Below are 52,635 nucleotides of genomic sequence, written 5' to 3'. Positions count from 1 at the left end.
CTCCTCGATCCTGAACTCGTCCTCGAGGTGGACACGTACTGGGTGGCCGTGGGCGGCCAGGACCCCGTGGACATCCTCACCAAGCTCGGGGACCGGGTGAAGCTCATCCACATCAAGGACGGGCCGCTGACCAACGACACCAAGGCACAGTTGCCGGCCGGGAAGGGCAAGGTGCCCGTGCTGGCCGTCATTGCCGCGGCGAAGTCCCTGGAGACCGGCGTCGTGGAATTTGATGACTATGACGGGGACATTTTTAAAGGGATCGCCGAGAGCCTCGCCTTCCTGAACGCCGCCGACGCCGCCAACGCTGCCGGTGCTGCCGCTGCCCGTGCCGCCGCACCGCAAGGCGGCAAGGCATGAGCGGCACAGCACCCGCCGGTGCAGGAAATTCAGGCGCAGCCTCTGGCCGGGGGCCGGTGGGTGTCGCCGTCATCGGCGCCGGAAACATCAGCAAGCAGTACCTGGACAACCTCACGGTCTTCCCCGACCTCAAAGTGCTTGTCATCGCCGACCTGTTCGAAGAAGCCGCCAAGGCCCGCGCCCAGGAATACGGCATCCCCGAGTGGGGCGGCGTGGACGCTGCGCTGAACCACCCCGAGGTTGAAATCATCGTCAACCTGACCATCCCGGCAGCCCACGTCGAGGTGGCCACCGCCGCCGTCCACGCCGGCAAACACGTCTGGACCGAAAAGCCGTTCTCCCTGGACCGCGAGTCCGGCCTCGGCCTGCTCAAAACCGCCGACGACGCCGGGATCCGCCTCGGCTGCGCCCCGGACACCTTCCTCGGCGCCGGGCTGCAGACCGCACGCCGAATCATCGAACGCGGCGACATCGGCACCCCACTGACCGCCATGACCACGTTCCAGACCCCCGGCCCGGAATCCTGGCACCCCAACCCGGCCTTCCTCTTCCAGTCCGGCGCAGGGCCGCTGTTCGACATGGGCCCGTACTACCTCACCACCCTGATCCAGACATTCGGCTCCATCCGCAAGGTCGCCGCCATCGGATCCAAAGCCAAAGAGGTCCGCGTCATCGGCTCCGGGCCCAAGGCCGGGCAGGAATTCACCGTCGAGGTCCCCACCCACGTCTCCGCGATGGCGCAGTTCGAAAACGGGGCCTCCTCCCACAGCGTCTTCTCCTTCGAATCCCCGCGCTCCCGCATGGGCTTCGTGGAAATCACCGGCACCGAGGCCACACTCTCCCTGCCGGACCCCAACCATTTCGACGGCGACCTCCGGCTCTGGCACGCAGGGGACGAGGCCTGGACCACCGTTCCCGCAACCGGACCGGCGAAGGGCCGCGGCATGGGCGTCCTGGACATGGCCCGCTCCCTGCGCGCCGGCGTCCCCCACCGCGCCACCGGCAACCTCGCCTACCACGTCCTGGACACCATGGTCTCGATCACCGAATCCATGGAATCCGGCACCTTCGTGGACGTCACCAGCACCGCTCCCGCCTCCCCGGCCGTCCCCGAGGACTGGGCACCCGAAACAGCCACCCTCTAGGAATTGCCATGACTGCACCGGATTCACTCCCCGCCAACCCGCAGCCGCACCCAAAACTGGGTGTGGCGATGATCGGCTACGCGTTTATGGGCAAGGCCCATTCCAATGCCTGGCGCAACGTGGCCAGCTACTTTGACGTGCCGGCGTTCGAGCAGAAAGTCCTGGTGGGCAGGGATGCCACCGGGGTGGCCGAAGCCGCGGCGAAGTACGGCTGGGCTGAGACGGCCTCCGACTGGCGAACGGTCCTGGAACGGGACGACATCCACATCATCGATATCTGCGCACCCGGCTGGCTGCACGCGGAGATCGCCATCGCAGCGCTCGAGGCGGGCAAGCACGTGCTCCTGGAGAAGCCGCTCGCCAACACCCTGGCCGAGGCTGAAGCCATGGCCACCGCGGCCCAGGCCGCCCGCGCCCGGGGCGTCCAGTCGATGGTGGGGTTCACCTACCGCCGCGTCCCGGCCCTTGCCCTGGCGAAGGAACTCATCGCCGAAGGCAGGCTCGGCACCGTCCGGCACGTCCGCGCCGCCTACCTCCAGGACTGGCTTGCGGACGAAACAGCGCCCATGACCTGGCGGCTCAGAAAGGAATCGGCCGGGTCCGGGGCCCTCGGCGACATCGCCTCCCACGCCATCGATCAGGTCCTGTTCCTGCTCGGGGACACGGCCACGGAAGTCTCGGGCCGGACGCACACGTTCACCACGCAACGCCCCAGTGCAAGCGGTCCCAAGGCAGGGCTGGAGGATGTAACGGTCGACGACGCCGCCTGGGCAACGCTGTCCCTCGCCTCCGGGGCAATCGCCTCAGTGGAGGTCTCCCGGGTAGCCACCGGCCAGAAGAACTCGCTGCAAGTGGAGATCTACGGCGACAAAGGCTCCCTGATGTTCGATCTCGAGAACCTTAACGAGCTCCGTTTCCTCGACGCCACCGCGCCGGCCCGGGAACAGGGCTTCCGCCGGATCCTGGTCACCGAACCCGAACACCCCTACCTGGACGCCTGGTGGCCGCAGGGCCACATCATCGGCTGGGAACACGGCTTCACCCATCAGGCCCGCGATTTCCTGCTGGCCATCGGCACCGGAACCCCGCCCTCGCCGTCGTTCGAGGACGGACTCGCCGTTCAGCGGATCCTGGCCGCCATCGAGGAATCCGCCGCCGCGAAAAGCACCCTCATCGAACTGGCCGCCGCCGTCCAGCCCGCAGCCAAGACCCCCGCACCCAACGTCCCCAACGCCTCCGCCCCCGCAGCCAACGCCCCCGCAGAAGGAGCCTGACATGCCCCGTCCCTATACCCTGTTCACCGGCCAGTGGGCCGACCTCCCCTTCGAGGAAGTCGCCCGCCTGGCGTCCGGCTGGGGCTACGACGGCCTGGAAATAGCCGTCTCGGGTGACCACCTGGACGCCTGGCGCTGGGACGAACCCGGCTACGTCGAGTCCAAACTCGCCGTCCTGGACAAATACAACCTCAAGGTCTGGGCCATCTCCAACCACCTCAAAGGCCAGGCCGTGTGCGATGACCCCATCGACTTCCGCCACGAAGCCATCGTCGGGGCAAAAGTGTGGGGCGATGGCGATCCCGAAGGCGTCCGCCAACGCGCCGCAGAGGAAATGAAGCACACCGCCCGGCTCGCCAAAGCCCTCGGCGTGGACACCGTCGTCGGGTTCACCGGCTCTTCCATCTGGCAGTACGTGGCGATGTTCCCGCCCGTCCCGCCTGACGTGATCGAGGCCGGCTACCAGGACTTCGCGGACCGCTGGAACCCCATCCTGGACGTCTTCGACGAATGCGGGGTCCGCTTCGCCCACGAAGTCCACCCCTCCGAGATCGCCTACGACTACTGGACCACCGTCCGCACCCTCGAAGCGATCGGCCACCGCGAAGCGTTCGGCCTGAACTGGGACCCCTCCCACATGATGTGGCAGGGCATCGACCCCGTCTCCTTCATCTGGGACTTCAAAGACCGGATCTACCACGTGGACTGCAAGGACACCAAGCTCCGCCCCACCGGCCGGAACACCGTCATGGGCTCCCACCTGCCCTGGGGCGACCCCCGCCGCGGCTGGGACTTCGTCTCCGCCGGCCGCGGCGACGTCCCCTGGGAATCCTCCTTCCGCGCCCTCACCGCCATCGGCTACACCGGCCCCATCTCCATCGAATGGGAAGACGCCGGCATGGACCGCCTCCACGGCGCCCCCGAAGCCCTCGCCGCACTCAAAAAATTCGACTTCCCGGCGTCGAACACCTCCTTCGACGCCGCCTTCAAGCAGTAACACCCGGCGGCGGGATTTAGACTGCGTGCATGACCCACACCATCCGGAAGGCAACAGCGGACGACGCCGGCCCGCTCGCCGCCCTTGCGGCGGTCACCTTTCCGCTCGCGTGCCCGCCGTCGGCGTCACCGGAAGACATTGCCGCCCACCTGGCCAACACGCTCAGCGAAAAGCACTTTAGGGACTATCTGGCGGACCCGGCGGTCACCATCCTGGTTATTGATTCCGTTGGCGGCCTGCGCGGCTACAGCCTGCTGGTGGACAGGCCCACCCAGGACCCGGATGTGACTGCCGCGCTGAAGCTCCTGCCGTCCGTAGAGCTCAGCAAGTGCTACGTCCATCCGGAGCATCATGGGCTGGGTGCCGCGGCGGAACTGATGCATGCCAGCCTGCAGGCCGCCGCGGAAACCGGGGCGGCCGGCGTCTGGCTGGGCGTGAACAGCCAGAACGCCCGCGCCATCAGGTTCTACGAAAAGTCAGGCTTCCGCAAGGTGGGAAGCAAGTCATTCCGGCTGGGCACCACAGTGGAACACGATTTTGTCCTGGAGCGCGCCGTTCCCTGACACCCTATTCCGCGGCACCAAGGCGCTCCCTAGTCGCCGGCCCGACCGCCCAGGCGTTCGTCCAGCGGTGGACGGGGCTCCTTCAGCAGCTTCAGTCCAGGAGGCAGGCCCTCGATGCTGCCTTCAGTCCGGTTCGCGCTGATGGTGATCCGGGCATGTCCCAGGCGGACGTTTTCGGCCCTGAAGTCACCTTTTTCCTCGGCCAGGATCGGGGCAAGGTGGACCACCCCCTGGGTGAAGTCCGGATCGAAGCGGAGCAGGATCCGGGCGAGCTGGATGGGTGCCGCCGCTGCCCAGGCCTGCGGGGAACACGCCGTCGGATACGGGACGGGACCGTAGAACTCCGATCTGTCGAACCCGCAGAACAGTTCAGGCAACTGACCGTCGAAATGGGCTGCAGCATCGAAGATCCCCCGGGCCAGCCGCTTGGCCTCGGCCACAAAACCGTAGCGCATCAGGCCGGTGGCCACGAGTGCCGAGTCGTGCGGCCAGACCGATCCGTTGTGATAGCTCACCGGGTTGTAGGCGCCCATGTTCGAAGCAAGGGTCCTTATCCCCCAGCCACTGAACATCTCCGGCGACATCAGGTGCTCCACCACTGACGGAGCCTTGTCCTCGTCAACGATGCCCACCCAAAGGCAGTGGCCCATGTTTGACGTACAGGCGTCCACCGGATTTTTGTCCTTGTCCAGCGCCACGGCGAAGTAGCCCTTGTCCGGCAGCCAGAACTTCTCGTTGAAGGCCTTCTTCAGCGTGGCAGCACGCTCGGCCCAGTAGAGCTCCTTTTCGGTGTCACCGGCCGAACGTGCCAGCAGGGAGCGGGCCACATAGGCGGAATAGACATACCCCTGGACCTCGCACAGCGCGGTAGGAGGCTCAGCCATCCGCCCGTCCGCAAAGTTGATCCCGTCCCAGGAATCCTTCCACCCCTGGTTGAGCAGCCCATGTGGATTCGGACGCATGTACTCCACAAAGCCGTCACCGTCACGGTCCCCGTACTTCTCCATCCACTCCAGGGCCCTGTCGGCATGCGGCAGCAGGGATTCGATGATGTCGTCCGAGAGGCCCCAACGGCTGAGCTCGCCCAGTACGCTGACAAACAGGGGCGTGGCATCCGCAGTGCCGTAATACGCTGTTCCGCCCAGTGCCATGCCCGCCGTTACGCCCAGCCTGACCTCATGCGGAATGCGGCCGGGCTCTTCTTCGGAATCATTGTCCACCTTGGTCCCCTGGATGGAGGCCAGCGTCTGGAGGGTGCCCACTGCCAGCGTGGAATCGACCAGCAGGGACATGTACGAGGAAAGCAGTGAGTCCCGCCCGAAGAGCGCCATGAACCAGGGCGCACCGGCGGCAACGGCCGCACGGTCGGGGTGTTCGGCGTCGAAAATCCGCAGCGATCCCAGATCAGCCTGGCTCCTCAACAGGGTTTCTTCAATGTTCCTGTCCTCCACGGAGATCCGCGGGACATTTTCCTCCCAGGCGAGGTGCCGCTGCACGCCCTCCCGGTGCCGGGGCAGTCCGGCCTCCGTGAAGGGCTCCTTGGGAGCCACGCCGTTGACCAAGGGGACCACAATGACTGATGTGGACCACTTGCCCCTTGCCGGGATGGTTGCCCGGAAACGCAAAGCGTCAGCAGTGACTTCGGCGCCCGCGGCCCGCACCGCTGACCCGCGGCGCTGGCCATCCCGGACTGCTTCGAGCAGAAGCTCGCCGTCGCGGACACTTCTCGTTAAGGTGGCCTCGGTGCTCAGGCGGCCACCCTTGACATCGAAGAGGTCAGCCTGGTCAGCATCCACCAGGAGCTCGATCTCGCAGTCGACACTCTCCGCGGAGTAGTTCTCCAGGGTGATGTCGTCCTGCAGGCCCGGTCCGATGTGGCGGTCCTGGCGGACAACCAGCGGGCTGTCGAACCTGCCATCCGGCCATTTTGCCCTGCCCACGAAAGTGGCCTCATAGGCATCGGGACGGTGCGCCACGAGGGGTTCGCGCAGCGCACCGTTGATACGCAGAATCCAACGGGACACAATCCGGGTGTCCTGATAGAAAGCCCCGTTGGTGCCGCCCTCAGGGCTGATGTCGCCACTGGAGGCGGAAATGCAGAACGAGGACCCTTCCACGAGGGTTACTGCATCGGCTCCGCCGATATCGGCTTCCGTGTCGGCGTTCCAGGCGGTCATTTGGTGCTCTCCTTACCTCATGGCCGCCGGGTGGTGATCGGGCTCGGTTCCGGCGTCCGGATGACGGTTCCCCGTACTCGATTCTGGTGCAAGTGCGAACCATCCGGAACCCCCGGGAGCTGACTCTTTTCCAGCAGTTTTGCGTACAGGTCCAGGTGGTTGGCAATCATCTTCTCGGTACTGAACTGCTTCAGCGCCCGGTCCCTGCAGTGCGCCCTGTCCAGCGATGCCGCCAGCGGAAGGAACCGGTGCAGCTCCTCTGTTTGGCCCAGGTATCCGGTCTTTCCGTGGTCCACAATTTCAGGGGCGGAGCCGATCAGCGTGCCCACCACAGGGGTGCCTGTGGACAGGGATTCAATCATCACCAGGCCGAACGGCTCGGACCACTGGATGGGATTCAGGAACGCCACCGCCTCACCCATCAGGCGGTACTTGTCCGCGTCCGCCAGTTCGCCAAGGAATTCCTCGTTGGCACCCAGGAGCGGCTCAATGGCGGAGCGGAAGTACTCGATCTCGTCGGGTTCGCGCATCTTGGCGGCTATGCGCAGCGGAATGTCCGCAGCGCGGGCAATATGGATTGCTTCAAGCACACCCTTGTCCGGGCACATCCTGCCAACAAAGCAGACGTAGCCGCCCTTCCCCGAACCGACCGGCACTGCAGCAACGTCCATTCCGTGGTGGATCACCCGGGTGACAGGGACGTCCGGCACCCGGGAGGTCTGATCGCGCGAGATGCCGATGATGGCTGTATCGGCTGCCATGGCGCGGTACAGGTCCGCCGACGCCGGGATGAGCGGGCCGTGGATGGTGGTGACCACCGGCGGGGCCCCCCGCCGGGCGGTGCACAGTGGTCCGGCCAGAGTGTGATCGTGGATGATGTCGACGTCAGCCAGGCCTTCATAAGCCCGGATGACATGGCTGAGCTCCGAGAGCGTAAACCCAAGTTCCGCCGGCTCCGATGGCCGCATATTGGGGACCAGAGGAACCGGACAGGTGCTGTCCGACGACGCCGCCAACAACACCTCATGCCCCGCCGCGACGAAACCACGGGCAAGGGAGTCAACAACCCTCTCTATGCCTCCGTATCCGATTGGGGGGATCGGAATCCATGGTGCTGCAACAAGTCCTATCCGCATGCGTTTGCCTCCGGGGGATGACAGTCCAAGGTCCCCCGACCTGGCAACTGAACTTTCCTGATAGGCGTCTGCTTAACCTGTTATTCCGACTATCGCCCCACGGGAGGCACCCTGACAAGCCCCTGAAGTCCCCCCGTGTGACTAATCAGACAACCGCCGCCGGGAATGGCGGCCGGCGGCGGGCAGTTGTGGCTGACATGAAGATTGAGATCTGGTCAGACGTCGCGTGTCCCTGGTGCTACATCGGCAAGCGCCGTTTCGAAGCCGCCCTGTCCGGCTTCGAGCACCGCGGTTCCGTGGACGTCACGTGGCGCAGCTACCAGCTGGACCCGGCCCTGCCGGAGCACTACGACGGCTCGGAGCTGGACTACCTGAGCACCCGGAAGGGCATCGCCCCTCAGCAGGTCTCGCAAATGTTCAACCACGTCACGGAGCAGGCCAAGGGTGAGGGCCTTGACTACCGTTTCGACAAGGTTGTGGTGGCCAACAGCTTCACGGCCCACCGGCTGATCCACCTCGCAGCTGCCCATGGCAAGCAGGATGCGGCCAAGGAGCGCCTGCTCAGCGATCACTTCGAGCACGGCCAGGACATCGGCAGCGCTGAATACCTCACGAGGCTGGGCCACGAGCTGGGCATCGACGCAGCGGAAGTGGCCGGGCTCTTCACCACGGACAAATACGCCGACGACGTCCGTTCCGACTTCGAGGAGGCCCGCGCCCTGGGCATCAGCGGCGTCCCGTTCTTTGTGATCGACCGCAAGTTCGGGCTCTCCGGCGCCCAGCCGGTCGAGACATTCGCCACCGCACTCAACCAGGCCTGGCAGGACGCCAATCCACTGGTCCTGGTCAACTCTGCGGACGGCGAAGCATGCGGCCCCGATGGCTGCGCAGTCTGATAACAGATTTTACTGACACATCGCGGTAAAGTGTCTGCATGCCCAGGATTTCGGCGGCCACCAACGCCGCGCAACGCGCCGAGACGCAACGCCGGGTCCTGACAGCCTTCGGCGAGCTTTTATTCACTCACGGCCTGCCGGGGCTGACCATGACGGACGTCGCCCGGCACGCAGGCGTAGGGCGCACCGCGGTGTACAACTACTACGCCGATATCGAAGAACTCCTGATCGCCTATGCACTGGATGAGACCGAGCGCTTCCTCGCAGAGCTGCGGGAATCCCTGGCCCGGCTGGAGAACCCGGTGGAGCGGCTGGCACTGTACGTCCGCACCCAGGTGGAGGATCTAAGCCGCCGCCACCTTCCGCCGGGCCCTGCAATGGCGGCGGTACTCTCGCCGTCGTCCTTTGCCAAACTGGCCGACCACGTGGGCGAGCTGAGCATCATGCTGCAAGGCATCCTCCGGGACGCCATGGCGCAGGGCTACCTGCCGGAAGCGGACATCAGCCAGCAGGCGCAGCTCATTCACGGCACGCTCTCCTCCAGTGCCGCCCGCGGCAGCAACGAACCCGCTGAACTGGAGGCCCGGATCACCCGCACGGTGCGCTTCATCCTGTTGGGTGCCGGCGCCAGGTTCAACGCCGACGGCACTCCCCGCCGCGTTGATCATCCGCTTGCCTGACCCCGAAAAACCAGCTCTTACGGCTTGGGGCCGGCTGTCGGAATGGCCGGCCATTTGGCGTCGTCAGCGATCCGCCGGCTTTCCCGGGGGCAACTGAGCGGCCCGGGCGTCTGGTCCACCGTGTCAGCCGCGGCAAGTGCTTTGAAGTCCCCCGCCAGAACCAGGTCCACACTCGTGTCCGTGCGGTCGTCCTGGAAGTAGTCCGAACCCGGCACGTTCCGCTGGACGCTGAACGCTGCGGACTGGCCGGCCGCTCCGGACAGCACCGCGGCAACTCCGCGGTAGCCGGCGTCGGTGTTGGCAACGGCCCCCACCACGAACTTCCTGCCGAGCAGGGCATCGGCCACCGTCCTGGCCAGGCCCGGGCGGCTGGTGGAGTTGTACACGTTGAGGTTGATCTGCTCGTTGGGGGTGTAATCGAAGGTGGCGGCGGGGCAGATGGACGCCGGTTCATCGCTGACCTCGGTAGCCGGAATCCGGAGCTGGCCGCTCACGATGGCCACAGCGGTGATAATCGCGCCCACAATCAGGCCCAGCAGCAGCACCAGCACCACGCCATGCACCACCCGGCGGCGCAGCCTGCCGGGGTCGTCAGGGTCCCCCGCCGCCTCAAAGGTTGCCCGCAGTTCAGGCCCGGTCACCACACGGTGGCCGTGTAGGACGCTGACGTCCTTCGGCTTCCTAGCCATCGATCACCAACACGCGGGCGTGGATGGCGGTCCGCTGGTGCAGCGCGGTGCGGACGGCCCGGTGCAGGCCGTCCTCGAGGTAGAGCGTGCCCTGGTATTGCACCACGTGGGGAAATAGATCCCCGAAGAAGGTGGAGTCCTCGGCCAGGAGGGCCTCAAGGTCCAGCGTCCGCTTGGTGGTCACCAGCTCGTCCAGGCGGACGGGGCGCGGCGGAAGCGATGCCCATTGTTTGGGCGTGTTGTAGCCATGGTCGGGGTACGGGCGTCCTTCGCCCACAGCTTTGAAGATCACCATGCCACACTAGGCATGTTGGCCTCCCAAGAGAAGTGTCAGGCCCGCAGCACCTTCAGGTTGTAGCCAAACAGTGACCATCCGTCACATCACGGGGACTTGGGCAGCCGGCACAGGCACGGCCGCGGCGGGCTGACAGAATGGAGCCATGACTGCACCCGAGTTCCCTGCCGGTTCCACGCCGGGCGTCCGCCTGCCGTCCGCACCGCCGCTGGCCCTCCTGCTCGACGTCGACGGCCCGGTGGCCAGCCCGGTGACCCGCAACGTAAAACCTGAGATCATCGCAGACCTGGTGGCCCTCGCAGCGGCCGGCATCCCGGTGGTTTTCAATACCGGGCGCTCCGATGCTTTCATCAGGGAGCAGGTCATGGAACCGATGATCGCCGCCGGCATTCCCGCCGGAACCCTCATCCACGCCATCTGCGAAAAGGGTGCCGTCTGGTTCAGCTACACCGCGGCCGGGCCCGGCCCCATCCATGTGGACCACGATTTGGCCGTGCCCCAGTCCTACGGCGACGACGTCCGCAGGCTGGTGGCCGAGGACTTCTCCGCCCACATGTTCTTCGACGAAACCAAGCGGGCCATGGTGTCCGTGGAGCAGCACATCGAGGTCGCTTCCGCTGAATACCTGGCGGAACAGAAGCTCTTCGACGCCGAGGCCATGGAGCTCATGGCCAGGCACGGCCTGGGTGTGGTCCGGCTGGACCACCACGAGCCGAACTCCGACGACGAGGTGGACTACCGTGTGGATCCCACCATCATCTCCACGGACATCGAGTCCGTGCGGCTGGGCAAGGACCTGGGCGCCAGCCGCGCCGTTGAACTCCTGGCGGCGCAGGGCATCACCCCGCAGGCATGGCGGACCGTGGGAGATTCCCGCACCGATTACGCCATGGCCGACTGGCTGCACCACAACGACCACCCGGTCAAGCACGTGGACGTCCGCCCGGCGGACGGCGTCCCGGTGAAGCCCTACGAGGTGCTGACCGCCACGGACCTGGGGCTCGGGGAAGACGTGATTCACGACGACGCCGGCGGCGCTTTCCTGCGCAGCTGGCGGGAGGCAGCGGCGGGCTGAGTCCGTTCCCGGCGGCCTTCCCCGGATGGGTTCCCCGGCTTGGATCCGGCCGCCTGAGGCCTGCTGCTTGGCGGTGCCGCTATTATTCAAGATAGAACCATTACCATTCAGCGGCGACGGAGACAACCATTACAGAAGCACCTGTCCAGGACGAGATCTATTACGGTGGCCAGGCGTCCGTAGAAGTGCGGAGCCATGCGGAGGTGACATCTCCGGCCGCCGAGGCACGGCTGAAGCACCGGCCGGACGTTGTCCGCCACAAGGGCAGGTTTGCCCTGATCAACCACAACCGGACGCCGTACCAGGCCATGGTGGAGGACCTGTTGTTCCTTCGTGGTGTCCTCGCGGCCGAAGGCTTGGATTACCTGCTGGTCAGGGGCAACAGCGACCGTCCCGTCATCGCCCTGGACTGGAAGGACCGCAAAAAGCTCCGGGCCGCCCTTGTGAAGGCCTGCCGCAACGAACCGGTCTACTCCATGACGGTTGACGCGAAAAAGAAGTCCTCTGTGCTGGTCGCCGATGGCGAGCTCTCGCCCAACAGGCAGGCGCGCATCTTCCGTCTCTACCGTCCCCGCGTCGAGCCTGACGGCGGTTTCGAATTCGGTTCCTCCGCCGGCGTCCAGATTGAGCTGTGGAGCTTCGAGGGTGATCAGCTGATCCTCCCGATCGAAAACTCACTGACGCGCCGCACCATGCTGAGCCAGGACGCGGTCCGCGGGACGGTGGAGCGCTACGGGCACACGTGGCCCACCATCGAGAACATGTTCGCCGATCACGCCAGCGACATCAGCTTCGACATCGATCTGGTTTTCTCCTGGGTTGATGGCAGCTCCCCGGAGTACATTGCGGCCCGCCGCGCCCAGCAAAAAGACGTGGTCCTGGGCGAAGGCGACGACAGCGAAGCCCGCTTCCGGCAGATCAACGAACTCAAGTACGCCCTGCGCTCGGTGTACATGTTTGCGCCATGGATCCGCCGCATCTTCATCGCCACGGACTCCCCCGCTCCCGAATGGCTCGCCGAGCACCCGTCGGTGACCATTGTCCGCAGCGAGGAATTCTTCTCGGATCCCTCAGTGCTGCCCACCCACAACTCGCAGGCCGTCGAATGCCAGCTCCATAACATCGAAGGGCTCTCAGAGCACTTCCTCTACTCCAATGACGACATGTTCTTCGGCCGGCCCGTTGGCCCGGACATGTTCTTCACGCCGGGGGGCATCACCAAGTTCATCGAGGCCGAGACCCGGATCGGGCTGGGAGACAACGACGCCGAACGGAGCGGCTTCGAGAACGCCGCACGCGTGAACCGCAAGCTGCTCTGGAACCGCTTCGGGCGGATCACCACCCGGCACCTGGAACATTCGGCCGCCCCGCTGCGCCGCAGCGTGGTGGCAAAGATGGAACGCGAGTTCCCGGCGGAGTTCGAGAAGACGGCGGCGAGCAGGTTCCGCGCCGCTGACAACATCTCGGTCACCAACTCCTTCTACCACTACTACGCCCTGCTCACGGGCCGTGCTGTCACCCAGACCGCGGCCAAAGTGCGCTACGTGGATACCACCGCCCGCGCCGGGCTGAACTACCTGCCCAAGCTTTTGGCCAAGCGCAACATGGACTTCTTCTGCCTGAATGACGGCAGTTTCCCCGAAGTCCCGGCGGACGAGCGCGCGCAGCTGGTGACCGACTTCCTGGAGAAGTACTTCCCCATCAAGGCGCCCTGGGAGCTTTAGCCCCGTGTGGCAGGCCGCAAGTGTTGCCTGACGCTGCAGCGGTTAGCCGGCAGGCAGTCCGGCGTTGGTTGCCGCCTTGGTTCCTGCCTTCAGTGGTGCCTTCGCCGATTCCGGAATCGTGACCCCGGCGTCGGCAAGGCGCCGAGTGGTCTCCTCTGCGGTGACGTACTCGCCCACAGTGAGGGCACTGCCCAAAGGAACAACCGAGTGGACAATGGTGTGCTCGTAAACGTGGACCAGGTTGAATGACTGACCGGCGTCGCGGCCGCGCGTGCCACCCACCGGCACGTTGAGGTCCTGCGTGTAGCACGAGGCTGAGGCCACCGAGACGGGCACTCCGGCGAAGCTGGCAGTGGTCGAATAGTGCAGGTGGCCGGCCAGGATGGTGCGGACGTCCGAGTTACGGACCACCGCGGCCAGGGACGCCTGGTCCCGGAGCTCCACCAAGACGGAAAGGTCCAGGACGGACGGAACCGGCGGGTGGTGCAAGGCGAGGATGGTGCCGTCCGGGGCCGGAGTCTCAAGCTCCCGGCTCAGCCATTCCAGTTGTGCGGCGCTCAGTTCGCCATGATGGTAGCCCGGCACAGAGGTATCCATGGTGATGACGCGGAGCCCGTTGAGGTAATAGCTGTGGTCCACGGGCTCGTCGGTTCCCACCTGGTCGAGCAGGCCCTTGCGGAAGTTTGCCCGGTTGTCATGGTTTCCCATGGCCCAGATGACCTTGGCGCCCATGTCCCTGCAGGCTGGCTCCACGATGGCCCGGAGCTTGGCATAGGCCTCGGCCTCGCCCTTGTCCGCCAGATCGCCGGTGAAGATGACTGCTTCAGGCCTGGCGCCGGATGCCCTGACTTCCTCAAAAAGCTGTACGAGCCTGGCTTCGCTGTCAACTGAGCCGTAAAGAGGTTCCGGACCCCCCATCAGATGGGGATCGCTCAGGTGGAGAAGGAAGTGGCGTGGCCGGGGGTGTTCGGCCTCGATGTGCTTCATTGCTACCTCTATGGTCGGCGGGAAGCGGCTCTTCCCTTCTACCTTCAGTACGCCCAATCCAACCAGACATTTGGCAAACATTAGGCAAATCGCCGCTGCCGTGTTGGAAAAAGGCAAAAGAATTACGGCCGGGACATGTCCGGGGTGGACTGCCCGGCACCTTTCAGGACAGGACCTCCTCTATCGCGTCAATGATCTCGGCGGAATCCGGTTCAACTGCGGGCGCGAAGCGGGCCACCACTTTGCCCTCGCGGTTGACCAGGAACTTTTCGAAGTTCCACTTGACGAGTCCGGGCAACAGGCCGGACTTGAATTTTGTCAGCTCTGAATACAGCGGGTGCTGGTTCTTGCCCCGCACATCCGCTTTGGAGGTCAGCGGAAATGTGACGCCGAAGTTCCGTTCGCAGAATTCCGCGATTTCAGCGTCGTCTCCGGGTTCCTGGCCGGCGAACTGGTTGCACGGGACGCCCAGGACCTCCAGGCCACGGTCACGGAACTTGCCGTAGAGGGTCTCGAGACCTGCGTACTGCTGGGTGAAGCCGCAGTTGGAAGCAACGTTAACCACCAGCACAGCGTTGCCGTTGAAACGGCCAAAATCGGTCTCCGAGCCGTCGTTAAGCGTGAGGGGGATGGAGTACAGGTCAGTCATGAGGGGTCCTCCCGAAGTGGTCATACGTGTGATTCGTTGCCAAGGGGCCATCGTACGGGTCCATTCTGGAGCCTCCTCTCAGGATCCGGCCGTCGGGGACGGGGTAGCTTCCGTGGTGACCGGATCCGCCGTCGGAGACTCGGTGGGCGGCGCCTCCTCGGTCGTCAACGTGGGCGTTGGCGTTGGCGTCGGGGTCGGCGTGGGCGTGGGCGTCTGCGTCCGCTCGGCCCTCCTTCGGTCGCGCCAATCGCTGTACGTCGGCGACGGCGTGGCCGTGGGGGTCTCGGCCGAAGAGTCCGACGGCGACGCGGTGGCCTCCGTTGTGGGGGTGGGCGATCCCGGGGTAGGCGTCCCTGTCCCGGACGGAGACGTGGACGGATCTTCCGACGTCGGCGCTGGTGTCTCTGTCTCAGTGGGCGTGGGCGTCACTGTCCCGGACGGCGTGGAGGGGTCGGAGGGCGAGGCAGTGCCGGACGGCGAAGCAGTTTCGGAGGGCGAAGCAGTTTCGGAGGGCGAAGCAGTGCCGGACGGCGTGGAAGTGTCCGACGGCGACGCGGTGGGCGTGGGTGCCTGTGTTTCCGGGGCGGGGGTGGTTGGGTCAGGGCTGGGCGGATCGGGCAGCTCGTGCTCCCCGAACAGCACCGTGTGGCTATGGTCCGTGGCTACTGGAATAGCCCAGCGGAGGGTTTCCACAGCCGGGGATGGAGGCCTGGCCGCGAAACTCTCCATGGCGATCTCGGCCAGCTCATCCAGCTGCAGGATGGGAATCAGAACCCAGTCGAGGGGGCTGGTGTGTCTGCCGCCCAGTATGGTCTCAAAGTGAAGGTGACAGCCCGTTGACCAGCCGGTAGTCCCGACCCGCGCCACCACCTGGCCCACCTGAACGGATTCGCCGGTCTTGACGGCGATGGCTTCCAAGTGGTTGTACGTGGTGATGAGGCCGTTGCCGTGATCGATCTCCACGCGGTTGCCGCCGCCCCAGGGGTGCCACCCGGCAGCCCGCACCACCCCTGCATCAGCTGCATAGACCCTGGTGCCGCAGCGGGCTGCATAGTCCTGGCCCAGATGATAGTCACCGCCGGATCCGGTGAGCGGGCTGACCCGGTAGCCAAAGTGTGAGCTCTCATTGAGCAGTTCCAGCGGAGCCATCAGGGATCCCGCGGACGGCCGCCTCAAGCCGGCGGACGCAACATTGAGCTTGGGCTGTTCGCCTTTGGCGACCGTTGTGACAATGGTGCGGTGGAAAGGAACCAGCGCCCTGGCGTCGATCACGAAGCCACCGGCCGGCGCGGGCAGCGGCGTCTCTTCGACCGATCCGGACGGGCCGGCGGACGGCAAGGTGACCACAGGCGTGGGGTGGCCTGTGCTCAGGGCTGCCGGGCCGTCGTCGGACGTTCCGCCGGGAGGAGGGGCCCAAGGAAGGCCGAGGGCAAGGGCCGAGGCAGCAACCGCCACAGCGGCCGCGAGAAGGCGCACCGCTAAAGAGCAGGGTCCGGCGGACTCCCTATCACGGCCTGCGCCCCAATGATTTCCCACAAATCGACTCCCGGATAGACCCGCCGGACCCCAGTCGGAACAGGCGTACTCTCCCATAGCACCACATCGGACGGACCCTGTGAACCCCGGCGTCCAAGCGGTGTGGATATTTTGTGGTCACCTGCGCAGGGCCATCATTGGGGCAGCAAATCTGGGACAGAATGGGGGTATGCGCAACCTCCTCAGGGAATGGCAGGGCGAACTGAAGCGTGCGTTTACCGGCAGCACTGATGGCCCGCCGCCGTGGGTTCCGCGCCTTGCCGAAGGGGATGACCCCGGCTATCACCTGCCGGGTTCCGCGGTGTGGGCGGTGCACGGCTCCATGCCGACCATCGTTGCCGGGATCCGCGCGCTCCTGATGCAGGCCCTGCATCCTGCCGCGTTGGCCGGAGTCCACGAGCATTCGGCCTTCCGGGACGATCCCCTGGGCAGGCTTGCCCGGACCATCCGCTGGATCTTCACCGTGACGTACGGCTCGAAGGCTGCCGCAGAGGAAGCGTCGGCGCGGCTTCGGCGCCTGCACGAGCCCGTGCAGGGCAGCTTCACCAACGGCCACGGGATGCAGCGAAGCTACTCGGCCAACGATCCCGATCTGGCTCGGTGGGTCCACATCGCTTTCGTTGATGCCTTCCTGTCGGCCCACAAAATCTGGGGCGGCCCCATCCCGGGTGGCCCGGATGCCTACGTCCGCGAGTGGGCCCAGGCGGGGCGGCTGATGGGGGTGGAGGATCCGCCCCTCACCGAAGCGGAGATGCGGCAGCAACTGGACCGCTGGTACGACGCCGGTGAGCTCCGGGCAGACAGCCGGCTCGCAGAAACTGTTGAGTTCATCCGGAATCCGCCGTTGCATCCGCTGCTGCGCCCGGGCTACCGGGTGATGTTCGCAGGCGCCGTGTACAGCCTCGAGCCAAAGTACCGCCGGATGCTTGGCCTGCGCGTGCCCTCCGTGGGGCCGTTACCCCTGCCGGTGCGGTTCGCCACCAAGGCGGCTCTCGGCGTCGTCCGCCTGGCGCTGGGACGGCGCGGACCCAGCGAACTTGCTGCCCGCGAGCGGCTCAGGCGCCTCGGCTACCACTTCGACACCTGACAAGGTCACTGCCGCCTGGAACGCTTTTGTTTCGGCAGACGGCTATGCCCGGAAATGCAAAATCCCGGCCCTGACGTAGGTCAGGACCGGGATTGATTGCGCGGAGAATGGGGGATTTGAACCCCCGAGGGCGTTAACCCAACACGCGTTCCAGGCGTGCGCCATAGGCCGCTAGGCGAATTCTCCAGCTGCTTCTGAATCAAAAGCAGACACTAGACTACCTGAACTTTTCGGCTTCGCCCAATTGACGCCCCGCGCCCTGCCGCCACAGCGGGCTGAGGAAACGGCTCTGCGCGTTAACGCCAAAATGGACGCCCCCAACGCGCCCATTCCACCGGTACCCGTTGAGCTGCCGGGTCCGGCCTTCGCGCCAGGCCCCGCAGCTCACAATCTTGAGATTGCCCCAATCGGTGTACATACCCATGATCAGGCCTGCCCGCCTGATTAGCAATGAAAAGTGGGTGTTGACACCCGCAGTTACTGGCACCATGAAGCAATGACGCGCCTGAACGCCCTGGTGATTTACGTCCCGGCCACCCACACCGACCTGCTGCTCGCAGCAATCGGCGATGCTGGAGCAGGCCGGCTCGGCAACTACTCGCACTGCTCCTTCGTCACCTCCGGGACCGGCCACTTCACGCCGCACGCCGGGGCAACGCCTTTTATTGGCGGGGAAGGGCGTGCCGCCACCGTGGTGGAGGACAGGATCGAATGCGTTGTGGAGGAAGGGTTGCTCGACGCCGTTGTGCTGGCCCTGCGCGCCGCCCACCCGTACGAGGAACCCGCTTTTATGAGCTGGCCGGTGGACGGCTGGCGCTAACCTCCCAGGGGGCCGGCCGGTGACGTCCGGACCATTCCGAATCTTCGGGTAAACTTGTCTGCGGCCCCTCATGTGGCGTCATCCTGTTGAACTCCCCCAGGACCGGAAGGTAGCAAGGGTAAACGGGCTCTGGCGGGTGCATGGGGGGTCTTTACTCTTCCCCCACAAGGTGACCACAGGGCCACCGCCGGCGAGGGATCCTGATTGTCGGCCCCGATTGGTAGGGTTTTCTCGTGACTGTTACTACCACCGCCCTTTACCGCAGGTACCGTCCGGACTCCTTCGCTGACGTTATCGGGCAGGAACATGTCACAGAGCCGCTGATGACGGCCCTGCGCAAAAACCGCGTCAACCACGCCTACCTTTTCTCCGGCCCGCGCGGCTGCGGAAAGACAACCTCGGCACGAATTCTGGCCCGCTGCCTTAACTGTGCACAGGGCCCCACGGACACCCCCTGCGGAACCTGCCCCAGCTGCGTTGAACTTGCCCGCGGCGGTTCCGGCTCGCTGGACGTCATCGAGATCGACGCCGCCAGTCACGGTGGCGTGGACGACGCCCGGGATCTCCGCGAGCGCGCAACCTACGCCCCGGTGCGGGACCGCTACAAGATCTTCATCATTGACGAGGCCCACATGGTCACGTCTGCCGGCTTCAACGCCCTCCTGAAGATCGTTGAAGAGCCGCCGGAGCACATCAAGTTCATCTTCGCCACCACGGAGCCGGACAAAGTCATCGGCACCATCCGTTCCAGGACCCACCATTACCCGTTCCGGCTGGTACCGCCGGAACCGCTGATGGCGTACCTCGAACTGCTCTGTAACCAGGAGAACGTTCCGGTTGCCCCCGGCGTGCTCTCGCTGGTGGTCCGGGCCGGCGGCGGTTCCGTGCGCGATTCCCTGTCAGTGCTGGACCAGCTGATGGCCGGCGCCGGGCCCAGCGGCCTGGATTACGAGCTGGCCGTAGCCCTCCTCGGCTACACCCACGCCTCGCTGCTTGACGACGTCGTGGAGGCCATTGCCGCTTCCGACGCCGCAACGGTGTTCCGGGCTGTGGACCGCGTCATTCAGACCGGCCACGATCCCCGGCGGTTTGTTGAGGACCTGCTGGAACGCTTCCGCGACCTGATCGTTGTCCAGGCCATGCCTGAAAGTGCGCAGGTCATCTTGCGCGGCATGCCCGCGGACCAGATCGCCCGGCTCCAGAACCAGGCGCACAACCTGGGCGCCGCAGAACTCTCACGGGCCGCTGATGTGACCAACACGGCGCTGACCGAGATGACCGGTGCCACGTCGCCGCGCCTTCATCTCGAGCTCCTCTGCGCCCGCATCCTGCTGCCCAGCTCAGAACAGACCGAACGCGGCATTGCAGCCCGCATTGACCGGGTGGAGCGGCGCCTGAATTACGCCGGGAACGACGCCGGCGCTTCCGTCCCGGCGCGGGCCGCCGGTCCTGCTGCGCCCGCGGAGGCCCCGCCGCGTCACACCGTGCCCGCAGAGGCCCCGCCGCGTCACACCGTGCCCGCTGAGGCCCCGCCGCGTCACACCGTGCCCGCTGAGGCCGTTCAGGGTGACGTGGTCCATCGTGATGCGGCGCAGGGCGCGCCTTCACCAATCGACGCACCCATCCCAGCAACTCCGGCTGCGGCACAGCCCACCTCGCCGGTTCCGGCCGGTGCGGCCACCGCTGCCGGCGCCCCTGCCGCCCCGCAGGCTGCCTCCCCGAGCGAGTCCCGCCCCACGCTGACTGCGCCCAGGGTCAGCACCAGCGACTGGCCCGTCGAGGAGTCCGGAAGCGGCCGCCCGGCTTCTGCCGCACCTAGTCCGGTCCGTCCCGCTGATCGCGACCAGCGACCCGCTGCCGGGACCATGCCTGCCGCTCCCCCGGCAACCAAACATGTACCGGCTGCGAGTCTTTCCCCTGCCGCGCCGCCTGCCGCGGCGACACCCGCAGCAGGACCCCAGACCGCTGGCAATCAGCCAACGGGCATCCAGGCCCCTGCTCCGGCGGCAGCAGCAGCCCCCGCCACTGCCGGGCCTGCGGCGAGCGGCGACGTCGAAATCATGCGCCGCGCCTGGCCAGAGGTCCTGCAGACACTGTCCAAGATCAAGCGCAGCACATGGGCACTGGTGGAGCCCAATGCCCAGGTCGGCGCTTTTGACGGCCAGGTCCTCACTCTCGCGTTCACCACCACAGGGTTGGCCGGAGCATTCGGCCGTGCCGATCATTCTGAGAACCTGCGGCAGGCAATCCACAAAACCGTGGGCATCGACTGCCAGATCACCGCCGTGGCCGGCGGCACCAGCAGCCCAGCGAGCTCTGAGCCAAACCCAAAAGCGCCCGCTAACCCCGAAACTCCGGCCAGTTCCGCGGACGTAGCCTGGGGCCTGGCCCCCGCAGGCGCGGCACCAGTACCGGCCGCAACAGCTCCGCAGGCACCTTCAGTTCCCACGATTGACCCCGTTCCGGTATCTTCCGCTCCGGCTGCGCCCCCCGCTCCGGAATCTCCCGTTCCGACGGTTAATCCAGCCCCGGCGCCTGCCATTGCGGCTGTTCCCCCCGCTCCGGCACCTGCCGATGCAACAAAGCAACCCGCTGCCGCCCCGGAGTCCTTGGAGTCCCAGACGGAAGCGTCCGCCCAGAATGCCGCCCCACTGGCTGTGGCCCTGGGTACCGATCAACCGGTGGCATCGGCACCCGGTCCGCAGGAGCAGCAGTCGCAGGCGGAGTCGTCCCCAACGCATCCGGCCGCGTCCCAACCGGCTGCATCCACTGATGGATCCTTTGCCTACTCGGACGACGATTGGGGTCCCCCGCGGGACGAAGATGCTCCCCCGCTGGACGAGGAACCTCCCATGGACTGGGACCCGTCCAGTGCTGCTGAACCCCAACGTTCCCCATCGAAGGTCGGGCCCTCGCAGGCGACTGCCCCCTCACAGGCCGGCAAAAAGGCGCCCCGAACCAGCCCACACTCCGCACCTGCTTCTGCTTCTGCTTCTGCTTCTGCTTCTGCTTCTGCTTCTGCTTCTGCTTTCACTTCCACTTCTACGGTGCCACCCGCCCAGGCTGACGCCGCCGCCGATCCGTGGGCGCGTGCCGTCGAGCAGGCGCCTGGCGTCTGGGTCATCGGCTCAGAGACCAACGTGGGCAAGAAACGGGAAGAGCCGCCCGCGGAAGACTTCACCCCCGCCCCGGCGCCCAGCTACGAGCCCGCAACTGCCCAGGTCCCGCAGCCCTCCCGGGTAACCGGCCTGTCCGAAGCCGATGCCAGCTGGGGCCTGCTTCCCAGTGAAGCCGGCCTACCAGCCGAACAAGCGGCCGGGCAGGCAACTGAATACGTCACAGCCAACCCTGCATGGTCAGTGCCCGGCGGCGGCGCAGCAGCGAGCAACGGCCAAGACACCCTTGCAGCGCAGCCACCGTCGCATGGGGGTGGAGAAAGCCCCGCGCAGGAGCCGGAGCCTGCAGAAGTCCGCGAGTACGCCATGGCCTCGGCTGTGGCTCCTTCGGCACCCCTTCATCCTGCCCCGGCTGCAAATGCCTCAGCGGCAGCCGCAAGGCAAAGCCTGTACCAGCGGCTGTCCAACAGCCCTGAAGCGGAGGCCGGACGCGCCAAGGCTCCGGCCCGGGCCGTCGCTGCACTGGTGCAGGACATCCCCAGCGCGGACGACGAAACCATCGAAGAGTCCGGTGTGTTCGGACGCGCCGCCGTCGAGCGTATTCTGGGCGGAAAGCTGATCGAGGAGCGGTCCCCGGACGGCAGCCCCCTTCCTCCCCGGTTCTAGGCCGGCAGCTCCGCTGCACACCGGTACAGCGGAGTCCACAGCGTCATCCATCTCCAAGCCAACCCAAAAGAGGAAAACGTGTACGAAGGTGCAGTCCAGGAGCTGATCGACGAGCTCGGACGCCTTCCGGGTGTCGGTCCCAAGTCCGCCCAACGGCTGGCCTTCCATATCCTCGAAGCAGACCCGCAGGACATGAAACGCCTCGTGGAGGCGATCACCACCGTGAAAGAGCGCGTGAAGTTCTGCACGGCCTGCGGAAACGTCACAGAGCAGGAGCTGTGCAACATTTGCCGCGACCCACGGCGGGACCCCTCAGTCATCTGCGTGGTGGAGGAGTCCAAGGACGTCCTGGCTGTGGAGCGCACCCGTTCGTTCAGGGGCCGGTACCACGTGCTCGGCGGGGCGATCAACCCCATCGCCGGGGTGGGACCCGAGCAGCTCCGGATCCGGGAGCTCCTGACCAGGCTGAACGACGGCGCCATCCAGGAAGTCATCATCGCAACCGACCCCAACCTTGAGGGCGAGGCGACGGCCACCTATCTTGCGCGGATGCTGAAGTCCATCGGAATTGTGGTTACCCGCCTCGCATCCGGGTTGCCAGTGGGAGGAGACCTTGAGTACGCAGACGAGGTCACCCTGGGCCGCGCCTTCGAGGGCCGCCGGAACGCGCTCACGTAACTATCGGGAGGACGTGATTAGGGCGTGATCTTGGACGGGACCGGACCGCTGGTCACCGCACGGCTGGCACTGCGGCTGATCCGTGGTTCGGACGCGGCTGCCATCCACCGGTTCCGCGGCAACTCCGCAGCCACCACCTACCTCTCCCACGGCCCCCTCACGGAGGAGGAAAACCGCGAACGGTTGGCAGCGGCACTGGCATTGAGCGAGGCGTCCACTCCCCCATGGTTTAACCACAGCTGGGCTATCGTCCTGCGGGAGTCCGGGGAAGTGGTGGGCGATGCCCGGACCTGGAACACCGCAGAGCTCTCCCCTGCCGGCGTGCTGGCCCCCGGCAGGCATCCCGCCCACCACGCCGCGTTGGCCTACGTCCTGCACCCCGATCACCAGCACCAGGGGTACGGCCGCGAGGCAGCAGCGGCCCTGGTGGACTGGCTCTTCACAGGCTCAGGCATCAGTGCGATAGTGGCAGGCGTCTACGAACCGAACACGCCGTCCATCAGGCTCCTCCGGAGCCTCGGGTTCCGGAAGGACACGGCCCTGACCGATCAGCCGGCCGGCGGCAAAGGCTTCCCGCTGCTGATGTTCAGGCTGGACCGGCCGGATAGGCCACCAGGCTGACTCGCCTGCGGCGCTAGGCGATGCGGGTTCCCCGGGCCAGCCTGTGCGCCGGTGTGCGCAGGGAACGCCATCCGAGCCACAGCAGCAAGCCAGCCAGGAGCAACTGCAGCCCCAGTCCCAGCGGCCACAATGGAGTTTCCTGCGCCAGGTAACGCGGCTTCGCCTCACCATTCGCGCACGGGTAGGTGCCTTCGGGACCGGCCATGGCATAGCGCGCAGCCTGGCTGATCGATTCGATGGCCCCCTGGGGCGATCCGAAGTTAGTGGTGGCCCGGACCGGGTACGGGATGGCGTCGGCTACCACCACGTACGGGTTCATGGACAGCATCCACGCCACCCTCTCGGTATGCACGGCAGGCTGCGCCACCAACGGACCGGAGCAGGTGAATTCAGGCTCCCGGGTTGTTGAGGAAACTTCCCCCTCCTGGGGCATCCGCTCGAGGGCAGAGTAGCCGCGGTACTGCGCCTGGTTCGCCATGATGGTGCCCTGCGAGAGTCCGGTGCCGAGCCCGAAGGAAATCAGGGAGCCGAATACCAGCCCGGCCACGGCGAGATACGTCACCACAATGGAGAACAGCGGCCTGCCGGCGAGGGCGGAAATGCCGACGCCGATGGCGCACACCACTCCGACCTCAACGGCGAGCATCAGCAGGGCAACCAGAACATGGCCGGGAGTCATGCCGCCCAAGGCCACCCCGATCACCAGGAACGGCGTGCTGGCGACGAGGAACGCCAGCGCCGCGAACCAGGCCGCCAGGAACTTGCCCCAGAGGATCTGGCCGGGACGGAGCAGTGTCACCTGCAGGATGGCCAGCGTGCCGCCGGCACGGTCGCCGTTAACCGCGTTGGCGGACAGTGCAGGGGCCACCAGGAGCGCGAAGAGGAGCACAAAAGCCAGGACCACTTCGAAGATCATGGATCCCGGGCCGGCCGTCTCGGCCGGATTGAAACCGCCATAGGTCCGCTGGGTTTCGCGCTGGGCATTCCAGCCGGCCCACGTCAGCCAGGTCACCAGGCCGGTCAAAATAAACCAGATCGCCAGCATGATGTACCAGCCGCGGGACCGGAGCCGCTGCTTGAGCTCAAGGACCACCACGTCGCGGATACCCGCGAAATAGCCGCCTGCCCGGCCATGGGCCGGCGGCTTCATCGTCACTGTCGGCTGGCTCATCGCCGCTCCCCCTCAAGATTCATGTACGTCTCTTCCAAGGCACCCGAGGCGGGTGCGAAAGAGGTGACCACCACGCCGGCGAGCACCAGGTCGCGCAGCAGGCGGGCGGCGGCGTCGTCGTTCAGCAGCAGCAGGCTGATGGCAGGCCGCCGGCCGTCCTCAACCCGGAAGGTGAGTCCCAGATCCGTGAGCTTGGCGGCGAGTGCCGCGGCGTCCGCGGCCGTGATGGCGTAGCGGCGGCCCGCAGCCGCGGCCTCCTCCGTGGTCTGGTGCCGGACGGTCCGTCCCCGGTTGACGAAGACGGCGGCGTCGGCAATTTCGTCAAGCTCGCTCAGCACGTGGGAAGAGACAACAATCGCTTTCCCTTCCGCGGCCAGCTGGCGCAACATCACCCGCAGCTCCACCCGCGATCCGGGGTCAAGTCCGGACGCGGGCTCGTCGAGGAGCAGGACGGAGGGATCGTGGATCAGGGCGCGGGCCAGGCTGAGCCGCTGCTGCTGTCCCCTGGACAGGACACGGGCCGGCTGGTCGGCGAGGTCGGTCAAGCGGACCCGGTCCAGCATTTCGGCGACCCGCTGCGTGATTCCGTCCTTGGGCAGCTGGTAGAAACGCGCCATCTGGGTGAGGATCTCGCGGGCCGTCAGCGATTCCCAGACACCCAGGGTGTCAGGCATCCAACCGATCCTGCTCCGCACCTGGGCACGGTGGTGCTGCGGATCAAGCCCAGCCACGGTGATGGTGCCGGAATCGGGCGCCAGCAGTGAGGCCAGCATCAGCAGCAGTGTCGTTTTGCCGGCGCCGTTGGGGCCGATAAGGGCCGTGACTTTTCCGGCCGGCGCATGGAAATCCATGAGTTCGACGGCGTGGACCTGCCCGAAGCTCCGGCTGACCGCGGTGGCGGTGATGCCGCCATCCTCGCGCTGTTCCGGTTCCGCCGGCACGTCCATCTCGTCCTGATTTGCAGTCATACTCCGAGCACCTGTCCCCCCACCGTGGCATGCATACTGACTATCTGAGCGTAGTCCCGCTATGTGACCCGCGGGGCGGGCACACGGCTGAGATTCGGTCACAATTCAACGCCCCGCTGCCTGCGGCGATAAACTGGACTGAAAGTCACGCCGTCGCGCCCTCAAGGGCTGTGCCTGGCATCCCGAACTCCGATTGAATCCAGTGAAGGTACGCGCATGAGTACGCCCACTACCGAAGTGCACGCAGCAACGCAGCCGCAGGAACCGCCCCGCGGCGTTACCAAACAGCTGATCGTGCAGAAGTTCGGCGGTTCCTCCGTGTCTGACGCCGACGGCATCAAGCGCGTCGCAAAGCGCGTGGTGGATGCGCAGCGGGCCGGCAACGAAGTGGTGGTGGTGGTCTCCGCCATGGGTGACACCACCGACGAGCTGCTGGACCTCGCCGCCCAGGTGACGGACTCCGCGCCCGCCCGCGAGATGGACATGCTGCTCTCCGCCGGCGAACGCATCTCGATGGCCCTGCTGGCCATGGCCATCAACAAGTTCGGCGCCTCGGCCCAGTCCTTCACGGGCTCCCAGGCCGGCATGATCACCGATGGCATCCACGGCAAGGCCAGGATCATCGACGTCGATCCCCACCGCATCCGTACCTCGCTGGACAAGGGCCACATCGCCATCGTCGCCGGCTTCCAGGGCATGAGCCGGACCACCCACGAAATCACCACGCTCGGCCGCGGCGGCTCGGACACCACCGCCGTCGCCCTGGCGGCAGCCCTCGACGCCGATGTCTGCGAGATCTACACCGACGTCGACGGCATTTACACCGCGGACCCTCGGGTGGTCCCGTCCGCCCAGAAGATTGACACCATCTCCAGCGAGGAAATGCTGGAACTCGCCGCCTCGGGCGCAAAAATCCTGCACCTGCGCTGCGTCGAGTACGCGCGCCGGTTCGGCGTTCCGCTGCACGTCCGGTCCTCATTCAGCCAGAACGAAGGCACCTGGGTCATTCCCAGCGCCGACGACAAGATCACCACTCAAGAGGGAGTTGCCTTGGAGCAGCCAATCATCTCCGGCGTTGCACACGACCGTTCCGAAGCCAAGGTCACCGTGGTGGGCGTTCCGGACATCCCCGGCAAGGCCGCCGCCATTTTCCAGGTCATCGCGGACGCCCACTCCAACATCGACATGATCGTGCAGAACGTCTCCACGCACGGCACCGGCCGGACTGACATTTCCTTCACGCTGCCCATCGTGGAAGGCGCCGACGCCCTGGCCGCCCTGAAGGCAGCGCAGGAAGAAATCGGCTTCGAGAACATCGAATACAACGAACAGATCGGCAAGCTGTCACTGATCGGCGCCGGAATGCGTTCGCACCCCGGCGTTTCGGCAACCTTCTTCAAGGCCCTGTCCAACGCCGGAATCAACATCAACATGATCTCGACCTCGGAAATCCGCATCTCCGTGGTGACCCACGCCAACCTGCTCGACGACGCCGTCCGCGCCATTCACAACGCATTCGATCTCGACAGCGAGAACGAGGCAACGGTCTACGGCGGAACGGGCCGCTAAACGCACCTCTGCCACACGCGCTACAGCAACGCGGGGTCATTTCCTTGCCCGATAACCTTGGGTTGTCAGGCAGAAAATGACCCCGCGTTGCTTCTGTTTCAGGTCATTTGCCGAGCTCTTCGCGGCGGACTGCGTAGTGGTGGCCTTCTGAGTCAGTTTCCACGACGAAGTGGGAAAGTTCTTCCTCTGAGGCCTGCTCAAACTCGTCGTGCTTGTGTACCACCGGAGCTTCTGTGTCCAGGCGCGTTGCCGGCCCGAAGACGAAACGCAGCCTCTCAGTGACGTTCATGAAACCGCTGAGTGCATGTGCCATATTTCCACCCCCTTCCCGCATCCCGGGCGAAAAGAGCCTCCAGCCTTAACTGGAGCCAGTGCCCTTATTTTACGCCCGGGGACGCGAAACCGCCCCCGCGGGTTAGCAGGATAAAGGGGTTGTGGGACTCAGCGGAGGGACTGGTCTTCGGGGTTCTTCGGCACCACGTAGGTACTGCCGTCGGGGCGGCGCAGGGTTTCCCACTGCTGGGTTTCGACTTCGCGCTGGGCAAGCAGTCGCTTGTTCTCCTCGGTCATGTCATGCACCAGCGAGCTGCGGTTGGCCGGGCCGAAGATGGCCCGCAACTTTCCCGTTGCGCGCATGAACCGCTGCGACGCGTTTTCGCGCCCTGCTGCGCTGTCCTTACCCATGAAAGCGACCCTTCGATAGAACGGATTCCTGACACCAGTGTACGCTAACAATTAGTGCACTAATTATTTGGAGGACTGTGATGACCGCCATCGCCGGCGCTGCCGAGCAGCAGGACAACGACCTCCTGCTGGAGCAGCAGCTCTGTTTTGCCCTGACTGTGGCCTCCCGGAGCGTGGTGGGCGCCTACAAACCGGTGCTGGACAGGTTGGGACTGACCCACCCGCAATATTTGGTGATGCTGTGCCTCTGGGAAACGGCGCCGCGCACCCTGCGCAGCATCAGTGACGCCCTGGCCCAGGCACCTGCCACCATCTCCCCCCTGCTCCGGCGGCTTGAGGAAGCAGGATTCATCACCCGCCAGCGAGTGGACGGAAACGAACGCGCCCTGGCAGTGGGCCTGACCCCCGCCGGCGCCGCGTTGCGCCAGCAGGCCCTCGCGGTCCCGGGCACCATGATGGAGCGCCTGGGACTGACCCGGGACCAGGTCAGCCAGCTGCACAAATCCATGATGGGGCTCATTGCCGCCACCGCCGCCGGCGGGCAAGCGGACGGGCAGGCGGGCGGGCAAGCCGGCGGGCAAGAAGGCGGGGCAGCAGGCAGCAGGCACCCCGGTGTCCGGTCCTGACAGCCCAACGGCGTAAAATGGCAGCAACCTAGGAGGGTTCATGCGCTTGCCGACACTCAGGCTGCGAACACTACGCCCGTTGCTGGCGGTCCTGGCCGTGGCCGGGCTGGCTGCCTGCACAGCGGGTCCCGACGGCACCGCCACACCGTCCGCCAGCCCCACCACGAGCTCGCCGGTGAGCACCGCCCCAAGCGGCACCGATTCGCCCTCCCCTGACACTGAGACGTCCGTTCCGGCACCCTCGCCGTCGGCCCCGCCGGCGCCTTCCGCCGGACCAGGGGCCGGGAATGCCGAACTCTCGATCATGGTCAAGCCCTCCCCTGAAGAACCGGATCTGAACTACACCCTGGTCTGCCGCGATGGCCTGCCCACCGCTGAGAGCCAGCACCCCAATCCGGAAGCTGCGTGCGCGGCCCTCAAGAACAACGCCGCCCTCCTCAGCCCGGGCACCATGAGTACTGCACAGGCCTGCACCGAGCAGTACGGCGGGCCGCAGCAGGCTACTGTCACCGGGATCGTGGACGAAACCCCCGTGGATGCCGCCTTCGCCCGGACCAACGGCTGCGAAATCGGCGCCTGGAACGCAGCCGAGGACGTTCTGGGTGCCACCGGTGGAGCAGCTTAGCCTGCTGACGGCCGGTGCCTGGCAGGAGCGCGAAGACTCGCACGCCCAACGCGTCCGCCGTTACGCCGATCCCTACCTCGCCCGCCGTTCAGCGGGCCGGAAGCACCCGGTCGAGGACTTTCTCTTCACTTACTACACCCAAAAACCCGGCCAGCTGCTGCGCTGGCACCCTGGCGCCGGCGTCGTACTTTCCGGTGAGCGGGCTGTTGCCCGCAACGGCTGGAAGCATTACAGAACGCTCGACGACGGCGAACTCGCCTCACTCGGGCTGGCGGCGGGTAGCGGGGCGGTCACCTTTGACCGTGGAAAGTTCTTGGCCGACCGGCAGGAAGCAGTGACCTTTGCGGAGATCATCCTCCGCGGAACTGCGGCGCGGCCTGCCCAGTTCGGCTGCTTCGGGTTGCATGAATGGGCCATGGTCTACCGCCAGGACAAGTTCGATCTGCGCCACGAGTACCTGAAGCTGCGGCTGGGTTCGGCGGGAACCGATCGGGTGGTGGAGGACAACCGGATCAGGTGTTCGCATTTCGATGCCTTCCGTTTCTACACGCCGGACGCCACCGCGCTCAATGAGCTGGCACCCAGCCGCGAGAACCAGCGGCACATGGAACAGCCGGGGTGCCTGCACGCCAACATGGACCTCTATAAGTGGGCCTATAAGCTCCTGCCGGCGCTGCCCAGTGAACTGGTAATGGACTGTTTTGAGCTGTCCTGGCGGATCAGGGCCATGGACATGCAGGCGTCCCCGTACGATCTTGAGGAGTGGGGCTATCCTGCCATCAGGATTGAGACGGCCGACGGCAAGGCCGCCTACGTGGAGCATCAGCGCGCCTTCGCCGCTGAGGCTGCGGAACTCCGCGGCCGGCTGGCCGCCGCGTTGGCGCCGCTCACAATATCCGAAAGGCAGTGAATCACCTGGACTCCACCGATATCCACGCGCCAGATCCCCTTAACCTGACCATCAGGCTCAGGGAGGAACCGGACGCGGAAGAGTATGTTTTCCGGCTCGTTGCTGAGAATGGCCGAGCCAAGGAAGAATCCACGCTGCCGGACCCGGACGCCGCATTGGAAGCGGTGGAGCGGTTCGGCGAGGACATTTTCTTTCCCCAGCCAGGGCCGCCCAAACTGTGCACGCAGCAGTACGGCGGACCGCAGGTTGCCTTGGTCACCGGGACCTTCCACGGCCGGGAGGTCACTGCGACTTTCAAGAGGACCGATGGGTGCGAGATTGCCCGCTGGAAGGCCCTGGCCCCGCTCCTCGGCGGAGCCCGGGGAACCGGACGATCAACAGGCGGTTCCTGGACATGAAAACGTCCCGGCCAGCTCAGCTGACCGGGACGTTTCATGCTGCTTCTGTTGCGTAAAGGTAGTGCTACGCGTTGTGCACTACACGCCGGGGATCCCGTCGATGGTGGCCATGGCCGGGGCGCCGGCCGGAGCCGGGGCTGTTCCAGCGCCCACCTGGACGTTGACCCAGGTCCGGATGCCGTTTTCGCCCAGGCTAAGGCGGGACGCGTAAGCGCCCTCCGACAGTCCGGACCAGTTCAGGGTGGCTGCCGTGGCCGTTCCGTTCGGCGCCACAATCGGGTTCGGGTTGACCGTCAGGTTCCTGGCATCACCGGAGAACGAAACGGCTTGGATCGCCGCGTTGGCCGCCCCTCCACCGGGGGTGGAGTACAGGTTGGCCACGATGTAGTACGTTCCCGCCTTCGGTGACTCGAGTTCCAGGAACTCACTGGCTGCAGCGGTGGCAACCTGGGTGGCCACCTGGCCGCCCGTTCCGTTGGGGGCATAAACCACCATGTCCCAGTCGACGTCGTTCGTTTCTGCCTGCACGCCGAGGCGGGCGAAGGTGGCGCCTTCGGGAATCTTGACGGCCACGACGGCGTTGTGTGCGTCGTTCTTGGCCGCATAAGCGCCCGGAAGCTTGTTGATGCCGGTCTGGCTGACCGGTGCAAGCCCCTCCACGCTCACGCCGATGGGCTTGTCGGAGCCGGACACCAGGTCCATGGTTCCGGTGCCCGTACCTGTGGCGGAACTGAAGGAGAAGGACGGGGCGATCTGCGCGTCAACGGGCCGGATGGCTATCGGCGAGCTGACCGAGCGGGGGCCCTTCCAGGTCAGGGAGCCGGTAGTGAACTCGCCTACGGGTGCACTGACATTCCGGATGGTGAGGGTGACCTCGCGCGTCTGGCCTGCCTTGGAGAAGTTCAGCGACTTGGGCTCCACCTGGACGTTGAAGCCCGGCATGTTGACCTCGGGCCGGTACATTCCGGGGACCAGGGCGGTCAGCTGGCGCTTGACCTGGACTTCGCCCACCAGGCTGCCGAGGGCAATGGAGGGGAGGTTCAGGTCCTTGGCTGCGACCGTGCCGGCCTGCGGTGCGCCGGTTTCCACTCCCTGGCCGTTAAGGAAGCCCAGCCAGTCCTTGATGCCCGAGTTGTAGACCAGGCCGGGATCAAGCACCCGCAGCGAATCAATGTGGCCTGCCCCGCCGTCGAACGGGTTTGTATTGGGTGTTCCGTCTGCATTGAGCAGCGGGTAGGCGGTGGTCATCATGGCGGACTTGACCATGGCGGGGCTCCACTGCGGCTGCTTGCTGAGCACCAGCGCACCGAACCCGGCGATGTGGGGAGCTGCCATGGACGTGCCTGACATGAAGCCGAACTGCTCGCCGGCGTTTCCGATTGTTGATACGCCGGCCAGGACGTTGACGCCGGGCGCGGAAATGTCCGGCTTCAGCAGGTCACCACCGGAGGCCAGGCCGGGGCCCCTGGAGGAGAACCCGGCCACCTGGGGAGCAGGAGCCTGCGGATCTCCGGTGAGGTCGCCCTTGACGAGGCTGACGGTGAGCGCCGTGTTGGCGGCCAGCTTGGCCTTCAGTTCAGGTCCCTTGGGAGCGTTCACGTGGACTGTGGGGAGGACGTGGTTATCGGCGTCCTCGGAGCTGTTGGCAAGGTTGACCAGGATCATGCCAACGCCGCCCTTGTTCTGGACCTCGAGGCTCTTGGCCGTCCGGTCCACAACACCGCGGTCACAGACAACCACCTTGCCGGCAACCTTTGCCGGGTCCAGCGTGCCGGGGCCGCACAGGTTCGCGTTCGTGACGCCGGCAGCAGCGGCCGCAGCGGCAACCACTACGGGCGTGTCCGTAACTTCAGACTTCATGATTGAGGCGCCGCGGTACATGGTGCCGTCCGATACCTTGACAGTTCCCTGCAGGTCGCTGGGGAACGTGGAGGCAGCCACGGTGGTCAGCCACGGGGAAGCGTGGTTGACGGTGGACTCCGCCGGACCGGAGTTCCCGGCAGAGGCGGCCACGAAAACGCCGGCTGCAGCAGCGTTCAGGAAGGCCAGGGCCACTGGGTCGGTGGTGCTGTTCGTGTTACCGGAAATCGAGTAGTTCAGCACGTCAACGCCGTCCTTGATGGCGGTGTCGATTGCGTCGATGGAGGCGGAGGAGTAGCAGCCTCCTGTTGCCGGATCGTTGTCTTCCCAGCAGATCTTGTAGACGGAGACCTTTGCCGCAGGTGCCACACCGGAGCTCTTGCCGAAGCTCACGCCGTCGAGGACCTGTTCAATGTTGGCGTTGCCGGCAGCCGTGGTGGCCGTGTGGGTGCCGTGGCTTCCCACGTCCACCGGGGAGATGAGTTCCTCGGGTGCGCGGTTGGCGGCGGGAACGAACTGCAGGAAGGCATCGGCGAAGTACCTGGCGCTGATGACCTTTGAGTTGCACAGTGTTCCGTCGAACGCCGCCCCGGTGCCCTCGCCCTTCTCGCATTCGCCGATGAAGGTGGTGCCGTCGGCTTTGAGCATGGCGATCTTTCCGTCGCCGGTGCGGTACGGCACCCCCACCTGGGCCTTTCCGCTGAGGGGCTGGACCGGCTCGCCCTGCAGGAAGGGGTTGTCCGGGGCGTAGCCGGAATCGATCACACCCACCACAACACCCTTGCCGGCGTTGGCCTCACCGCCGAACTTTGTTGCCCACGCGCCTTCGGCTCCGGTGAGCTTCAGGAAATCGGTGGTGGTGTAGTCAGGGGCGTTTTCGACGTCGGGCGAAACCGTCAGGACCCGGGCGTCCTTGGACAGCTCGGAGGCCTGGGTTGCGCTCAGTTCGGCGGTAAAGCCGTTGAGGGCGGCAGTGAACTGCTTGGCCGGTGTCACGCCCTGTTCCGCGGCCACTTCACGCTGGACCTTACGCAGGTGGGCGTCGTAGGCCTGGTAGCTGGGACTGCCCGCATCGAGCTTCCGCCCGCTCTGTGGCTTGGTGGCCATCAGCCCGGGAGTTTCACCCTCGTAGGCCGCTGCAGCCTTGGCTGCGAGAACCACGATATAGCGGCCGTCCTTGTACTCTGTGGCAGCAGTGTTCTTTGCTGATATTGCCGTGTCCGGCCCGGCGGGCGCCGCGGTAGCGGGGCTCATCGCCAGCGAGGTGAGGAGCAGCGGGAGGCCAACGGCCAATGCCGTCGCCTTCCTTAGTCCCCCGCCCTGCATGGGGCGCTTTCCAGTTGATTTCACGAGCGACTACACCTTTCACGAGGAAACGGGCCGGCCACGTTGCCGGTATGAAGAAGCTGGAACGGCAAAACCGTATTACAGATCTTGTAATGCGATGAGACCAGCGAATTCAAACAGTACAGACTGATAGCTCAATATGACATAGGACACACAGCGTGTTTTGAGTCAGTCATACGCACTCCGAATAGTGTCAGGTGAGTACTCGCGCCCAGGAGGCGGGCAGATTGGAAACGGCCGGGGCCATCTCCTAATTCTAGGCGCTCACTGCGGAGGCCGGAGCGGGTGGCCCCGGCTGGGGCGTCCGCGTCTCTCCTGACTGATCGGGCACAAAAGGGCACAAAAAAGGGCACTCCCCTTGACGGGGGTGCCCTTAGTAAGCCTGTGTTCGGGTGGCCCTATTCGCGCGGAGCCTCGCGTGGCGTGCGGACAACCTCGCTGATCCATTGCCGGGTCTTTTCGTCGACGGGGCCGGCCACACGGTTTTCCCGGGCCGCCTTGTCCGCGAGGATTTTCTGGAAGACCATCCGGCCCAGCCCGGCAAAAACCGCCGCGGCGACGAACGGCAACAGCAGTGATTTCGATTTCTCAGCCATTCCGCCATCCTAGTGACGCGGCACCCGCAGTGCCAGAGCCACCGTCGTTCATCCCTCCTTGAAGCGGGCCCCCATCCTGATGACAGTGACGGCGCCCACCGAATACTGGGTCAAGCGCTCCGGCCGGTAGAATGGGCTGGCAAGCTCGCGGAGCGCCCGTCCACACTGTTGCAAAGCATGTCCCCAACTGGAACGGCGTAAGACGGCGTGACTCCGCTGCGCCCTTACCCAATGCTCACGCACAGGAGTTGCCGGATGCCCCGGATCGTTGTTGACGTCATGCCCAAGCCCGAGATTCTGGACCCGCAGGGGAAGGCCATCGTGGGTGCGCTCCCCCGTCTGGGCTTCACCAGCTTTAGCTCTGTCCGCCAGGGCAAGCGTTTTGAACTGACTGTTGACGGCGAGGTGACCGACGCAATCCTGGCCCAGGCCCGCGAGGCAGCCGAAACCCTGCTGTCCAACCCCGTGATCGAGGACGTCGTCAACGTCGAGGTCGTCGAGGCCTGAGATGACTGAACTTCCCCTGATCGGCGAGGCAACCGCCGTCGCCGCCGAGCCGCGCCTGGCAGGCGCCCGGATCGGCGTTGTCACCTTCCCCGGCACACTGGACGACCGCGACGCCGCCCGTGCAGTCCGGCTCGCCGGCGGCACCGCGGTGCCGCTCTGGCACGCGGACACCGCCCTGGGCGACGTTGACGCCGTCGTGATTCCCGGAGGATTCTCCTACGGCGACTACCTCCGCGCCGGTGCCATTGCCCGCTTCGCGCCATTGATGTCCAAGATCATCGATGCGGCCAACTCTGACGCCAGGCTGCCCGTCCTGGGTATCTGCAACGGCTTCCAGATCCTGACCGAATCGCACCTGCTGCCCGGCTCCATGATCAAGAACGACCACCTGAAGTTCATGTGCCGCGACCAGGTGCTGCGGGTCGAAAACAGCAACACCGCCTGGACCCTGGACTACGATTCCGGCCAGGAAATCACCGTTCCGCTGAAGAACCAGGACGGCCAGTACATCGCCGACGAAAAGGTTCTGGACGCGCTCGAGGCCGAAGGCCGCGTGGTGTTCCGCTACGTGGGCTTCAACCCGAACGGCTCACGCCGCGACATCGCCGGCATCTCCAACGCCGCCGGCAACGTGGTGGGCCTCATGCCGCACCCGGAGCACGCCGTGGAGGTGGGCTTCGGCCCGCAGTCTGCAGGGTCCGGCGGGGCCGGGATCGGCGGGTCCGATACCGACGGCCTCGGTTTCTTCACCTCCGTTTTGAACAAGATTGTGGGAGGCGCCAAATGACCACGGAAACCACCAAGAAGTTCAACATCGACACCGTCGAGAACGCCGCCAAGACGCCGGACACCGAGCTTCCCTGGGCCGAACTGGGCCTGAAGCAGAACGAGTTCGACGAAGTAGTCAAGGTCCTGGGCCGGCGCCCCACCGGCGCCGAGCTCGCCATGTACTCGGTCATGTGGAGCGAGCACTGCTCCTACAAGTCCTCCAAGAACCACCTGCGCCAGTTCGGCGAGAAGGTGACCGAGGAAATGAAGAAGGACATGCTGGTGGGCATCGGCGAAAACGCCGGCGTCACCAACCTGGGCGACGGCTGGGCCGTGACCTTCAAGATCGAGTCCCACAACTCGCCGTCGTTCGTGGAGCCCTACCAGGGTGCCGCCACCGGCATCGGCGGCATTGTCCGCGACATCATCTCCATGGGCGCCCGCCCGGTGGCAGTGATGGATCCGCTCCGCTTCGGCGCGATCGACCACCCGGACACCGCCCGCGTTATGCACGGTGCTGTTGCCGGCATCGGCGGGTACGGCAACTCCCTTGGCCTGCCCAACATCGGCGGCGAAATGGTCTTCGACTCCGTGTACCAGGGCAACCCGCTGGTCAACGCGCTGGCTGTCGGGGTGATGCGCCACGAGGACATCCGCCTGGCGAACGCCTCGGGCAAGGGCAACAGGGTTGTGCTGTTCGGTGCCCGCACCGGTGGCGACGGCATTGGCGGCGCCTCGGTGCTCGCCTCGGAGTCGTTCGACAACACCAAGCCGTCCAAGCGTCCTGCCGTCCAGGTGGGGGACCCGTTCGCCGAGAAGGTCCTGATCGAGTGCTGCCTTGAGCTGTTCAAGGGCTCGCTCGTTGAGGGCATCCAGGACCTCGGCGCCGCAGGAATCTCCTGCGCCACCTCGGAACTGGCCTCCAACGGCGACGGCGGCATGGAAGTTGAGCTGACCTCCGTCCTGCTCCGCGACCCCACCCTGACCCCCGGCGAAATCCTGATGTCGGAGTCGCAGGAACGCATGATGGCCGTGGTCACCCCCGAGAACATCGCTGCCTTCGAAGCTGTGATGGACAAGTGGGCCGTGGAATACTCCTGGCTCGGCGAGGTCACCGACACCGGCCGCCTCATCATCACCTGGGACGGCGTGGTCATCGTGGACGTTGACCCGCGCACCGTGGCCCACGACGGACCGGTCTACGACCGCCCGTTTGCCCGCCCCGAGTGGCAGGACTCCCTCCAGGCGGACACCTTCACCGGCTCCGTCCAGGACGCCGGACGTCCCTCGTCCCCCACCGCACTGGCGGCCGCTGTCACCGAGCTCATCGCCTCACCGAACATGTGCAGCAAGGACTGGATCACCAACCAGTACGACCGCTACGTCGGCGGCAACACCGCTTTGGCGTTCCCGGACGATGCCGGCGTGGTCCGCGTGGACGAGGAAACCGGCCTGGGCGTCGCCCTGGCCACCGACGCCAACGGCCGCTACACCTACCTTGACCCGTACCACGGGGCACAGCTGGCACTGGCCGAGGCCTACCGCAACGTGGCCACCTCCGGCGCCGTTCCCATGGCCGTCAGCGACTGCCTGAACTTCGGCTCCCCCGAGGACCCGGATGTCATGTGGCAGCTCGCCGAGGCCATCCGCGGCCTGTCCGACGCCTGCATGGTGCTGGGCATCCCGGTCACGGGCGGCAACGTCTCGCTGTACAACCAGACGGGCACCACGCCCATCCACCCCTCCCCCGTGGTGGCAGTTCTCGGAAAGCTCGACGACGTCGCCCGCCGCACGCCGTCGGGCTGGCGTGAGGATGGCCAGGCCATCTACCTGCTGGGCACCACCGCGGCTGAGCTGGACGGCTCCGAGTGGGCAAACATGCGTGGCCACCTCGGCGGGCTTCCTCCCAAGGTTAACCTCGCCGCCGAGCGGGCACTGGGTGAAATCCTGATCAACGCATCCCGTGACGGCATGGTTGATTCGGCTCACGACCTCTCCGAGGGCGGCCTCGCGGCAGCCCTGGTTGAGTCCTCGCTGCGCTACGGCGTGGGTGCCCGGATCGCCCTGCAGGATGTCATGGACCGTGACGGCGTTGACCTGTTCACGGCCCTGTTCTCCGAGACCCAGGGCCGCGCCGTTGTTGGTGTGCCCCGCTCCGAGGAAATCCGGTTCACGGACATGTGCACCGCCCGCGGCTTCGCCCACACCCGGATTGGCGTTGTGGATGCGGCCAGCGGCGAGCTGGAGATCAACGGCGTGGACACCCTGTCCCTCGATGTCCTCCGCGAAGCCCACGAGGCAACCCTGCCGAAGTACTTCGGCTAGCCCTCTCATCGATTGCTCCGTAACCGCCCCTTTGAACCTTCAGAAGGGCCGGTACGGAGCAATCGATGCTTAAGCACCCTTGCGCCAGCCCGCCTGGACCAGCGCCGCCCGGATCTTGATGACTGCAGGCTTCGCGTCGTTCAGCATATGCCGCGTGGAAATGCGGACCTCCGTCCACCCCAAGGCCACATAGCGTTCTGAGCGCGCAATGTCCCGGACGATCTGTAGGTCCTGACCGTGATGCTCGCCTTCGTACTCGATTCCGATACGGTACTTGCGGTAGGAAAGGTCGGGCTCGTGGTGGCGCAGGCCGTCGTCGCCGATGATAGGCACGTTCAACTCCGGTTCCGGCAGCCCGGCCCTCACAACTGCCAGCCTCAACAGCGTCTCCTGTGGTGAGTCCGAACCCACCCGGATGAGTCTGATCGCTTCCTTGGCTCTCCGCAGTCCGCGCTTTCCCTTATGCCTGTCGATCATTCGCTGAAGATCGGCCAGACTGCAGAGCGGCATGTCCCTGCCCTCAAGGTCTGTCCTCGGCATCCGCACACAACTGTCCCCCATGGCCACGAGCTCGTCCAGGGTCAGCATCTCCGCCATATCAAGCCACGTGCGCTCCGGGGTGGTCACAGGAATCCCCTCGACTGTGGTGACCTCGTCGCTGTAGAGCTTCATTCTGTGCACGTTGACGTGCGGCCTGTTAAGGTGGGCTGCACCCTCGGGCCTGATGATGTGGTACATCTCCGGGTTCTCCTTCTGCTGGCGTCGCGGCAGGACCAGGAGCTCTGCCGCAGTGAGGTGCGATGCGGCGCACCGCTCGTTGACCTCAGTGAAGGGCCGCACCCTGATGCTCAAGGGGAGCTCCGCCGTCGGGCTCTCCGATCGGATCCCCTTACCCAGGCGGTGCAGGCCGCGGTGCCGCAGCCGCTTTTGCGATACCCCGGCGCGCGCGGCGTCCGACACGGTGAAGGGTCGATTCTGAAAATCATCGGGCAGCGGACGTGCGGTCTTCATAGATCTCATCAGAGCAGAATGCTGCATGCGCTGCAGAAGTTATCCACACCCCGCATCGATTGCTCCGTAATGGCCGTTTTGAGGCTCCAAAAGGGCTTTGTTGGAGCAATCGATGGGGGGTTAATCTTCGCTGTGGAGCTCCCGCTGACGTGAACTGAGCAGCTCGAATTCAGGCCGGTTCGCCACAAAGCGTTCGACGGCGGTGAGCACCTCCACGAGGTGCGCCCGGTCTGCTGCCACCAGGCCCGCGCCCACCTGCGAGCGCCGGTACTGTTCGTGGCCGCCCACTTCAGCAACCGACACATCGAACCGGCGCTTGACCTCGGCGAGGAGCGGCCTGATGACGGAGCGTTTCTCTTTCAGGCTTTGGACATCGCCCAGGAGGATGTCGAATTCAATCCAGCCGATCCACATGTCCCCATCGTAACCATGGGGTCAGATGGTGAGCTCGCCCATCCTGTCCCAGCCCTCGCCGTCGAACTGGCGGCTGATGATCTGCGGCGTCTCGGCCAGGGCCTGGGGCATGTCCGCCATGGCCTGCTTGAAGTGCGGGCTGTTGACGTGGTCAGCGGCGGCGTCGTCCTTGAAGGCTTCCACCAGAACGAACTCGTGGGGATCCTCCACGCTGCGGGACCAGTCGAACCACAAGTTTCCGGGCTCCTGCCGGGTGGCCTGGGTGAACCCGTCCACGAGGCCCAGCCAGCGTTCGGACCACTCGGGTTTGACCTTGAATTTGACGACGATGAAGATCATGGAATTTCCGTCCGTTTCCGGGAGGTTGGCCGCTCAGCCTGCGGCGAGTTGGCGTGCCCCTTCAAGGTATCGCGAAGTGACGTGCCTCTGCGCCGCCCTGGTCACCGGGCCCCCGACGCGGTAGATCCAGTTGGCCGGCTTGCTGAAGGCCGTGATCTTCAGAAACACCCGCACGGTGGCGTCGATCTCCACCTCAAAGGCTTCTTCGCCCCGCGCCGGATGTCCCGGCAGTGTGCCGTACCCAAAGCCGGCCGACTGCGGACCGTCGCCTGGCACCGGCCGCCGCACCCACACCACTTCGCAGGGGGCGTTGATCCGGAAAGGCCCGACGCCGAATCCGCTCACCACACGCGTTCCCGGCCGGACGGCGTCGGACTCGGCCCGGACGCGCAGCCCCGACCGCCGCTGCAGTTCCCAGGTCAGGATTCCCTGCGCCACCCGGCGGTACAGCGCAACCCCGTCGCCGAGGTAGGCCTGGGACACCAGGCTGGGGTACCCCTCCGGTGGCCGCCCGTTCTCGGTGGCTCCCACACCCGGGTAATCGAGCCGGCCGCCCACCAGCCTCTTGCTGCTCATACGGGATCAGCTCCCGTGGCTCCTGGATAAGGCAAAGATGCCAGCCGGGCCCAGCCCAGCTGTTCCTGCTGCTTCCGGCTCAGAGTGGCCACCACCAGATCGTAGGAGTCCTCCACCATGTCCCGGACCATAGAGTCCGGAAGGGCACCGTCCAATTTCACGCCATTCCAGTGGGTCTTGTTCATATGCCAGGCACCGGTGATCCCCGGGTGGGCTGCGCGGAGCTGCTCGGCCAGCGCCGGCTCGCATTTGAGGCTGACGGAAAGGTCATCCGCGTCCAGGGTGGAGGAGGCGAACATCTTCGCGTCCTGCCTGCTGCCGCCGGCCACCGCTGCCCTCACCTTGAAGACCGAGGTCTCCGGTCCGAACGGAAAATCTTCGTATGCGCCGGGAAAAGAAAGGCAGATCTCCCTGAGCTCAGCTGGTTCCATCCTGTGAGCCTACAAAGCCGTTCGCGGCGGTGCTAGTCTGCGAAGATGTCACCTGACCAGGCCACCATCCCTGTTCTGGACTTGAGCACCGCGCGTCAGCCCTACGGTTCCTTCAGCCCGGAATTCATCGAACAGCTGCGGGACGCCGCCCACAACGTGGGTTTCTTCCAGATCACGGGCTACGGTGCGGCTCCCGGCCAGGCCGAGGAGCTCCTCGGCCTCATCAAACGCTTCTTTGACTTGCCGCTTGAGGAGCGAATGAAGCTGGACAACCGGCTCTCACCCCACTTCCGCGGCTACACCCGGATGGGCACGGAGGTCACCCAGGGACGGGCGGACGCACGCGAGCAGATCGACTACTCCCCCGAGCGCGATCCCATCCCCGACTACCCGGCGGACCAGCCGTACTGGCTGCTCCAGGGCCATAATCTGTGGCCGGACGAGACACTGCCCGAGCTCAAGCCGGCGGCCATGGCCTGGGCGGATCTGATGTCCGCGGTGGGCATGGAACTCCTGCGTGGCATCGCCGTTGCCCTGGGGCTGCCCGAAGACCACTTCGACGAACCTTTCGGCGACGAACCCGCCTGGATGGGCAAACTGGTGCACTACGTGGGCGGCGTGGTTGCAGAGGCCGGTGACCAGGGCGTGGGATCGCACGCAGACTATGGCTTTGTGACCCTCCTGCTCCAGGACGAGGTGGGCGGGCTGGAGGTGCTGCCGCCCGGAATGCGTGAATGGGTTGAGGTGGACTACATTCCGGGCGCCCTGGTGGTGAACCTGGGCGAAATGCTGGAAGTGGCCACGGAAGGCTACCTGGCCGCCACCATCCACCGCGTCAAGGCGCCGCCGCCCGGTGTGGACCGGTATTCAGTACCCTTTTTCTGGTCACCGAGGCTGGACGCCGTGATTGACCCGGTGCCCCTGCCGCCCGAACTTAAGGCACAGGCGCGCGGGCTGTCCGACGACCCGTCCAACCCGATGCTCGCCTCATTCGGCATGAACATGCTCAAGGGCCGGATGCGGGCCCACCCGGACGTCGCGGAGCGCCACTACCCGGAGCTCATGAAAGGCTGACCCCGCCGGGAGCCTGGGTCAGAGATCGTACTTCCAGGCCTGCTGGGCCGGGCAGGCGTTCATCACGACGTCCAGCCCGGCGGCCTTGGCACGCTCGGCGGCGGCCTCGTCAATAACGCCCAGCTGCAGCCACACGGCCTTGGCTCCTGCAGCGATCGCCTGGTCAATCACAGCGCCGACCTTGTACGAGTTGACGAAGCAATCAACGACGTCGAGAGGATGCTTTTCCGACGGAATATCGGCCAGCGTCCGGTACCCGGTATCGCCGTGCACAGCGTCTCCCGGCAGGTTCACGGGGATGATTTCCATGCCAAGCCTGTCCCGGATGAAGAGTGACGTGTCATAGGCGGCCCGCCATTCATTGGTGGTCAGGCCCACGATCGCCCACCGCCCTTTGTTTCGCATAAGGCGTTCAATAACGGCTGGATCGTTGACGTGGGCCATGATGCAAGACTACAGCGCGAACCCTCCCCCACATCGCCGAACAATTGAATGATCGCGCGCCTGCGATGCTGGCATGAACGAATATTACGCTGCCCGGCGCGGAATTTGCCGCGGACCGTGCGGTTCGGCTGTAGTGGTAGTGACCATCCCGAGCGGCCGAGAGACCTGGATCTATGACGCCGCAGCATCCCTGGGCGACGCTTGCCGCCGTCATGGCAGCACAGTTGAGGCGACCATCCTTAACCAAACTGCAGGGTGCTACCGCCAGGATCGATGGAGCATACCCATGACCCAGGAGATTTATCCTGCCACGCCATTTTTGAACCCGATTTCCCCTCCGGGTTCCGCCAGCACGGCCCCACCAGGTGTGCCCGCGGAATCCCTCCACACCACTTCGAACGCGACGGCGATCGGAGCAGGGTTGCGTGACGCGGCCGGCCCCGCCAATAGCCCATCGGGATGGTCCTCGACCGGGTTGCAGGACCTCGCTGTGCACGGCGAAGCGTCCGGCGGGCCGGCCCGTCACAGCAGCACCACCACGGCCACGGATCCGGAAGCCAAGCCGCCAATCCAGGAAACGCCCCAAGACACTGTTGCCTTTTGGGAACAGCAGGCTCTCCGCCTTGACTGGGCAGCGCCCAAGGGAAACCCTGGCGGCAAACCCTGGCACACCGCGCACCGCCGCATCCCGGCCGACGCAGAAGCCGGAAAAGGCCCCGAGATCACCTGGTTTGAAGGCGGCAAGCTCAACGTCGCGTACAACTGCGTGGACCGCCACGTGGCCAACGGCCGCGGCGAGAAGGTGGCCCTTTACTTCGAAGGCGAGCCCGGGGACCGCCGCGCCATCACGTATGCGGAGCTGCAGCGCGACGTGTCCAAGGCGGCCAATGCGCTCCTGGCCCTGGGAATCACCAAGGGCGACCGCGTGGTCATATACCTGCCGGTTATCCCCGAAACTGTCATCATCACCCTCGCAGTGGCCCGCATCGGCGCCATCCACTCCCTGGTGTTCGGCGGTTTCTCCGCCGAGGCACTGAAGTTCCGGGTGGAGGACACCGGCGCCAAGCTCCTGGTGACCACTGACGGCCAGTTCCGCCGCGGCGTCGCCGTGCCGGTCAAGGACAACGCTGACGCTGCGGTCGCCGGCCAGAACGCGATCGAGCACGTGCTGGTGGTCAACCGCACCACCCCCGCCGACGAACTGGCGAGCGTCCACATGACCGAAGGCCGCGACGTGTGGTGGCATGACGCCGTCGGGCGCGCTTCGGAACTCCACGAGCCGGAAGCGTTCGACGCCGAGACTCCCCTGTTCATCATGTACACCTCCGGGACCACCGGTAAGCCCAAGGGCCTGGTGCACACCTCCGGCGGTTACCTCACGCAGGCGTCCTGGAGCTTCGAGCACCTGTTCAGCAACCCGGACCCCGCACTCCGGGACGCGGACGTGCACTGGTGCACCGCGGACCTGGCCTGGGTCACGGCGCACACCTACGAAATCTACGGTCCGCTCTCCAACGGCGTGACGCAGGTGATCTTCGAGGGCACCCCCAACACCCCGCATCCCGGCCGGCACTTCGAAATCATTGAACGCTACGGCGTCACCCAGTACTACACCGCACCCACGCTGGTCCGCTCGCTTATGGGCTGGTTCCCGGACGGCGTGCCGGACACCTATGACCTCTCGTCCATCCGGATGCTGGGCACCGTGGGCGAGGCGGTCAATCCCGAGGCCTGGCGCTGGCTGCGCCGGAACGTGGGTGCCGGCACCGCTCCCGTGGTGGACACCTGGTGGCAGTCCGAAACCGGCGCCACCATCCTCTCCCCCGCGCCCACGGACACCCACTTCAAACCGGGCTGCGCCGCCCGCGCGTTGCCCGGCGTCAGCACCAGGATCGTGGACGACGCCGGCAAGACAGTGCCGCCCGGTGTCCAGGGTTTCATCGTGGTTGACACCCCCGGGCCGGCTATCGCGCGAACGGTCTGGGGAAACCCCCGCCGCTACTACGACTCCTACTGGAGCAAGTACGTGGAACAGGGCTGGTTCCTGGCCGGCGACGGCGCCAAATACGACGCCGACGGCGACATCTGGATCCTGGGCCGCGTGGACGACACCCTGAACGTCTCGGGCCACCTGCTCTCCACCATCGAGATCGAGTCCGCCCTCGTGTCACACCCGCACGTGGTGGAGGCGGGCGTCTGTCCGGTCGCGGATGCGAAGACCGGGCACGCGATTGTTGCTTTCGTTGTCCTTAAATCCGGGGTTTCCGGGGAAGTCGGCGCGGAACTCCGGAACCACGTCGCGAAGGCGATCGGCCCGATCGCTAAGCCGCGCGACGTCGTCGTGGTCCAGGACGTGCCCAAAACCCGCAGCGGCAAGATCATGCGCCGGCTGCTGACCCAACTCTTCGAGGGGACCGCCCTGGGCGATATCACCTCACTCCAGAACGAACCGGCGATCGCCGGCATCCAGGACGTCCTGCGCGAGCGGACCCTAGCAAAGGAAAATTCATGAATGACATCAGCAACGTTGCCCGTCTTTCCGAACCGCTGAAGTTCGCGTACTGGGTGCCGAACGTTTCCGGCGGCCTGGTGGTCTCCACCATCGAACAGCGAACCGGCTGGGACTTCGACTACAACAGGAAGCTCGCTCAAATTGCCGAAAATTCCGGCTTCGAATACGCGCTGACGCAGACCCGCTACGCCGCCTCCTACGGCGCGGACAAGCAGCACGAGGCCACCTCGTTCAGCCTCGCCCTGCTGGCCGCCACCGAGCGCCTCAAGGTCATCGCCGCCGTCCACCCGGGCATGTGGCACCCCGGCGTGCTGGCCAAGTTCATCATCACCGCGGACCACATCTCCAACGGCCGCGCCGCCGTGAACATCGTCTCCGGCTGGCTCAAGAACGAGTTCACGAACTTCGGCCTCGACTGGCTGGAACACGATGAACGCTACGTCCGCACCGAGGAGTTCATCAAGGTCCTCCGCGGCCTCTGGACCGAGCAGGAGTACAGCCAGGCCGGCAAGTACTACAACATCACCGACTTCACGCTGAACCCGGCCCCCGTGGACGTTCCGGGCCGGGCGCACCCGGAGATCTTCTTTGGCGGCAACTCGACGGCGGCCCAGGCCACCGCGGGCCGCGTGGCCGACTGGTACTTCTCCAACGGCAAGGACCTTGAAGGGTTCAAGGAGAACATCGCCGGGGTGGTCGCTTCCGCAGGAGAAAGCGGGCGGGAAACCACGCGCGGCACTGACGGCGCACTGACTGCCGCTTTGCCCTCTCCGAGATTTGGCCTCAACGGCTTCGTCATCGCCCGCGACTCTGAGAAGGAGGCCCGGGACACGCTCCGCGAAATCGTGGCGAAGGCGCACAAGCCCGCCGTCCAGGGCTTCCGCGACGCCGTCCAGGAAGCCGGAGCGTCCACCAAGGACGGCAAGGGCATGTGGGCCGATTCCAGCTTCGAGGACCTGGTCCAGTACAACGACGGCTTCAAGACGCAGCTGATCGGAACCCCTGAGCAGATCGCCGAGCGGATCGTGGAATACAAGAAGATCGGCGTGAACCTGTTCCTCACCGGCTACCTGCACTTCCAGGAGGAAGTGGCTGCTTTCGGTGCGGACATCCTGCCGATTGTCCGCGAGCTTGAAGCCGACCTCGCCCGCAAGCACGGCACCGAGCTGGACCTGTCCGGAACTCCGGCGGCCGCGAAGGTTGAGGCGGGCGTCTGATGGCTGACCGCAAGTTTGGCTTCCGCACCCGCGCCCTGCACGCCGGCGGCACCCCCGACGCCGAGCACGGCGCCCGCGCGGTGCCGATCTACCAGACCACGTCCTTCGTGTTCAAGGACACCCAGGACGCCGCCAACCTTTTCGCCCTGCAGAAGTACGGCAACATCTACTCCCGGATCGGCAACCCCACAGTGGCCGCCTTCGAGGAGCGCATCGCGTCCCTGGAGGGCGGCATCGGGGCGGTGGCAACGTCGTCGGGCATGGCGGCCGAATTCATCACCTTCGCGGCGCTGACCCAGGCCGGCGACCACATTGTGGCTGCCTCCCAGCTGTACGGCGGAACGGTCACCCAGCTGGATGTGACCCTGCGACGTTTTGGCGTGGACACCACCTTTGTTCCCGGCACCGACCCCGCTGACTACGCCGCTGCCGTCCGGGAAAACACCAAGGCAATCTTCGTCGAGGTGGTGGCCAACCCGTCCTCGGAGGTCCAGGACCTGGAGGGGCTGGCGAAGGTAGCGCGCGACGCCGGCATCCCCCTCGTGGTGGACGCCACCTTGAGCACGCCGTACCTCGTGCGGCCGATCGAGCACGGAGCCGATATTGTCATCCACTCCGCCACCAAGTTCCTGGGCGGCCACGGCACCACCCTCGGCGGCGTGATCGTCGAGAGCGGCCGGTTCGACTGGGGCAATGGCAAGTTCCCCACCATGACCGAACCGGTGGCCTCCTACGGCAACGTCTCCTGGTGGGGCAACTTCGGCGAGTACGGCTTCCTGACCAAGCTCCGCTGCGAGCAGCTGCGCGACATCGGCCCGGCCCTTAGCCCACAGTCCGCGTTCCAGCTCCTGCAGGGCGTGGAAACCCTCCCGCAGCGCCTGGACGAGCACCTGAAGAACGCGCAGGCGGTTGCGGAGTGGCTGGAGGCGGACGGGCGGGTGGCGTACGTGAACTTCTCCGGCCTGCCCTCACACCCGCACTTCGAGCGTGCCAGGAAGTACCTGCCCAAAGGCCCGGGCTCCGTCTTTTCCTTCGGTGTGAAGGGCGGCCGCGCAGCCGGGCAGAAATTCATCGAATCCCTGCAGCTCGCCTCCCACCTGGCCAACGTGGGTGATTCCCGCACCCTGGTCATCCACCCCGGATCCACCACCCACCAGCAGCTGAGCCCGGAGCAGCTGGCAACAGCCGGAGTACCCGAGGACCTGGTAAGGATTTCCATTGGCCTTGAGGACCTCGATGACATCCTCTGGGACCTGGACCAGGCTCTAAGCGAGGCCTCGGCGACGGTCCCTGCCGCCGGCGGCACGGCCACCGAACCCGCGGATTCCTGCACGATTGGAGCCATCGCATGAGCACGGCCGAACGCACCTGGACCGGACCGTCCGCGCCCGAACGCCTAAACCTGTTGCGGCAGGCTAAGTCCATTGCGATCGTGGGCGCCTCGGACAAACCCTCGCGGGCCAGCTACTTCGTGGCGACATACCTGCAATCCTCCACAAGGTACAAGGTCTATTTCGTGAACCCGGTGGTGAAGGAAATCCTGGGGCAGCCCACGTTTGCGACGCTTGCCGATCTTCCCGAGAGCCCGGACATCGTGGATGTGTTCCGCAAGCACGATGACCTACCGGGCGTCCTGGCAGAGACCATCGCTGCGGGGGCCAAAACCCTGTGGCTGCAGCTGGGCTCCTGGCACGAGGAAGTGGCCGCAGACGCTGAGGCGGCGGGGCTCAACGTGGTGATGGACCGCTGCGTGAAAATTGAGCACGCCCGGTTCCATGGCGGCCTGCACCTGGCCGGCTTCGATACCGGCGTGATCTCTTCGAAGCGTCAGCTGCTTTCCTGACCGCTGCTGCCCCACTCCTGCCGCCCGCCCCGCGCACTCTTCGCGCCGGGTGGGCGGTCAGCGGCTGAACTTGTTCAGCCAGGTCACGCCGGCGTCAGCTTTGCCGGCAACGGCCCTTCCAGTCTTTGCCAGTGAGGAGGAGGCTCCCTCCACGGTAGGGGCCACCGCGCCGGACCTTCCGGCCTTGTCCTGCCCTCCGGTGGCGTCAGAATTGGCTTTGCCTGCCGGTTCTCCGCCTTCGCCGGTCCCGGCGTCCTTCGCAGCAGTACCGCCGGCGTTGCCGCCTGCCGCATTGCCTGCTCCGCCGTCGTCGTCCGCTTTCGACGGGGAGCCGTCCGCTCCCTTCCCCTTGCCCGCGGAATCCGAGGGGACCTGCTGCCCGGTTCCGGGCTGGGACGCCTCCGCCCCTGTGTTCCCGGGCTCGGCGGATCGTGGGCCGGAAGGGCCAGCCTGGCCTTCAGTGCCATCCCCGGCCGCCTGTCCGCCAATTGTCTGGTCCCCGGGCGCCTGCAGCTCCATAGGGAGGCCGGCGTCCTCCGGAGCGGCAAGCGGAGCTGCCGCGATGGTCCAGGCGGGGCTCCAGTCAGCGAGTATCTGCTGGACAGAGCTGCCCGTGGACCCGTCAGGGACCGGCCCCGTGGCGGCCACTCCCGTGACGCCGAGCCCCATGCCGGCGATGACGGCGAGTCCCACCACGGAGCCCCGGTGCCGGCGGAGCAGGCGGTGGCGCTCCAGCTGATGGGCCGGACCGGACAGAAGCAGGGCCGCAAGTTCTGCGCCGGGCTCGGGGACCGGGAGGGAACGAAGGGACCCCAAGGAGAGCAGCGCGGCGCGGAGCCTGGCATCCGTCTCTCCGGCGTCGAGCAGCATGTCATCCACGGTCCGGGCAAGGGACCGGGTAATCACCGGACTGGAAGGGGCATTCATGGCACCACATATTCCTTTACAGCGGACTCCTCGCGGAGTTTGACCAATGCACGGCGCTGCAGCTGCTTTACAGCGCCGGCGGTTTTCCCCATGATGTCCGCGACCTGATCGACTGTCAGGCCGCCGACGAGGCGCAGGGACAAAACTTCCCGCTGCTCGTCCGGCAGACCGCCGAGCAGGTCCAGGACTTCCTGGGGGGAGATTTTTTGGAGAACTTCAGTTTCGGCCGATGTGTCCTCGCGCCGGTCCAGGTCCGGTTCGAACGGCAGTTCAACAGGTGCGCGCCGCTGCCGCCGGTGATCGTCCACCATGCGGGCATGGGCCACAGAAAAAACGAATGTGCGCAGCCCGGCAACCCCGCCGGTGACTGTCTCGAGCCGCGGCAGGACGGCGAGGAAGACTTCCTGCATAACCGCCTCCGGATCTTCTACTCCGCGGGCTGTGAGGTAGCCCAGGACCTGCGACGCATACGTTCGGTACACGATGTTGAACAGCTCCGGATCGCGGGCGCGGGCACGCAATACGTCGTCTGTCAGCGCATCGGTCACGGGACGCAGGGCTTTCGGTGAAGGGGAAGGGGCTTGCCCCGCCAACTTTACCCTCCGGTAACCGTGCTGCCGGCAACCCCACGAGCCGGCTGGGGGAACAAAAAGGCCGGGCTGGAACGTGATGGGGGACAAGTTCCAGACCGGCGCTTCATAGGGGTAATCGCTGACACTGGCCAAAGGGTTACGCCCGGTCACAAAAAACTTTGAAAAACTTTTGGCGGCCCTGAAAGCAGCCTCAGGCAGGGGCCGGACTTACCCTCATGCGGGGGCCTGCGCTGCTCCGATCCAGCGCGGCGTGGCTGCCTGCCGCCGCGGAGACGTGGCATGGGCAAAGGCGCGGAGCCTGGCCGCCGGAACCAGTTGCTCGTCGCAGGCCGGCGGGGCTGAAACCGGCTGGGCTGCAACGGGCTCAGGTACCGGCTGCGGCCGCGCTGCTGCGGTTGGCGGAGAAACGCGTGAAAGGTCTGTGACCAGCCCCGTCCCGGCGCACTCACGCACAGCTGCGATCCCGGCAGCCACCGCCGGCTTGTCAGCGAACGCCTCCGACACGGCCATCACGGTTCCGTCCGGCCCCATCAGCCGGAACCTGAACTGCGCATCGGCGTCCACAAAAACTTCAAACATCCCGGCCATGGGAAATCCTTCCGCTCTGCGGGTGATCTGCTCCGGCGACGTCTTCGCCACCGGCCTGCCGTGATGCGTTGCTGCATCCGGTCCCGCGGGTCTGGTCGAACGATCTGTTGATCAGTTCAGGGTGTGCTTAAGAGTCTGGCCGCCGCAGCGGCGGCCTCACAAGACCGGCCGGGTAAACCCTGTGTAAATTGCATAACACCGTAAATTGCCTAACACGGTACATTGCATAACGCCGCCGGGAGGCCGCCGCCCTGGGCGGCGGAGCCCAACCCACCCTCCGTTAACTGACGACGCCGGCGGGCCACCATTTCAGGTGACCCGCCGGCGTCGTACTGGTGTTGCTTTAGTCCTTGATGAGGTCGTTGACCACGATGGTCTGGTCCCGGTCAGGGCCAACGCCGATCGCGGAGAACCGCGTGCCGGAGAGCTTCTCCAGGGCGAGCACGTAGTTCCGGGCGTTCTCCGGGAGGTCCTCCAGGGTGCGGGCGCCGGTGATGTCCTCGGTCCAGCCTTCGAAGTACTCGAATATGGGTACCGCGTGGTGGAATTCGGTCTGCGTCATGGGCATTTCGTCGTGCCGTACGCCGTCGACGTCGTAGGCCACACAGACCGGGATCTGCTCGATGCCGGTCAGGACATCCAGCTTGGTGACGAAGTAGTCCGTGAAGCCGTTGACGCGGGAGGCGTGGCGGGCCAGGACGGCGTCGTACCAGCCGCAACGGCGCGGGCGGCCGGTGTTGACGCCGAACTCACCGCCGGTCTTCTGCAGGTACATGCCCATCTCGTCGAACAGTTCCGTGGGGAACGGTCCGGCGCCGACGCGCGTGGTGTAGGCCTTGATGATGCCGATGGAACGCGAGATGCGGGTGGGTCCGATGCCGGAGCCCACTGACGCGCCGCCCGCCGTCGGGTTGGAGGACGTGACGAATGGGTACGTCCCGTGGTCCACGTCCAGGAAGGTGGCCTGGCCGCCCTCCATGAGCACCACCTTGCCCTCGTCCAGCGCCTTGTTCAGGACGAAGGTGCTGTCGATGACCAGCGGGCGCAGGCGTTCGGCGAAGGAAAGGAAGTAGCTGACGATCTCCTCCACCTCGATGTCGCGGCGGTTGTAGACCTTGACCAGGAGTTCGTTCTTCTGGCGCAGCGAGCCTTCCACCTTCTGGCGGAGGATGGATTCGTCAAAGACGTCCTGGACGCGGATGCCCAGGCGGGCCACCTTGTCCATGTAGGCGGGGCCGATGCCTCGGCCGGTGGTGCCGATGGCGCGGCTGCCGAGGAAGCGCTCGGTGACCTTGTCCAGGACCTGGTGGTAAGGCGCCACCAGGTGGGCATTGGCCGAAACGCGCAGTTTGGACGTGTCCGCACCACGTGCCTCCAGGCCATCAATTTCCTGGAACAGGGCCTCCAGGTTCACCACGCAGCCGTTTCCGATGATGGGAACCGCGTTGGGGCTGAGGATGCCGGCCGGAAGGAGCTTGAGCTCGTACTTCTCACCGCCTACGACGACGGTGTGCCCGGCATTATTGCCACCATTGGGCTTAACGACGTAGTCCACACGGCCACCCAAGAGATCTGTGGCCTTGCCTTTTCCTTCGTCGCCCCACTGGGCTCCTACGATCACGATTGCTGGCATGGGATCCTCCCCCATTCGTTCGGGCCGCACTCCCGGTTGACCCGCCGGTGGTACACCGGACGGTTCACCGAAGGCCGGCGCCGTTCATGAGAACGCCCCGAAGGCAACAGCCTGACGGGAGCGTTCAGGACGCCCTGCCACGCAAGAGTTCGGGGCTCTTACCACCCAAGTTTAGCCGATGCCGGGGTTTCTCCACTCGTTCGGCCTGGCAAGGTTCACATACGAAACAATCCGGCCCTGACTTGCCCGGGCCCCGCACGCCTGAGCTGATCGCCGCCAACGCCGCGAAGGAAACCGCCACGCCTACACCGATCCTTCCTCAGGGATCCTGGCGCACCGGCTTCGTGGCGTCCCTGTCCCCCGGGTCCTGCGCCCGCGTGGCCAACAAGTACTACACATCCGACGAAGAGCTGCTCTACGCCTGTGCAGACGTGATGCGTGAGGAGTATAAGGCCATTAGGTCATCATTCCCGGCGTGGTCTCGCTGGACGCCCTCGGCGAAGGTGCGCCGCGCCACCAAGCGCCTCTGGTAGGTATTTTCGATCCAGCCGCAGGGTCCGTCCTGTGCCTTCCATCACGAGGAGGCCCGGGAGGGGCCCTGCATTTTGCGGGGCTTGCTAAACTGATAGAGACCGACCAGGAATCGGTCCACATCACATTTCAAACCACCCCGGACTTGCCGTGCCCAACACGCGCCCATTTTCCGGATTGGCAGCAGCACCGATCCCCGCAGGAGACATTGCACTTCATGACAGCCCTGGCACCCGAATCCTTCCGTGAACAGCTCCTGAACCGCCGTTACGAGCCCAATGTTGGGGCAGTCAACGAGCTGTGCGATTCGCTGCAGAGCGTCAAGCCGCACACCGTGGTCCCCTACGTTGACCCGATGCACGACATCGACCAGTGCCGCATCATCAGCCTCTTCTCCAACATCGGCGAGGCGGATCCCTCCGGCTTCATCACCGCGGGCGACGACGACGCCACCACCCGCATGCTGGGCATCCAGTGGAAGCTGGGCCTGCGCCCCGAGTGTGTCATGCCGTGGAATGTCCACCCGTGGCACACCGACGGTGAGGCCAACGGCAAGTTCACGCCGGACCAGATTTCCTCCGGCCTCAAGCCGCTGCTCAAGTTCCTTGCCCTGGTGCCCCGCGCCTCGGTGATCGTGGCTCACGGCACCGAAGCCAACCGCCTGGCCAATCTGCTCCTGAAGACCGAGGTTCCCATGATCTGGCGCCGCGGCCTGAAGACCTACAAGGTCCGCAGCCTCAGCGGCCGCGCCTTCGCCGGAACGCCGGCCCGGCAGGAACAGTACCTCGAGGACATGCGCGTAGCGTACGCGGACGCCATGGCCCGCACCGGCCTGCAGAAGGCCAGCTGAACACTGGGCTGAACCACAGCAACCAACGACGACGGCCGGTCACCTTTTCGAAAAGGTGTCCGGCCCCCCTCGTCAAGCCCCAATTATAAATGGGCACCAAGGCTGCTTTAGCGGACGGATCGGAGTC

General features: G+C 65.7%; 51 protein-coding genes, 1 tRNA gene, 1 other RNA gene and 1 pseudogene. 30 read left to right on the top strand and 24 right to left on the bottom strand.

Going from position 1 to position 52,635, the window contains the following annotated elements:
* From ACP7AX_RS13805 to ACP7AX_RS13785, 5 genes are all read left to right on the top strand, one after another.
* Nucleotides 1-360 (top strand): sugar phosphate isomerase/epimerase family protein (locus tag ACP7AX_RS13805; protein WP_426227043.1); only part of this gene is annotated, 360 nt, incomplete at its 5' end.
* The gene (locus ACP7AX_RS13800) at nt 357-1,505 is read left to right on the top strand and encodes a Gfo/Idh/MocA family protein (RefSeq protein WP_426227041.1); all 1,149 of its coding nucleotides are present in this window, start codon (nt 357-359) and stop codon (nt 1,503-1,505) included. The genes ACP7AX_RS13805 and ACP7AX_RS13800, both read left to right, overlap by 4 nt.
* Nucleotides 1,506-1,513: 8 nt before the next feature.
* Nucleotides 1,514-2,779 carry a Gfo/Idh/MocA family protein gene (locus ACP7AX_RS13795; protein ID WP_426227039.1) on the top strand — a complete coding sequence of 422 codons (1,266 nt, stop codon included), beginning with the start codon at nt 1,514-1,516 and terminating at the stop codon, nt 2,777-2,779.
* Between the two features lies 1 nt (nt 2,780).
* Entirely contained in the window at nt 2,781-3,776 is a 996-nt protein-coding gene (locus tag ACP7AX_RS13790; RefSeq protein ID WP_426227037.1) for a sugar phosphate isomerase/epimerase family protein, read from the top strand.
* A 29-nt stretch (nt 3,777-3,805) separates the two neighbouring features.
* Complete coding sequence (locus tag ACP7AX_RS13785; protein ID WP_426227035.1) at nt 3,806-4,339, top strand: GNAT family N-acetyltransferase; 534 nt, start codon at nt 3,806-3,808, stop codon at nt 4,337-4,339.
* Nucleotides 4,340-4,368: 29 nt separating this feature from the next.
* Here ACP7AX_RS13785 and ACP7AX_RS13780 read toward each other — a convergent pair whose 3' ends face one another.
* The gene (locus ACP7AX_RS13780) at nt 4,369-6,516 is read right to left on the bottom strand and encodes a glycogen debranching N-terminal domain-containing protein (RefSeq protein WP_426227033.1); all 2,148 of its coding nucleotides are present in this window, start codon (nt 6,514-6,516) and stop codon (nt 4,369-4,371) included.
* 17 nt (nt 6,517-6,533) lie between these two features.
* Complete coding sequence (locus ACP7AX_RS13775; RefSeq protein ID WP_131684567.1) at nt 6,534-7,652, bottom strand: glycosyltransferase; 1,119 nt, start codon at nt 7,650-7,652, stop codon at nt 6,534-6,536.
* Nucleotides 7,653-7,849: 197 nt separating this feature from the next.
* On the opposite strand from ACP7AX_RS13775, the gene ACP7AX_RS13770 reads away from it, so the two are divergent.
* Together ACP7AX_RS13770 and ACP7AX_RS13765 are read left to right on the top strand one after the other, a co-directional pair.
* Nucleotides 7,850-8,548 carry a DsbA family protein gene (locus ACP7AX_RS13770; protein ID WP_131684677.1) on the top strand — a complete coding sequence of 233 codons (699 nt, stop codon included), beginning with the start codon at nt 7,850-7,852 and terminating at the stop codon, nt 8,546-8,548.
* 38 nt (nt 8,549-8,586) lie between these two features.
* Nucleotides 8,587-9,228 carry a TetR family transcriptional regulator gene (locus ACP7AX_RS13765; RefSeq protein ID WP_131684568.1) on the top strand — a complete coding sequence of 214 codons (642 nt, stop codon included), beginning with the start codon at nt 8,587-8,589 and terminating at the stop codon, nt 9,226-9,228.
* Between the two features lie 17 nt (nt 9,229-9,245).
* Here ACP7AX_RS13765 and ACP7AX_RS13760 read toward each other — a convergent pair whose 3' ends face one another.
* Together ACP7AX_RS13760 and ACP7AX_RS13755 are read right to left on the bottom strand one after the other, a co-directional pair.
* Nucleotides 9,246-9,917, bottom strand: a complete 672-nt coding sequence (locus ACP7AX_RS13760) for a LytR C-terminal domain-containing protein (protein WP_426227030.1) — start codon at nt 9,915-9,917, stop codon at nt 9,246-9,248.
* Nucleotides 9,910-10,209 carry a type II toxin-antitoxin system VapB family antitoxin gene (locus ACP7AX_RS13755; protein ID WP_181365168.1) on the bottom strand — a complete coding sequence of 100 codons (300 nt, stop codon included), beginning with the start codon at nt 10,207-10,209 and terminating at the stop codon, nt 9,910-9,912. The genes ACP7AX_RS13760 and ACP7AX_RS13755 overlap by 8 nt, the downstream gene beginning before the upstream one ends.
* A gap of 148 nt (nt 10,210-10,357) precedes the next feature.
* Between ACP7AX_RS13755 and ACP7AX_RS13750 the strand changes: the two genes are divergently transcribed.
* Nucleotides 10,358-11,287 carry a hypothetical protein gene (locus ACP7AX_RS13750; protein ID WP_131684570.1) on the top strand — a complete coding sequence of 310 codons (930 nt, stop codon included), beginning with the start codon at nt 10,358-10,360 and terminating at the stop codon, nt 11,285-11,287.
* 308 nt (nt 11,288-11,595) lie between these two features.
* Entirely contained in the window at nt 11,596-13,011 is a 1,416-nt protein-coding gene (locus ACP7AX_RS13745; RefSeq protein WP_426227068.1) for a stealth family protein, read from the top strand.
* A gap of 42 nt (nt 13,012-13,053) precedes the next feature.
* On the opposite strand, the gene ACP7AX_RS13740 is transcribed toward ACP7AX_RS13745, so the two are convergent.
* The 3 genes from ACP7AX_RS13740 to ACP7AX_RS13730 all read right to left on the bottom strand — a co-directional run bounded on the left by ACP7AX_RS13740 (nt 13,054) and on the right by ACP7AX_RS13730 (nt 16,123).
* A complete protein-coding gene (locus ACP7AX_RS13740) occupies nt 13,054-13,998 on the bottom strand; it encodes a phosphodiesterase (protein WP_426227027.1) in 945 nt (314 codons plus the stop codon).
* A 163-nt stretch (nt 13,999-14,161) separates the two neighbouring features.
* Nucleotides 14,162-14,647: a glutathione peroxidase gene (locus ACP7AX_RS13735; RefSeq protein WP_131684572.1), complete on the bottom strand. Its 486-nt coding sequence runs from the start codon at nt 14,645-14,647 to the stop codon at nt 14,162-14,164.
* Nucleotides 14,648-14,725: 78 nt separating this feature from the next.
* Nucleotides 14,726-16,123, bottom strand: coding sequence for a peptidoglycan DD-metalloendopeptidase family protein (locus ACP7AX_RS13730; protein ID WP_426227025.1), 1,398 nt, complete (start codon nt 16,121-16,123; stop codon nt 14,726-14,728).
* 229 nt (nt 16,124-16,352) lie between these two features.
* Between ACP7AX_RS13730 and ACP7AX_RS13725 the strand changes: the two genes are divergently transcribed.
* The gene (locus tag ACP7AX_RS13725) at nt 16,353-17,270 is read left to right on the top strand and encodes an oxygenase MpaB family protein (protein WP_426227023.1); all 918 of its coding nucleotides are present in this window, start codon (nt 16,353-16,355) and stop codon (nt 17,268-17,270) included.
* 101 nt (nt 17,271-17,371) lie between these two features.
* Here ACP7AX_RS13725 and ACP7AX_RS13720 read toward each other — a convergent pair.
* Nucleotides 17,372-17,456 (bottom strand) — tRNA-Ser (locus ACP7AX_RS13720).
* Nucleotides 17,457-17,766: 310 nt separating this feature from the next.
* Here ACP7AX_RS13720 and ACP7AX_RS13715 point away from each other — a divergent pair.
* The 5 genes from ACP7AX_RS13715 to ACP7AX_RS13695 all read left to right on the top strand — a co-directional run bounded on the left by ACP7AX_RS13715 (nt 17,767) and on the right by ACP7AX_RS13695 (nt 23,171).
* A complete protein-coding gene (locus ACP7AX_RS13715) occupies nt 17,767-18,090 on the top strand; it encodes a hypothetical protein (protein WP_426227021.1) in 324 nt (107 codons plus the stop codon).
* A gap of 59 nt (nt 18,091-18,149) precedes the next feature.
* Nucleotides 18,150-18,246, top strand: an RNA gene (ffs, locus tag ACP7AX_RS13710) — signal recognition particle sRNA small type.
* Nucleotides 18,247-18,323: 77 nt separating this feature from the next.
* On the top strand, nt 18,324-21,872 hold the full coding sequence (locus ACP7AX_RS13705) for a DNA polymerase III subunit gamma and tau (RefSeq protein WP_426227019.1): 3,549 nt from the start codon (nt 18,324-18,326) through the stop codon (nt 21,870-21,872).
* Nucleotides 21,873-21,950: 78 nt separating this feature from the next.
* Nucleotides 21,951-22,550 carry a recombination mediator RecR gene (gene recR, locus ACP7AX_RS13700; protein ID WP_131684575.1) on the top strand — a complete coding sequence of 200 codons (600 nt, stop codon included), beginning with the start codon at nt 21,951-21,953 and terminating at the stop codon, nt 22,548-22,550.
* 24 nt (nt 22,551-22,574) lie between these two features.
* A complete protein-coding gene (locus ACP7AX_RS13695) occupies nt 22,575-23,171 on the top strand; it encodes a GNAT family N-acetyltransferase (protein ID WP_426227016.1) in 597 nt (198 codons plus the stop codon).
* Nucleotides 23,172-23,184: 13 nt separating this feature from the next.
* Here ACP7AX_RS13695 and ACP7AX_RS13690 read toward each other — a convergent pair whose 3' ends face one another.
* Both ACP7AX_RS13690 and ACP7AX_RS13685 read right to left on the bottom strand, forming a co-directional pair.
* A complete protein-coding gene (locus tag ACP7AX_RS13690; protein WP_131684577.1) occupies nt 23,185-24,342 on the bottom strand; it encodes an ABC transporter permease subunit in 1,158 nt (385 codons plus the stop codon).
* Entirely contained in the window at nt 24,339-25,310 is a 972-nt protein-coding gene (locus tag ACP7AX_RS13685; protein ID WP_426227013.1) for an ABC transporter ATP-binding protein, read from the bottom strand. Before ACP7AX_RS13685 ends, ACP7AX_RS13690 begins: the two co-directional genes overlap by 4 nt.
* A gap of 216 nt (nt 25,311-25,526) precedes the next feature.
* Between ACP7AX_RS13685 and ACP7AX_RS13680 the strand changes: the two genes are divergently transcribed.
* Entirely contained in the window at nt 25,527-26,879 is a 1,353-nt protein-coding gene (locus ACP7AX_RS13680; protein WP_426227011.1) for an aspartate kinase, read from the top strand.
* A gap of 103 nt (nt 26,880-26,982) precedes the next feature.
* Here the strand turns inward: ACP7AX_RS13680 and ACP7AX_RS13675 are convergent, their stop codons facing one another.
* Nucleotides 26,983-27,192: a hypothetical protein gene (locus tag ACP7AX_RS13675; protein WP_426227009.1), complete on the bottom strand. Its 210-nt coding sequence runs from the start codon at nt 27,190-27,192 to the stop codon at nt 26,983-26,985.
* 128 nt (nt 27,193-27,320) lie between these two features.
* Nucleotides 27,321-27,563 carry a hypothetical protein gene (locus tag ACP7AX_RS13670; RefSeq protein WP_426227008.1) on the bottom strand — a complete coding sequence of 81 codons (243 nt, stop codon included), beginning with the start codon at nt 27,561-27,563 and terminating at the stop codon, nt 27,321-27,323.
* Between the two features lie 80 nt (nt 27,564-27,643).
* Between ACP7AX_RS13670 and ACP7AX_RS13665 the strand changes: the two genes are divergently transcribed.
* From ACP7AX_RS13665 to ACP7AX_RS13650, 4 genes are read left to right on the top strand one after another with little or no spacing between them, the layout of a single operon-like run.
* A complete protein-coding gene (locus ACP7AX_RS13665) occupies nt 27,644-28,189 on the top strand; it encodes a MarR family winged helix-turn-helix transcriptional regulator (RefSeq protein ID WP_426227006.1) in 546 nt (181 codons plus the stop codon).
* 40 nt (nt 28,190-28,229) lie between these two features.
* A complete protein-coding gene (locus tag ACP7AX_RS13660) occupies nt 28,230-28,814 on the top strand; it encodes a serine protease inhibitor (protein WP_426227004.1) in 585 nt (194 codons plus the stop codon).
* Complete coding sequence (locus tag ACP7AX_RS13655) at nt 28,792-29,724, top strand: 3-methyladenine DNA glycosylase (RefSeq protein ID WP_426227002.1); 933 nt, start codon at nt 28,792-28,794, stop codon at nt 29,722-29,724. The genes ACP7AX_RS13660 and ACP7AX_RS13655 overlap by 23 nt, the downstream gene beginning before the upstream one ends.
* A gap of 5 nt (nt 29,725-29,729) precedes the next feature.
* Nucleotides 29,730-30,122 carry a serine protease inhibitor gene (locus ACP7AX_RS13650; protein WP_426227066.1) on the top strand — a complete coding sequence of 131 codons (393 nt, stop codon included), beginning with the start codon at nt 29,730-29,732 and terminating at the stop codon, nt 30,120-30,122.
* A gap of 78 nt (nt 30,123-30,200) precedes the next feature.
* Here ACP7AX_RS13650 and ACP7AX_RS13645 read toward each other — a convergent pair whose 3' ends face one another.
* On the bottom strand, nt 30,201-33,308 hold the full coding sequence (locus ACP7AX_RS13645) for a S8 family serine peptidase (RefSeq protein ID WP_426227064.1): 3,108 nt from the start codon (nt 33,306-33,308) through the stop codon (nt 30,201-30,203).
* Between the two features lie 419 nt (nt 33,309-33,727).
* Entirely contained in the window at nt 33,728-33,925 is a 198-nt protein-coding gene (locus tag ACP7AX_RS13640; protein ID WP_131684584.1) for a hypothetical protein, read from the bottom strand.
* A gap of 255 nt (nt 33,926-34,180) precedes the next feature.
* Between ACP7AX_RS13640 and purS the strand changes: the two genes are divergently transcribed.
* The 3 genes from purS to purL are packed head-to-tail and all read left to right on the top strand — an operon-like array spanning nt 34,181 to nt 37,525.
* Nucleotides 34,181-34,432 (top strand): phosphoribosylformylglycinamidine synthase subunit PurS, encoded by a 252-nt coding sequence (gene purS, locus ACP7AX_RS13635; RefSeq protein ID WP_056631212.1) that lies wholly within the window; start codon nt 34,181-34,183, stop codon nt 34,430-34,432.
* Nucleotide 34,433: 1 nt separating this feature from the next.
* Nucleotides 34,434-35,219: a phosphoribosylformylglycinamidine synthase subunit PurQ gene (gene purQ, locus ACP7AX_RS13630; protein WP_426226999.1), complete on the top strand. Its 786-nt coding sequence runs from the start codon at nt 34,434-34,436 to the stop codon at nt 35,217-35,219.
* On the top strand, nt 35,216-37,525 hold the full coding sequence (gene purL / locus ACP7AX_RS13625) for a phosphoribosylformylglycinamidine synthase subunit PurL (RefSeq protein ID WP_426226997.1): 2,310 nt from the start codon (nt 35,216-35,218) through the stop codon (nt 37,523-37,525). Before purQ ends, purL begins: the two co-directional genes overlap by 4 nt.
* 69 nt (nt 37,526-37,594) lie before the next feature.
* Here the strand turns inward: purL and ACP7AX_RS13620 are convergent, their stop codons facing one another.
* The 5 genes from ACP7AX_RS13620 to ACP7AX_RS13600 form a co-directional block, all read right to left on the bottom strand.
* Nucleotides 37,595-38,545 (bottom strand): hypothetical protein, encoded by a 951-nt coding sequence (locus tag ACP7AX_RS13620; RefSeq protein ID WP_426226995.1) that lies wholly within the window; start codon nt 38,543-38,545, stop codon nt 37,595-37,597.
* A 111-nt stretch (nt 38,546-38,656) separates the two neighbouring features.
* Complete coding sequence (locus ACP7AX_RS13615; RefSeq protein ID WP_108598600.1) at nt 38,657-38,950, bottom strand: DUF503 domain-containing protein; 294 nt, start codon at nt 38,948-38,950, stop codon at nt 38,657-38,659.
* Between the two features lie 21 nt (nt 38,951-38,971).
* On the bottom strand, nt 38,972-39,289 hold the full coding sequence (locus tag ACP7AX_RS13610) for a putative quinol monooxygenase (RefSeq protein WP_426226993.1): 318 nt from the start codon (nt 39,287-39,289) through the stop codon (nt 38,972-38,974).
* A gap of 33 nt (nt 39,290-39,322) precedes the next feature.
* Entirely contained in the window at nt 39,323-39,865 is a 543-nt protein-coding gene (locus tag ACP7AX_RS13605) for a DUF1990 family protein (protein WP_426226991.1), read from the bottom strand.
* The gene (locus tag ACP7AX_RS13600; RefSeq protein WP_131684590.1) at nt 39,862-40,296 is read right to left on the bottom strand and encodes an MmcQ/YjbR family DNA-binding protein; all 435 of its coding nucleotides are present in this window, start codon (nt 40,294-40,296) and stop codon (nt 39,862-39,864) included. Before ACP7AX_RS13600 ends, ACP7AX_RS13605 begins: the two co-directional genes overlap by 4 nt.
* Before the next feature lie 45 nt (nt 40,297-40,341).
* On the opposite strand from ACP7AX_RS13600, the gene ACP7AX_RS13595 reads away from it, so the two are divergent.
* Complete coding sequence (locus ACP7AX_RS13595) at nt 40,342-41,370, top strand: isopenicillin N synthase family dioxygenase (protein WP_426226988.1); 1,029 nt, start codon at nt 40,342-40,344, stop codon at nt 41,368-41,370.
* Between the two features lie 18 nt (nt 41,371-41,388).
* Here ACP7AX_RS13595 and ACP7AX_RS13590 read toward each other — a convergent pair whose 3' ends face one another.
* Entirely contained in the window at nt 41,389-41,814 is a 426-nt protein-coding gene (locus ACP7AX_RS13590; protein ID WP_426226986.1) for a CoA-binding protein, read from the bottom strand.
* A 286-nt stretch (nt 41,815-42,100) separates the two neighbouring features.
* On the opposite strand from ACP7AX_RS13590, the gene acs reads away from it, so the two are divergent.
* The 4 genes from acs to ACP7AX_RS13570 are packed head-to-tail and all read left to right on the top strand — an operon-like array spanning nt 42,101 to nt 47,386.
* Complete coding sequence (gene acs / locus ACP7AX_RS13585) at nt 42,101-44,326, top strand: acetate--CoA ligase (protein WP_426226984.1); 2,226 nt, start codon at nt 42,101-42,103, stop codon at nt 44,324-44,326.
* A complete protein-coding gene (gene sfnG, locus ACP7AX_RS13580; protein WP_426226982.1) occupies nt 44,323-45,543 on the top strand; it encodes a dimethylsulfone monooxygenase SfnG in 1,221 nt (406 codons plus the stop codon). The genes acs and sfnG overlap by 4 nt, the downstream gene beginning before the upstream one ends.
* On the top strand, nt 45,543-46,895 hold the full coding sequence (locus tag ACP7AX_RS13575) for an O-acetylhomoserine aminocarboxypropyltransferase/cysteine synthase family protein (RefSeq protein WP_426226980.1): 1,353 nt from the start codon (nt 45,543-45,545) through the stop codon (nt 46,893-46,895). The genes sfnG and ACP7AX_RS13575 overlap by 1 nt, the downstream gene beginning before the upstream one ends.
* Nucleotides 46,892-47,386 (top strand): CoA-binding protein, encoded by a 495-nt coding sequence (locus ACP7AX_RS13570; protein WP_426226978.1) that lies wholly within the window; start codon nt 46,892-46,894, stop codon nt 47,384-47,386. Before ACP7AX_RS13575 ends, ACP7AX_RS13570 begins: the two co-directional genes overlap by 4 nt.
* Nucleotides 47,387-47,443: 57 nt before the next feature.
* On the opposite strand, the gene ACP7AX_RS13565 is transcribed toward ACP7AX_RS13570, so the two are convergent.
* From ACP7AX_RS13565 to ACP7AX_RS13550, 4 genes are all read right to left on the bottom strand, one after another.
* The gene (locus ACP7AX_RS13565; RefSeq protein WP_426226976.1) at nt 47,444-48,313 is read right to left on the bottom strand and encodes a hypothetical protein; all 870 of its coding nucleotides are present in this window, start codon (nt 48,311-48,313) and stop codon (nt 47,444-47,446) included.
* The gene (locus tag ACP7AX_RS13560; protein WP_131684597.1) at nt 48,310-48,861 is read right to left on the bottom strand and encodes a sigma-70 family RNA polymerase sigma factor; all 552 of its coding nucleotides are present in this window, start codon (nt 48,859-48,861) and stop codon (nt 48,310-48,312) included. The genes ACP7AX_RS13565 and ACP7AX_RS13560 overlap by 4 nt, the downstream gene beginning before the upstream one ends.
* Nucleotides 48,862-49,119: 258 nt before the next feature.
* Nucleotides 49,120-49,494, bottom strand: a complete 375-nt coding sequence (locus ACP7AX_RS13555; RefSeq protein ID WP_426226973.1) for a YegP family protein — start codon at nt 49,492-49,494, stop codon at nt 49,120-49,122.
* A 343-nt stretch (nt 49,495-49,837) separates the two neighbouring features.
* Nucleotides 49,838-51,127, bottom strand: a complete 1,290-nt coding sequence (locus tag ACP7AX_RS13550; RefSeq protein WP_108598990.1) for an adenylosuccinate synthase — start codon at nt 51,125-51,127, stop codon at nt 49,838-49,840.
* 338 nt (nt 51,128-51,465) lie between these two features.
* Here ACP7AX_RS13550 and ACP7AX_RS13545 point away from each other — a divergent pair.
* Together ACP7AX_RS13545 and ACP7AX_RS13540 are read left to right on the top strand one after the other, a co-directional pair.
* Nucleotides 51,466-51,585 (top strand): annotated as a pseudogene (locus ACP7AX_RS13545) (epoxyalkane--coenzyme M transferase); the annotation flags it as partial.
* A gap of 290 nt (nt 51,586-51,875) precedes the next feature.
* Entirely contained in the window at nt 51,876-52,508 is a 633-nt protein-coding gene (locus tag ACP7AX_RS13540; RefSeq protein ID WP_426226971.1) for a uracil-DNA glycosylase, read from the top strand.
* Nucleotides 52,509-52,635 lie beyond the last annotated feature (127 nt).

The sequence above is a fragment of the Pseudarthrobacter sp. DSP2-3-2b1 genome, from assembly GCF_049895945.1.
In the GTDB taxonomy this organism is placed as follows: domain Bacteria; phylum Actinomycetota; class Actinomycetes; order Actinomycetales; family Micrococcaceae; genus Arthrobacter.
Note: the sequence above shows the minus strand (reverse complement) of the source record. Positions and strands in the feature narration are given on the sequence as shown.

What these genes read in the sequence shown, in the direction of transcription:
- ACP7AX_RS13610 (WP_426226993.1), bottom strand. Translation starts at nt 39,289, where the DNA reads ATGATCTTCATCGTCGTCAAATTCAAGGTCAAACCCGAGTGGTCCGAA.
- ACP7AX_RS13735 (WP_131684572.1), bottom strand. Translation starts at nt 14,647, where the DNA reads ATGACTGACCTGTACTCCATCCCCCTCACGCTTAACGACGGCTCGGAG.
- acs (WP_426226984.1), top strand. Translation starts at nt 42,101, where the DNA reads ATGACCCAGGAGATTTATCCTGCCACGCCATTTTTGAACCCGATTTCC.
- ACP7AX_RS13760 (WP_426227030.1), bottom strand. Translation starts at nt 9,917, where the DNA reads ATGGCTAGGAAGCCGAAGGACGTCAGCGTCCTACACGGCCACCGTGTG.
- ACP7AX_RS13765 (WP_131684568.1), top strand. Translation starts at nt 8,587, where the DNA reads ATGCCCAGGATTTCGGCGGCCACCAACGCCGCGCAACGCGCCGAGACG.
- ACP7AX_RS13740 (WP_426227027.1), bottom strand. Translation starts at nt 13,998, where the DNA reads ATGAAGCACATCGAGGCCGAACACCCCCGGCCACGCCACTTCCTTCTC.
- ACP7AX_RS13665 (WP_426227006.1), top strand. Translation starts at nt 27,644, where the DNA reads ATGACCGCCATCGCCGGCGCTGCCGAGCAGCAGGACAACGACCTCCTG.
- ACP7AX_RS13725 (WP_426227023.1), top strand. Translation starts at nt 16,353, where the DNA reads ATGCGCAACCTCCTCAGGGAATGGCAGGGCGAACTGAAGCGTGCGTTT.
- ACP7AX_RS13800 (WP_426227041.1), top strand. Translation starts at nt 357, where the DNA reads ATGAGCGGCACAGCACCCGCCGGTGCAGGAAATTCAGGCGCAGCCTCT.
- sfnG (WP_426226982.1), top strand. Translation starts at nt 44,323, where the DNA reads ATGAATGACATCAGCAACGTTGCCCGTCTTTCCGAACCGCTGAAGTTC.
- ACP7AX_RS13565 (WP_426226976.1), bottom strand. Translation starts at nt 48,313, where the DNA reads ATGAATGCCCCTTCCAGTCCGGTGATTACCCGGTCCCTTGCCCGGACC.
- ACP7AX_RS13550 (WP_108598990.1), bottom strand. Translation starts at nt 51,127, where the DNA reads ATGCCAGCAATCGTGATCGTAGGAGCCCAGTGGGGCGACGAAGGAAAA.
- ACP7AX_RS13615 (WP_108598600.1), bottom strand. Translation starts at nt 38,950, where the DNA reads ATGTGGATCGGCTGGATTGAATTCGACATCCTCCTGGGCGATGTCCAA.
- ACP7AX_RS13670 (WP_426227008.1), bottom strand. Translation starts at nt 27,563, where the DNA reads ATGGGTAAGGACAGCGCAGCAGGGCGCGAAAACGCGTCGCAGCGGTTC.
- purL (WP_426226997.1), top strand. Translation starts at nt 35,216, where the DNA reads ATGACCACGGAAACCACCAAGAAGTTCAACATCGACACCGTCGAGAAC.
- ACP7AX_RS13540 (WP_426226971.1), top strand. Translation starts at nt 51,876, where the DNA reads ATGACAGCCCTGGCACCCGAATCCTTCCGTGAACAGCTCCTGAACCGC.
- ACP7AX_RS13790 (WP_426227037.1), top strand. Translation starts at nt 2,781, where the DNA reads ATGCCCCGTCCCTATACCCTGTTCACCGGCCAGTGGGCCGACCTCCCC.
- ACP7AX_RS13590 (WP_426226986.1), bottom strand. Translation starts at nt 41,814, where the DNA reads ATGGCCCACGTCAACGATCCAGCCGTTATTGAACGCCTTATGCGAAAC.
- ACP7AX_RS13660 (WP_426227004.1), top strand. Translation starts at nt 28,230, where the DNA reads ATGCGCTTGCCGACACTCAGGCTGCGAACACTACGCCCGTTGCTGGCG.
- ACP7AX_RS13570 (WP_426226978.1), top strand. Translation starts at nt 46,892, where the DNA reads ATGAGCACGGCCGAACGCACCTGGACCGGACCGTCCGCGCCCGAACGC.
- ACP7AX_RS13785 (WP_426227035.1), top strand. Translation starts at nt 3,806, where the DNA reads ATGACCCACACCATCCGGAAGGCAACAGCGGACGACGCCGGCCCGCTC.
- ACP7AX_RS13605 (WP_426226991.1), bottom strand. Translation starts at nt 39,865, where the DNA reads ATGAGCAGCAAGAGGCTGGTGGGCGGCCGGCTCGATTACCCGGGTGTG.
- ACP7AX_RS13780 (WP_426227033.1), bottom strand. Translation starts at nt 6,516, where the DNA reads ATGACCGCCTGGAACGCCGACACGGAAGCCGATATCGGCGGAGCCGAT.
- purQ (WP_426226999.1), top strand. Translation starts at nt 34,434, where the DNA reads ATGACTGAACTTCCCCTGATCGGCGAGGCAACCGCCGTCGCCGCCGAG.
- ACP7AX_RS13555 (WP_426226973.1), bottom strand. Translation starts at nt 49,494, where the DNA reads ATGGCCGGGATGTTTGAAGTTTTTGTGGACGCCGATGCGCAGTTCAGG.
- ACP7AX_RS13575 (WP_426226980.1), top strand. Translation starts at nt 45,543, where the DNA reads ATGGCTGACCGCAAGTTTGGCTTCCGCACCCGCGCCCTGCACGCCGGC.
- ACP7AX_RS13795 (WP_426227039.1), top strand. Translation starts at nt 1,514, where the DNA reads ATGACTGCACCGGATTCACTCCCCGCCAACCCGCAGCCGCACCCAAAA.
- ACP7AX_RS13750 (WP_131684570.1), top strand. Translation starts at nt 10,358, where the DNA reads ATGACTGCACCCGAGTTCCCTGCCGGTTCCACGCCGGGCGTCCGCCTG.
- ACP7AX_RS13685 (WP_426227013.1), bottom strand. Translation starts at nt 25,310, where the DNA reads ATGACTGCAAATCAGGACGAGATGGACGTGCCGGCGGAACCGGAACAG.
- ACP7AX_RS13645 (WP_426227064.1), bottom strand. Translation starts at nt 33,308, where the DNA reads ATGCAGGGCGGGGGACTAAGGAAGGCGACGGCATTGGCCGTTGGCCTC.
- ACP7AX_RS13620 (WP_426226995.1), bottom strand. Translation starts at nt 38,545, where the DNA reads ATGAGATCTATGAAGACCGCACGTCCGCTGCCCGATGATTTTCAGAAT.
- ACP7AX_RS13690 (WP_131684577.1), bottom strand. Translation starts at nt 24,342, where the DNA reads ATGAGCCAGCCGACAGTGACGATGAAGCCGCCGGCCCATGGCCGGGCA.
- ACP7AX_RS13745 (WP_426227068.1), top strand. Translation starts at nt 11,596, where the DNA reads ATGGTGGAGGACCTGTTGTTCCTTCGTGGTGTCCTCGCGGCCGAAGGC.
- ACP7AX_RS13600 (WP_131684590.1), bottom strand. Translation starts at nt 40,296, where the DNA reads ATGGAACCAGCTGAGCTCAGGGAGATCTGCCTTTCTTTTCCCGGCGCA.
- ACP7AX_RS13595 (WP_426226988.1), top strand. Translation starts at nt 40,342, where the DNA reads ATGTCACCTGACCAGGCCACCATCCCTGTTCTGGACTTGAGCACCGCG.
- ACP7AX_RS13715 (WP_426227021.1), top strand. Translation starts at nt 17,767, where the DNA reads ATGACGCGCCTGAACGCCCTGGTGATTTACGTCCCGGCCACCCACACC.
- purS (WP_056631212.1), top strand. Translation starts at nt 34,181, where the DNA reads ATGCCCCGGATCGTTGTTGACGTCATGCCCAAGCCCGAGATTCTGGAC.
- ACP7AX_RS13775 (WP_131684567.1), bottom strand. Translation starts at nt 7,652, where the DNA reads ATGCGGATAGGACTTGTTGCAGCACCATGGATTCCGATCCCCCCAATC.
- ACP7AX_RS13680 (WP_426227011.1), top strand. Translation starts at nt 25,527, where the DNA reads ATGAGTACGCCCACTACCGAAGTGCACGCAGCAACGCAGCCGCAGGAA.
- ACP7AX_RS13675 (WP_426227009.1), bottom strand. Translation starts at nt 27,192, where the DNA reads ATGGCACATGCACTCAGCGGTTTCATGAACGTCACTGAGAGGCTGCGT.
- ACP7AX_RS13640 (WP_131684584.1), bottom strand. Translation starts at nt 33,925, where the DNA reads ATGGCTGAGAAATCGAAATCACTGCTGTTGCCGTTCGTCGCCGCGGCG.
- ACP7AX_RS13770 (WP_131684677.1), top strand. Translation starts at nt 7,850, where the DNA reads ATGAAGATTGAGATCTGGTCAGACGTCGCGTGTCCCTGGTGCTACATC.